Raw genomic sequence first — 50,586 nt, forward strand, 5'->3', positions numbered from 1 at the left:
GGCGTTCTCCGCTTCGATGGAGACCGTCGGATTGGGCAGTGCCCGAGCCTGTTGTACCCGCGCCTCGGCTGCCTCAGCCAGCGCGACGCCTTGGACCGTCGCAGGCATCTGGTTCAAGCGAGAAAGCAACGATTCGTAAGATGGTGCAGTTTGAGCAGCTACATGCCCGGTTGGCACCAACGCCAGCAGAACAGCGACAGCCAACCCGGTCGCTGAAAGCGACCGACCCGTCAAAATCGACATAAAAACTCCCGTAAATTATCTGAGCGAACTACCCGCAAATGCGGGGCAGAGCCAGATCAGATACGGGGGGGGCGCATGGGTCCGTCGAGTCGGAGGGCGTAGACGTCCCCGTGCTCGGTACTGTGCAGCGAAATCCGGCCATCGGCGAACAGATCGTCGTGACCGGCAGCTGGGAGGCTTGCCGTTGAATGGTGGCAATGCCCATGGCCACAGGCATCGGCACTGGACGAATCCTTGCTCTTGCTCGACTCGGAGTCTGAATCACTTTGCAAGGCGTGCACATCGCCCACGCTGACCGTCGCTTCTTGCGCGCACGCCAATGCCTCGGCCACAGGCACGACCACGAACGCCGCCAAAAGCAGCAGCATCAGGTATATACGAATAGCAGGCAGAGAGCGACGCATTGGGAAAGGTTAGCAACCTCTTTTGGACGGATACAATTACATAAAAACACTACGGTGGCTGTGCTTGAACGCACCCTAGCCCCGTTCAGGTCGGGACCCAGGGAATCAACCCACAAGGATAACGGCCCATGTGAGGGCGACATTGCAAAGAGCCACGAACACCGCAGCCGACCCCATGTCCTTCGCACGACCAGCCAGCTCATGGATTTCTGGGCCATACCGTTCGATCACTGCCTCGATAGCGGAGTTCAGCAGCTCGAATGCCAAAACGAACAGTACGCTCCCCATGAGAAGCACTCGCTCTACCCCTGAGTTGCCGAAAAAGATAGCTGTAGGTAATGCCACCGCGGCCATAACAACTTCCAACCGAAACGACGATTCATGCAGCCAAGCTGATCTCAGCCCCTGGAGAGACCAGCGAAGCGCCTCAAAGACGCGCGCAATGCTCCGCGGACGATGACCGTACATATCTGCCACTTCGATGTTTCCTTCTTTTGGGCCCAAGAGACGCTCACGGGTCTTCCAACAGCGATACTCGCCGTGGTCGGCTATAGGCTGTGACCGGCGTTGCTGGTACAGCCTGAGAACAGATTTAGGCTCTCGTCTAGCACCGTCGTCCTAACCTGCATCAGGCCAAGCACAGAATGGAAGAGGTTGTCGTGGCTGGACGGCTGCTTTGATCGGTCCCGGACACATTGAAGGTCCAGGTTGTTGCTGCTCTTCATACCATCAGACATCCACATCACCATCGGCACCTTGATCTGAGTATCAGGGGCGATAGCGTAGGGGAGCCCGTGAAGATAGACGTTCGCCTCCCCTAATGACTCGCCGTGGTCGGAGACATAGATCAGCCCGGTATCGTGACTCTTGTCCTGTTCAAGCATGCGAATTGTCTTTGCAAGGAAGTCATCTGTCGCAAGGACCGCGTTGTCATACGCATTGACGATTTCACCGCGTGTGCACTTGCCCAAGTCTGCGTTTCGGCAGTCGGGAGTAAATTTCGTCAGATCTTCCGGGTATCGCTTGAAGTAGCTGGGTCCGTGGTTCCCCAGCTGATGTAGAACGACAACGACATCACCAGGGTTGTCCTCGATCGAGTCATGCAGACCTTGCAGCATAATCTCGTCACGGCATGCTTGGTCGTCGCACAGAACATCCTTGACCGGCACGCGATAGGATTCAAATGCCAGATCAGAGCAGACGCCCTTGCATCCAGTCTGGTTGTCACGCCATAGGGTCCTGACCCCGGCACGCTCCAAAACATGCAGAAGCGACTCCGAACCTTTGATCTTGTCTCGATCGTAGTCTCGCCTCCCGTACGCAGAGAACATACAGGGCACCGACACTTCGGTGTTTGACCCGCAGGCGGTCACGTCTGAGAAATTGACGACGTCCAACGCTGCCAACTGTGGCGTTGTCTGTCTGCCGTATCCATTCAAACCCCAGTTCTGCGCACGAACCGTCTCACCTACAACGATGACCAAGAAGTGGGGCTTCGCGCCTGGCGGATGAGGCGTCATCATGGCATCGGGGCCAACCACTTGGATCGGACCGCGCTCCGCACGGGTGTCTTCTCGCACAACCTTCGCAATGGAAGCGATGTAGTTTCCAGGGTTTGCAAGGTATCTGACTTGCTTGTGATTGCGTATGAGTGATGAGAGGTCGTCGAATGACGCAATTGCCGCGCCAACGATTACAACAACCGCCATGCCAAGTAGAAGCACTCTTGCAAGTATCGCCCGCGTCACATTGGAAGAACGTTGGAGCCTTACCATGCATACCGCGATAGCTGGCACGACGCCTTTAATTAGTACCGCAAGAAAGAAGCCCCAGGTCAGCAACTCTCCGGCTTCAGCGCCGTCGGTCTTCAGCACATTTCGTACCATGCTGGCGTCGAAGTAGACGCTGTAATTGTCTGAATAGTAGGCAGCAGTAGCGGACACGACGAGAAGCAATGCAAGAACCGGCTTCACCGTCCATCGAACGCATAGCAATCCGAGAATGAGCACATTCAAGGCAGTGAGGATCGCTCCCGTAGAGATAACAAGTAGCGCACGAGCTGCTCCGTCCGCACCACTCTTCGCAATTACTTCTGCGAAGAACGCGCTGTTGAGAAAGAACGTGAAGTACATCGCCACGATGATAATCAACGTGTTGACGCCCAGCTGCGGGCCGCAGATGGGCTTGCCAAGACGGCCCAGTGGATCTGAGCCTAGGCCCCCGCGCGAACTGCCTCGGTTGAATTCTGTTTTCACGTAATGCATTGGTGATTCCTTTTTATTGACCACCGCGCGCGCCCCTAGCGCACACGGCCGCCATTGCGCGTTCCTAGATGGAAAGCCATCCACACATATGCAACGCCTGACACCAGCGAAGGGGCCAGGACCGCGGTCCGCAGGTTTTGGGTCAGTGACAGCAGTGCAGCCGAGATCCACATGAAGAGACGCTTGTCTGGGTGCAGCTCCGCTCCCCGACGCGGGAACAGCGAGCTTCCGGTTGCCACCATTTGGGTGGCAACCAAGGCAAATCTCGGTTCGTCGACAGGCCCAAAATCGCGCACACCAAGAGATGCGCCGATGGCAAGCACGGAGGTTGCCATCAGTAGTGCCGCTCGATCGCGTGCAGTTCGGAGATTGGTAGATGTTGAGAAGGGCATTCAGGTCGCCTTCTTCAAGGCGGCGCAGTACTGGCCGGCGACTGCACGTGCAGCCACGCGTCGGCCGAGCGCACGGAGCGCCCAGCAACAAGATGTGTTCATGGAAAGACCTACACAAAGGTGATCGCAGAAGGACTGACAGGCGCGTTGCGCCTGTTATGCGATCAAAGCCTGGGAGGTCTAATCAGCGTGTCCGGGATGTGGGACGTCATGGGCTGTTCGTAGAACGTGTGCCCGCCTTCATTTCTTGCGGCTTCGGCACTGGTGAAACCGTTGGACGCCACAAAAGTGCTGCTGTGGTGGCAGTGACCGTGACCACAAGCGGCATGCGCCTTATCGGGGTGGCCATCGCCTGGCCCTGCCACTTCCTGGTGTGACTGCTCCTCAGAGAAGCAGACCGAAGCATCAACGACAGGCACGATGATCATCACTGCGAGCAGCAGTGCCAGAGCGTAGCGCTTGGCATGGATGACAATGGAAGGCACGTGTGGCTAGGACTGATACATTTGAGGCCGGAAAGATACCTTGGGTCCCGCTCATCAGCAAGCTGACGCTTATTCATCAATCTCGCGGGCTCGAGTGGCCTCTGCGAGTCAGGTGGCCAGGCAAAAGCTGGCGCGGGAAATTGACGGAATCCGGCATCCGAAGAACAGAAAGTTAACGTTTTGCCTGAGCTTCCGCACGGTCACGCAGATTGAGCTGCGACGGATTAGGTCGGGGGCCAGCTGCGCCACGTGACAGTGCCGGGTTCAAGCGCAGCCGCCAGAGTCCGAGCTCAGTCGGCCAAGCCTGGTCATGCAGCCGTCTTGCGCGCGTCGGCACCTGCCCGGCGGGCATCACCTAAAATCTCGAAGGCTTCCTTGATCACATACAGGCCGATCAGGGCGCCGATCACGAAATCCGGGTACGGGCTGGCCAGCCACCACACCAACAGACCGGCCAGGATCACCCCAACATTGGCGACCACATCGGCCCGCGTGAACAGCCACGTCGCTCGCAGATGCACTTCGCCGGACTTTAGCGGTGCCAGCATGCGCAGCACCGCCATATTGACCGCCAGCGACAGCAGGGCGGTGCCAATCATCCAGCCGCTGACCGGCTCGGCGCCGTACATCACCCGGCGGCCCACCTCAACCAACACGCCCACACCCAGCACAAGCAGCACGCTGCCGCTGACCCAAGCGGCATTGGCCTTGAAGCGCGCCGTGCGCCCGATAGCGACCAGGCCAATGGCATAGGCGGTGGCATCGGACAGCATGTCCAGAGCGTCGGCCAGCAGGCCAGTGGAATGGGCAATCCAGCCGGCGATGCCGCCGATCACGGCCATCGCCGCGTTCAACGCTAGGGCGATCCAGAGGACGCGCCGCTCCTGCGCATTCTTGGCCTCGTGGTGGCAGCCGCAATCACTCATCGGAACATCTCCAGTCGCAGGGAAGCCGGGCCCGGGCGGGTCGCTGGCATGACACAGCAGGTGAGTGTAAAGTCCGTAGCTACTACGGAGTCAAGCGTACTACGAATGAAAATCAGTGAGGCTGCCGACGCCAGTGGATGCCACCTGGAGACGATCCGCTATTACGAGCGGATCGGCCTGTTGCCGCGCCCGGGGCGCTCGGGCAATGGCTACCGGGTCTATGGCCCGGCCGACATCGAGCGGCTGCGCTTCATTGCGCGCGGCCGGGACCTAGGCTTCAGCCTGGAGGAGGTCCGCAGCCTGCTGCAGCTGGCCGGCGATGAGGAGCTTTCGTGCGGGGACGTGGACCGGCTGGCACGCAGCCATCTGACCGACGTGCGGGCGCGCATGGCCGACCTGGAGCGCATGGCCACCGAGTTGGAACGGGTGATTGCCAGTTGCCACGGTGGGCAGCGGGCTGAATGCACCATCCTGTCGACCCTGCGGCAGCCGGTCGCTGTGGAGGCCACGCGCCAGTGACCGAACTGGACCGCTACCTCGATGCAGCCACGCGCCAGAACACGGTGCGCAGCTATGCGTCGGCGCTGCGGCACTTCGAGGTTGAATGGCAAGGCCACCTCCCAGCGACACCGGACAGCGTGGCGCGGTACCTGGCCGCGTATGCGCAGACCCTAGCCGCCAGCACGCTTCGCCACCGGCTGGCCGCCATTGCCTCTTGGCACCGCGACCACGGCTTTGTCGACCCGACCCGGTCGCCGCTGGTGCGCAAGGTGCTCAAAGGCATCCAGACCCTGCACCCGGGCCAGGTCAAGCAAGCCGCGCCGCTGCAGATTCGGCGGCTGGTCGAGCTCGATGACTGGTTGGCTGCCGCGATCGCGGCGGCGCATGCCCGGGGCGACGGAGCGGCGGCGCTGCGCCATCAACGCGACCGAGCGTTGGTGCTGCTCGGATTCTGGCGGGGCTTCCGTGGCGATGAACTGCTGCGTCTGGACGTGGCCCATCTCACGCTGGTGCCGGGACAGGGGATGACCTGTTTCCTGCCGCGCAGCAAGGGCGACCGCCAGGCCGCCGGCGTCACCTACAAGGTGCCGGCGTTGTCGCGGTTGTGCCCGGTGGAGGCGACCCAGGTGTGGCTGCAGGCGGCCGACCTGCACGAAGGGCCGGTGTTTCGGGAGGTTAACCAATGGGGCCAGGTGAGCGCCGAGGGCCTGCATCCCAACAGCTTGGTGCGCCTGCTACGCGAGTTGCTGACCAGTGCCGGCTTTGCCGATGCGGGGCTCCACAGCAGCCATTCGTTGCGCCGCGGCTTTGCCAGCTGGGCCAACGACCAAGGCTGGGACATGAAGGCGCTGATGGAGTACGTGGGCTGGCGCGATGTGCAGTCGGCCATGCGCTATCTGGACGGGCGTGACCCCTTTGCCCGTGACCGCATTGAAGCAAGCCTGCCCAGTCCAACCGCGCCGGTACCGGCGATGGCACTGCCGGCGCCCGAGGGCAAACCGGCCTTGCAGCTGCGCCTGCGCATGGTGCTGACCCCGTTTGCCCGCACGGGCCGCGGCGCGGCCAAGGCCCGAGGCCGGATCGAAGAGATCTGCTTGGCCCCGTTCCAGGCTGTGCGCCTGAACACTGCCAGCAGCGAGTACCAGTTGACTGTTCCCACCGATCCCGACCGGGATCTGGATGAAATCCTGGCCACGTTGCTCGATGACATGCACCGCATGGCCGATACGCACCAGTGTTTCCTGGAAGCGTCTCTCAATACAGACGACGGCCGGCACTGGGATTGATCCCCTCATAACCTCCGGATCCAATGGCTACCCTTCACGAGACCGCCTACCCGCGACTGAAGCCTGATCCCACCGCCAAGGAACTGGAGGAGATCTATACCCCCACCGCCGCTGAGATTGCATTCGCCAAGCAGCTGACCACCCAGCCGGGACCGCAGCTGGCGGTACTGATTCATCTCAAGCTCTTCCAGCGCCTGGGTTACTTCACGGTGTTAGCCGAAGTGCCCGAGCGGATCCGGAAGCACATCGCCAAGGCCGCCCGACTCGGGCGCGTATTGGACACCGACCAGCTCGAACGTTACGACGCTTCCGGTAGCCAGCGCCGCCATATGCCGCAGCTTCGGCAGTTCATCGGGGTACATCCCCTGGACAAATCAGGCTTGGCCTGGCTGGACACGGTGGCCACCGGAGCAGCCCAGACCAAGCACACCATCCCGGACATCGTGAACGTCCTGCTCGAAGAGCTGGTGCACCACCGCTACGAACTGCCAGGCTTCCGCACCCTGGAGCTGGCCGCCATCGGCGCACGTGAGCGGGTCAATCTGGGCTACTACCGCAGCATCAGTCACGCGCTGACGCCTGCCACGCGCACGCTCATTGACGAATTGCTGCGCGCACCGGAAGGCTCCAGATTTACTGGCTGGCAATCGCTCAAGCGCGAGCCTGGCCGACCGACCAACAAGGAGGTCCGGTTCTATCTGCAGCACATCCGCATGCTGCAGCAGTTGGCCGAGCAGCTGCCTCCCATCGATGTGCCGGTGCCCAAGCTCAAGCAATTCCGTGCAATGGCTCGCGCCTATGACGCCAGCGAGTTAGCCGAACTGGCTCCGGACAAGCGCTATGCGTTGGCCACCATCTTCATTCGCGCCCAGCATGCCAAGACGCTGGATGACGCAGCCGAGCTGTTCATCAAGCAGGTGCGCGGGCTGGAGAACACGGCCCAGCAAAAGCTGCTGGCCTACCAGCTCGAACATGCCAAGCGGGCCGACTTCCTGATCGGCCAGCTCAAGGAAATCCTGCAGGCCTATCAGCTCGACGGCAGCGATAGTCAGCGCGTGGATGCCATCGATAACAGTCTGGAAGCGGAAGTGTCGACCTTGTTGGCCGAATGCGAAGAACATATGGCATACGCAGGAAAGAACTATCTGCCTTTCATGCTGCAACCCTACGGCGCGGTCAGGCCGCTGCTGTTCAATGGGCTGGAGCTGATGAACTTGCGGGCAACCAGCCACGATGCCGGCATGGAGCCGTTGATTGCAGCGGTGCTGTCGCTGCGCAACCAACGCCGTGAGCTGATCGAGGTCGCATCCCTCGGCCTGGACCCGGAAAAGGACTTCGATTGGATGTCCAAGCTCTGGCGTCAGCACGTGTTTGGCAAGCGGGCCAGCGCGGCAGGCGCCGGCTGGATGCACCGTAAGTACTTCGAGCTGGCCGTGCTGGTGCAGGTCAAGGACGAACTGAAGTCGGGAGATCTCTTCATCCCGAGCAGCGAACGATTTGACGACTACCGCGAGCAGCTGGTCGATGAAGCCACCTTGGCCCAGGAACTGGAAGCCTATGGCCAGGTGTCAGGCTTGCCCACCGACGCTGCGACTTTCGTGGCCGGGTTGCGCGCACAACTGACCGACTTGGCCGACGAAGTTGACGAGCGTTTCCCCGAGAATGTTCATGCGGACATTCTGGAAGGACGCCTGGTACTGCGGAAGGGGCAACGCGCCGAGGTCTCAAGCGCCATTGCCACCGTGGACCGCCTCATCGCCGAACGGCTCCCGGAGTCCAGCATCGTCGATGTCCTGATCGACGCCAGCCAATGGCTGGATCTGCACCGATTCTTCCGTCCGATCGCCGGCACCGAGAGCCAGGTTGAAGATCTCCCTCGACGGGTGATCACCACGCTGTTTTGCTATGGCTGCAACTTGGGTCCGACGCAGACGGCGCGGTCGATCAAGGGCTTCAGCCGGCGCCAGGTTGCTTGGCTGAACCTGAAATACGTGACCGAGGATGTGCTTGAGAAGGCCATCGTAGAGGTCATCAATACCTACAATAAATTCGACCTCCCGGGCTATTGGGGCAGCGGGAAAAGCGCCTCAGCAGATGGCACCAAATGGAGCGTCTACGAGGACAACCTGCTGTCGGAGTACCACATCCGCTACGGCGGCTACGGCGGCATCGGCTACTAACATGTGTCCGACAAATACGTGGCGCTGTTCAGCCATTTCATTCCCTGTGGTGTGCACGAGGGCATCTACATCCTCGACGGCCTGCTGGCCAACACTTCCGACATCCAGCCTGAGATCGTCCATGGCGACACGCAGGCCCAAAGCTACCCAGTCTTCGGTTTGGCCCACATGCTGGGCATCCAGCTGATGCCCAGGATACGAAACATCAAGGATCTGACATTCTTCCGGCCCGAACCTGGCAGGACCTATAAGAATATCCAGGCACTGTTCGGAGACAGCATCGACTGGCAACTGATCGCGACGCATCTCCACGACATGCTGCGGGTAGTGATCTCGATCCGATTGGGGAAGATCACCGCGTCCTCGATCCTGCGCCGGCTGGGCACCTACAGCCGGAAGAACAAGCTGTACTTCGCCTTCCGGGAACTTGGCAAGGCCGTCCGAACGCTGTTCTTGCTGCGCTACATCGATGACAACGAGATTCGCAAAACGATCCATGCTGCGACCAACAAGAGCGAGGAATACAACGGCTTCGTGAAGTGGGTCTTCTTTGGCAGCCAAGGGATCATTGCTGAGAACGTCCAACACGAGCAGCGCAAGATCATCAAGTACAGCCAGCTGGTGGCCAACATGATCATCCTCCACAACGTGGAACGCATGAGCCGGACCTTGGCCGTAATGCAGAAGGAGGGGATTGAACTGACGCCCGAGATTCTGGCCGGCCTGTCGCCTTACCGGACCAGCCACATCAATCGCTTCGGCGACTACCACTTGGATCTTGAAAGGGAAGTGGCGCCGCTGAGCTATACAGCGAAAGTCCTTGAACAGGCCCCATAGACGGGGACATCCGCCATCGGGACAAGACAATTATCATTGCGTTTCAATCGCTTAGGTGGCATTTGGCCCTGTACGTAACGATTCCCTGCCGACCCTCCGCATGGACTGCAGGTCGACCGCCTGCTCGAGGCCAGCCTGCAGCCCGGCGGCGCTGCACGCGCTGTGTTCCTAACGCCCTCGCACCAGTTCCCGACCGGCGCGACGCTGCCGCTGGACCGGCGCCTGGCCATCATCGAATGGGCCAGGGCGCACGACAGCTGGATCATTGAGGACGACTACGACAGCGAGTTTCATTACGCAGGCAAACCGACTGCCTGCGTACAAGGGCTCGATCCATACGAGCGCACCCTCTACATCGGCACCTTCACCAAATCACTATTTCCCGGTCTTCGCATCGGCTACATGGTGCTTCCACCGCCACTGATCGCGCCAATGACCGCCGCGCGCACCCTGCTTGATGGCCACAGCGCCCCCATTCCCCAACTCACGCTCGCGCGCTTCATCGAGGGCGGCCACTTCGGAGCCCATGTGCGCAGCATGCGCGCGGTATATGCAGAACGAAGGGACGTGCTAGCAGAGCTGGTCCAACAACACCTGTCCGAATTCATGGAGCCCCGCGTGCCGGCCGGCGGCATGCAGATGCCCTGCGTCTTCGTCCGCGACCTGTCCGAAGCCGACGCCGTGGACGCCGCACAGCGGGCAGGCATCGACCTGCTCGGCCTAAGCACGTTATCCAAATCGGACGCCCCTACGCCGGGCTTTCTGATGGGCTTCGCTGCCCACGCCCCGACCGAGCTCGAAGCGGGAGTCAAGACGCTGGCGAAGGTGATACGCGGGCTGCGTCGTTGAGTCTTGGAGGGACTCCAATCGAGTGCACTTTCCATTCTTTCCCTGAGCCCTTACTGCTGTTTTCGTTCTGTCGGCCGCCTTCAAACTAAAGCGATTTAGAATTCCGTTCGCATCAAAAATTTGCACACGCTCGCTTCTGGCTTCCGCAAACTTTCCGGCGTGCTCAATTTGAAGTCAGTACAGCGAAATTTCGGGGCACAACAAGGGGCCGCAAAAGCCGCCGATGGCTAGAGCAAGAACCAGCGCAACGTCAATTCCCCAAAATGATGAACTTTAAAAATCGCCTTTCTCGCTACATTAGCTTCTGAGTCAGCGAGAAGCTCGCATTAACGTGTCAACTGCAATTAACAGTGCAAAGCAGCAATTCATTCAAGGAAGAGTCTATGCCTATCGAAAATTTAGTGAGCACCCTTTCCCCCAAGACTTCGGTCGCTTGGCGAATGTACCCCTCGGACCAACCCCTGGTTCCAACATCACCGAGACCATGCAACCGTCATCCAACTGGAACCTATGACAGCGGCGAAAGACTGCCCACGACCGCCCTGTTGTTCGAGCGCTTACTCGCCAGAATCAGAAGCGCGCATGAGAACAGAAAGTTCGATCCTTGTCCTTTCTCAGAGCTATGGGAAAGAGCATGCAAGCAGCTAGCGAAGCACGGCAACGCTACCGACTTTGCAAACTGGAAGGTCCGGAACATCCTCAGGAACTCTAAGGCGTTCGCCGACCTCGATGACCAGATCGCTGAGGCATGGGCGGGCGTTCAACTCTCCCGTATCGAAGGAGAGGGGGCATATTACCGACGAGTCGCGTACTCGAAGCTGCAGCACCTTCAACTACAGCGCGACACTCTCAAGCCTAAAGCCACCATTGATGTGGACGATGCGCTAGACATTGCCATCGCCTTCTGGGTTGAAGCAAGGAACGCCTACAACGCTTCGGATGAAGCTCGGGCACTACACGCGCTTCTAGAGGGCAACTTCTACCTCGGCACGACCTACTCGCCCATTACCGAAGCAGAAGCACAGCGAGCGAGAGGCCAAAAGGGAATCAACACCACCCCTAGAGATGCGATCGTCGCCATAGCAGTGGAAGTAGTTAACTGCTACACAATCTCCAGAAACATCACTATTGCCGATGAGCTATGCGCCGTGATCGCAGATCAGATCGCGCACGACCCCAAGTACTCCGATGCAGTTGCGGCCTATAAAGACTGGAACAGTAAAGGCAGCGCCACCGTTTCATCCGTGAGCGAGCGCATGCACGAAATGCTCATGGCGCTGATAGAGAAGAAGCAGGGCGCTGGAGCGAGATCCGGGTTCAAGAAGGCATTCAAAGAGCTACATGAACGGACCAAGGCGTACGGGCTACCAAACAGGAAGAGAAAAGTAAAGAACCCCGCCGGCGGGTAAATTTTCGAATCAGGCCCAAACGGGCAACCTCCTTGCACCTCGCAGAGCACCGCGATCAACCAAGGAGAAACCCGTGTTGCACAACGCTACAACTGCTACCAGCAGCCGCCCCGCCGCTTCCCGTACTAAGGAAGCCAACCTCGCCGCAGCCAGCGCCGGCACGCTGTCTATCAGCAGCGAAACCATCGAACGTCTGGAGGCCATCCTCCAGACGTTCCAGCGCAGCCCCGTACTGGACCAGGCGATCCGCCTGCCCGAGGTGCTGTCGATCGTCGGCCTGTCTAAGAGCACCTGGTATGCCCGCCTCAATGCGCGCCTGCCGGCGTACGACGCCCGCGCTCCGAAGCCTTTCAAGCTCGGCACCTCCGACCGTTCGCCTACCGCGTGGTGGCGCTCGGAAGTGATGGCATACGTCCTGGCCTGCGCTGCCGCGCAGCCGGCGCACTGAGGGGAAGGCAGATGAATTCGGACAACAACCCCGTCGCGCATGCCGATGACCGCCTGCTGGAGCAGGCCGGCCGCTGCACCGATGCACTGAAAGCACTGCAGCCCAAGCAGCAGCACCAGAAGGCGCAGCTGTTCGCATTGCTGTACCCGACCATCGTGGAACTGCTGAACAAGCAGGTGAGCCAGAAGGCGATCCTGGAGGTGCTGGAAACCCAGGGCCTGAAGCTGCACCCCGCCCGTTTCAAGGAACTCATGGCAGCGCAGGCCGCCACCACCCACACCTCCAGCACCGACAAGGCACTCTAATGAACAAGCGTATCCCCACCTATCCGTTCCCGGTGAACGAGTTTTACAAGTCCGTGGCCCTGGCCATTGAGGAGACCATGGAGGCCATCCAGGCACCGGATGCCCTGGTTGCCACTTCGTTCCTGACTGGCATGTCGATCGCATGCCAGTCCGACGTCGATGTCATGCTTCCGCATGCAACCACGACGCCCTGTGCTCTGTATCTGGCAACGGTTGCCGACTCGGGCGAGCGCAAGACGGCCACGGACAAGCTTGTCATGAAGCCGATCTACGACTACGAGCGCTCGTATGCCAATGCGTACAAGGCTGCGGCGGAGCAGTACGAAGTCGATCACGGCTTCTGGGAGGTCGAGAGCAAGGCGATCAATCGCCTGATTACCAGCACCCTCGCAAAGGGTAATGACACCACCGAGTTGCGTCAGCGCTTTGCGATGCACAGGGCAGCCGAACCTGTGAAGCCGGCATGCAATCGCATGATTGTGCAGGACGCAACCGAGCGCGGCCTGATCAATGCGGTGCAGGGAGATGGCAAGTCCATCGCCATGCTCAGCGATGAGGGTGCAACGCTCCTGAAGAGCGGTGCATTCCGCAACTCGGCAACCCTGAACAAGCTGTGGGATGCCCCCTCAATGATCATGCTTGACCGCGCCGACGAGGTGGTCCAGGTCACGGATCCGCGCTTGACGCTCAGCTTCATGATCCAGGAGGACCTGTTCCAGGACTTTCTGAAGACGAAGAACAGCACGGCGCGTGCATCTGGCTTCCTCGCCCGCTTCGTGTTCTGCCATCCCGAGTCGACCCAGGGCTACCGTGCTGCCACTGAGCTGACCAACGAAGAGCCGGTGCACGGCGCTAACGTCCTGGCCTTCCACAAGCGCATGACCGCGCTCTTGGAAGCCCGAGACCAGCGCCATGCCAATGGCAACTACAGCAAGAAGGTGCTGCGCTTCTCGACCGATGCCAAGGCACTGTGGAAGGAGACCTACGACATGATCGAACCGCAGCTCGCAAAGGGCCGCGCCTACCACAGCATCCGTGATGCAGCCTCCAAGACCATGGAGATCGCCAGCCGTATCGCCGGCATCTTCCACCACTTTGAGGGTATCGAAGGTGAGGTGATCGAGCGTGCGACGCTGCAGCGCGCCATCAACGTCACGGGCTTCTATCACGATGAGTTCCGCGAGAAGTTCGGCGACCACAATGATCTTCCGCAGGACGAGAAGGACGCCCGGGCCTTGATGGAGTACATGCGCACGAAGTACTGGGTCCGCTGTCGTAAGTGGGCCTACCGCAATGACATTCGCAAGGATGGCCCTGTTCGCCATCAGTCACGCTTTGTTGCCGCACTGGACCTACTGGAGGAGGAGGATGTCATCCGCGTAGTACCTGAACGCCGCTACGGACGTGGCAAGCTCGTGATTGAGTTCAACCCCAACTTCTTTGATCGCCCCGGGGCGCTCTGACCTCAGTCGTCCGCACAGTAAAGGCCGCCCCTCATGGGGCGGCCTTTCTTTATTCTGGTGACCACCAGTGCGGAGCGGCCTCGGACTTTCACACAAAATGGGCGTGCACACGATGCGACAATGCCCCCGTTGGGGCAAAGTCGCACGGTTTTCCGGGCTCCCGCCCCACCATTCTCAAAGCTCCCCTCGCCCGCGCATGGCTTGCCTGGCCGTCACGTAGGCTAGCCGCTCGTCTCCGGACATCCCCCGAATCCGGAATGCTCCCAAGTGACGCTCGGCACGGCGTTCGATGCCCTGCTCTTTCAGTGTCCGGTGATCAACACGTTCCGCAATGCCATTGCGTTCCAAGTGCTCGTTGATGATCTTCGCAACCATGTAACGGCTTTCAATCACGCTCTCACTGACCTGCACGTTGGTTCTTCCGCACGCATCCTTCCTGCGTCCGCCCGCTTCAGGCCTGTCAGGGTTGTACCTGCGGAACATCTGCGACGCCGGTCGATCGATCCCATCCGGCATGCGATCTGAAATCATCAAGTGCAGGTGCAAGTTGATCCCCCCTTCGAGGGATGCCTCGGGTGCATGGACCGCGAACTGATAGGGCTTCGTACCTGCCAGGTAACAAGTGAGATCGTGCACTAGGTCCCTCGACCTGCTGCCGACAAGCTCATTTGGGAGCGCAATGATGAACTCCCTGTACGCGGCACCATTCATGCGCTCGTGTGCATCCGCTGCGGCCCAGAACGCTCGAACACTACCCTCTGCCCAAGAAGGTAAATTCCCATATCCAACGTCGACCAAGTCCTCCCGTGACCGATACCTTCCTTCGCGACGTATGTAGTCGCTATGCCCTACGGCTTTGCCCTTTGCGCCAGTCTTTAGCTGTAAATGGAAGATCTTCATGATTAACCTCTATGTCGGGAATGAAAAGGCCAGTGACGTTGGTCACTGGCCTCTGTGGGATGGCTTGAAAGCTACTTAGCCTGATGAGTTTGGAGAAACGGTAAGTGCGCGCTCTGCTTCCCCCCCTCCCTTCTATTGCATGTAGTGCACGTCATTGGGGGGAGTCATGTAAGTACTAATAGCCGGCTTCTCTCATACCTTATGCACCTAGGAGTAAGAAACTACTCATCCTGCTCCGAGCAGTAGTTCAATCAGTACGCTGCAGTGACAGGCTTAGCCTCAATCAACTTCCCGGTATGAAGAACGTAGCTCACATTCTTCTCCACCGAGGGACAGCAGGTGGCATCACCCGGTCCCTGTACCAGGATCTTCATGACAACCATCCCGCCCTGCACTGCGAACTCCTGAACTCCCTCCCCATACCCTGACACAGGCAGTGAGTCCGCATACGTCAAACCATTACCTTCTTTGAGGAAGACCGCCAGGTGCGTGGCGTAACCGTTACCGCCATCAGTGGCCTGCAGTACGAACAGCACGGCCTTGTCACTGAGACCGTCGCCATTGAGGTCACCCTCTGCGAAGCGCCTAGCTTCGACGTCTTCCTCTGACTGATTGAAGATGAAAGCATCTCGAGCCAGTGCATCATTGATGACACTCTCCACCGGAGCAGCTGCAGAGGGCTCCGCTGTGATCTGCGGCTCAGCTTGCGCAGGTGCGCAGCTAACCGCTTCTGCCTGCACGGGCGTCAAACCTGCCGGCACTTCGCATCCAGCAAGGTTGATGTCACCTGCCTGGGTGAGGGTCGATTCCTTCTTGCAGCCCACCAGCGCCAGTACGGCCCACACGGCGCCTACCAACATACCTACCTTCTTCATCGTCTCTCCTGAGATCCTTTGGCAAAAATCAAAACACGCGCACGCAGCGGGCGTGCATCGGCACGCCCGCTATGTACCCTCTTTACCCCGTCAGTTTCTTTTGTCCGATCCGTCACAGACCCAGCAGTCCGGATCCAGTCCGCGAGCGATCTTGTCGGCCCGGATGCTCTCCTGCTCCGCCTGGTACTTCGCTTCGCGCTGGGCCGGCGTCAGCAGGCGTACTGCGTTGTATCGTTTCTCCGCCTCTGTAAGCAGAACTTCCTGCTTGGGCGTCAGAGCGAAATCATCGCTTTGCGAAATTGAACGATGAAGCGCCCACATCTCCGGTTCGGTCAGGTATTCGGTGCCGTCTTGCAGATAGTGCGTCTGTGAGACCAGCTTTCCACCCTCGTACAGGCCCCGCTCCGAGACGGCTCCGTTCTCCTCCCAGTAGGCTTCCCACAGCCCTACAGGCACGCTGCCTTTGAAGTTGGCCTTTACCTTGACCTGGCCGTTCAAGTAGTAGCTGATCGCTTCTCCTTCCAGACCGTTGTTCACAGCCGTGGCCTGGTAGGAGAGCTGTCCAGGCTTCTCGGCGAAGTAGATCTTGATCGGCCCTTCCACGCGCCCGTTCTGCATCGTCAGGATGACGCCAGGACTCCCTGTCTTCGTATGGAACACGGTCTCGCCATCCAGACCGCCGTCAGTCCGCTTGCCTTCGTAGGCGACGACCTGTGACTGCGGATAGCGGCAGATGTACTGGCCGCCTACCAATCCTTCTTCCACATCCACATCGCAGACATAGTTCAAGTTGCCCAGCAGTGCGGTCATGCTGGTGGTCTGATTGGTATTGAGGTTCTGAAGGATGGTTCTCAGAGAGCCCAGGAGCGGTTCGAGCTGCTTGTGCGGTACACCGGTCACCCGTCCGTCAAAGGGTTCATTGGAGCCGGATTCATAGATCTTGCCGTTACTCAGCTCTGCGTTGCGCCAGTCCAGAACTGGTTTGCTGCAGCCACCAAGAAGAAGCGCAGCCAGCATGGCTGCAACGTAATTGATACTTTTCATGGAATTCCTTGTCTGTATGTTCGGGCGGCCGACATTCGGTCGTCAGAGGTAACGAGTGACACCGTCGGCGGCCTACTTCGAAGGCAGGACGTCAGGCGATATCACGGGTTCCGACACTGGCCCGCAGCAACGAACAGCTGCTCGGCGAAGTCGGACGGTGGGTAACCCTGTCTTTTGATGGCCACCAGGCCCTGCTCGCCGTAGTGGTCCTGCAGCTTGTCGATGGCGCACCTGCAGTTGGACTTCGGTGCGCCGCTGCTCATGCAGTTGTCTATGAACTGGCCTCGGACCTTGTCCAGCTCGCTGGTACAAGCGCACAGCGCCAGCGGAATGAGAGCAACGGTGAGCATCTTTCGGATTCTTGATCCCATGCTTATCGCCTCTTCACCAGGACGAGCAGGGCAAAGATCACCACGATCCAAACCACGCCGCCGATCAGCTTTCCGAATGACGGGAAGACCACTACGGGCCAGACAAGGCCTTGCCCGAGGTTGTAGAAGAACCCCTTGTAGGCATAGCGCCCCCAGATATCGAAACATATGGCCGCGATCAGCACGGTCACGCCGTATAGGCCTATCAGGTACTTCATGTAATTCCCCTATTAGTTGAGATCAGTTGGCTTCTTGCAGGTAGTGGCTGACGGCTCTGAACAGCCGTCGCAGGTCATCGGCGTTGGGAACACTCAATGTGATGAAGGGCTCGCCATGGATTCGGATGTGCGCACCGTGGGCGGTGATCTCCGTCAGACAACCCAGTAACCGGATCTCAGCCTGCTCGAACTTGGCCTTGCACCGAATCTGGGTTTCGGTGATGAGAACGCCCTCCCTGGCACCGCCGAAGACGGTGTCGTCGATGAGCACGACAACGTCCTGGGCCCGCAGCCTCTCCCCGTAGCTGTCCAAGGCTGCCTGGAGCTTCTTCTTTGGAATATCCGGAGCCACGAACACGCGTTCAAAGGGCTCATTGCTGAACTCGAGTCCCTCCAGGGCCTGCCGAAGCGAGCGGAGAGGGGGAGGCTCTGGAGCCTTGGTTTGTGGAGCCTCTGGCTCGGGGCTGGGTCTGGCTGGGGCTCGGGAGCGGTCAAATCGCTCCCGTTCGGCCGGGTCTTTGAGGACGGCATAGGCCTTGTTGATGGCCTGCATCTTGGCCGTCGCCCATGCCACGGCAGCCTCGTCTCCTGCTGCGTAGCGATCAGGGTGGTACTGACTCCGCCGGCCCTTATAAGCCAGTTCTATCTCCCAGAGGGGTGCCCCGGGGCGTACCCCGAGGACTTCGTAGTGGTTTTCATCCGCCATCAGGCCCTCTCCTGAGGATGAGCCATCGATGTGCCTCCATTCGTTGTGCCGGCTATATCCATGGCCATAGCTCTCCCACTTCTTCCTTCCTCAACATGACTGCTCGATTCCCCACAACGCCAGTAGCGAACACAGAGCTACGTTCAAGGCTTGCAATAAACTTACGTGATACGTAGAGTCTACCCGGGGCGTAGATCATCCGTCATCCTGTTGGTATGACTACATCGGTCACCTCCTGCTAATGGCCGGCCCTGCCCTCGAACCCCGAGGCGTAGTGGCTGCGCGCCTGCGCCAAGCCCGACTGCTTCGAGGGCTTAGCCAACGCGAAGTCGGAGTTCGAATGGGACTTGATAAGGACACTGCCTCGGCACGCATAAGCCGCTACGAGAGCGAGTCCATGGCCATAAGCTTGGAATCACTATTTTCGTTGGCTGACGCTCTTCAAGTGCCGGCCGCGTATTTGCTGGCGTCATCGGCAGCTATGGCAGACGCTATCCTTTTGATAGGTGATGAAAGCGAAGTACAGCAGGCTCGTCTCGCTCAGGCCTTGGCCGCTCTTGCTAGCCTTCCAGCAGTACGCCGGAAGGCACTACTCGAAGAGATCTTGGGTAAGCCGGGCATCTAGCCCTTCTTCTAGTTTCAGGGCCTTCACCAAGTATCGGCCTGCCATTCGCCGTAGACGTTCCGCAGCCTCTCTAGCCCGCGCCTTCGTGCGCCAGTTTCCGTCGGTAGCTGAGCGCTCTACCTCCCGTGCCTGTCGGTCTAGATCAGCCGCTTTGGCACGAGCCAGCGCTGCCCTGGTCATTGACCAGGACATATCTGTTTCCTTCATGCTGTTCTCCTAGGTATCCGGGCCTTAGATCTGCCCGAGCTGAGCCATCGAGGTGCCTTGGCTCGCCGACACCACAAGATGGTCGACGACCCTCACCTCCACCATCGCCAGTACTTCCTTCAATCGCCTGGTGATGGCTCGATCCGCTTCTGATGGCTCGCAATGCCCGCTGGGGTGGTTGTGAGCCAGCAGGACCGCCGCCGCGTTCAGGGCCAAGGCACGTTGAACGAGAATCCGCGGATGGATCTCAGCACCATCTATAGAGCCTGAGAACAGCCGTTCTACGGCGATCAGGCGGTTACGGGCATCGAGGAACGCCACCTCGAAGTGCTCGCGGATCTCATGCCCTAGACGCAGACGGAAAAACCTTTCGGCAACATCCGGATCTCCCAATAGAAGGCCACTGACCATTGCTCTGCTCTCAAGAATTTCCAATGCTTGGGAAAGGACGGAACTGTCACGTTCGTTCAAACCGCCAGGTAGCTTTTCCAGGCGCTGCTTGTGCGGCGAGACGTTCATGCGGCTTCCCCTAGCAGTTCCTTCCAAGCCTTCTGCTTTAGCAATGCTCCTTGGCCGAACCAAGCCGCATCCAAGCGATTCTCCGTACTCTGTGCCCGCCGATGATGGTCCACGAATTCAGTGATGCTGTTTAGGAGACCGAAGGCGGTGCCCTTGCTGGTCTTCAAGCTAGCTCCCCTACCCTGCCCGTCATACAGCGCCCGCACCTTGGCAACAGCCTGCTCATTCACTACAGGCTTCCCATTCTGAGCAGCCGGATACGTAAGCAAATTCCGCAGAACCCCATCGACCGAATCAGGGTTCACAGGTGTCTCACAGAGGATCCGCATCCGCTCCACGAAGCCATGCCAGCCCTCAACAGCGATACCCAGCTGGCTTTTGACCCTGTCAGCATCGAAAGCACTGCGATGCGGGACCTTGATGGCTCCGGTTCGATCCCCAACAGCGATCTGGAGGGTGTTGTTACACACCACGCGAACTGAGGTGAACTGGGCGGTGGTAGCCAGCGTCCCGTCACAGGCCGTAGCCAGAAGAAGGTAGCCATTGACCTGATCCTGTCCCTTTAGGGCTACACCCTGCCCAATACGGGCCAATGCCCAGAACTTCCGCCCTCCACGAAGCACGCCTGCCGTTTCCAGCTCGAAACCGCTGTAGCGCGTCAGGTCGCGGTAGAACTCCAGGATCTCCCGCGGCTGAACTACTTGATAGCGCTTGGACACCACGGCCAGCGGTCGCTTCGTGTCAGAGCGATAAAGCACCTTTTGCCCGGGGAATGCCCGCACCGGATACTGATCTTCGGCCTCGGCGGCGAATCGCACTTCAGCCTCCTCCAAGGACCAGTTCATGCCAGCGCGTTCGCGCCATACTTCGATGGACTGGCCTGGGGCCAACTGGCTTCCGATGCCATGCCATGGAACTTGGCCTGCATAGGCCATGGTTTCAACGTGATGCATCTCGGTCTCCTTTCATAGACGTCATAACGCACAAGGCCCGGACAGTGCCGGGCCTTGCGGGTCTATCTAGATTGTTGATTTAGTCGTAGGAATCGCGGCCGAACTGGTCGGGGCGGGTGAACGAACAACGGGCTACGGCCGACAAGATGGCCGCAGCCACAATGAAGACGCAGTAGAGGAACTCGGATTTATCTTTCATGCTTAGTACTCGAAGCGATACGCCAATGCGGGGCGCACACGCAAAGCAGGAGGATCCTGCTTCAACGTAGTACTAAGGGTCTGAAATAAGTTTCAATCAAAGGCAGCTTCTCGATGAGGCCCAACACTCAAGCTCGACACGCCGAAGGGCAACTCCCGGCCAGAAGCAAAAATCCGCGACACTCCAACCAAGCCGAACCGCTAAAGGAGATTCATCCCAAGCGCATCATATTTCGGGATGGGAAGTCGCCGCACTTTCAACTGCACGCTGCACCGACTGTGTCGTGCGAAAGTCGAACTCTGCAGGAGCCACCGCGATGCAATTGAGCTGGCGCTCTAGGTCACGAAGCCGGTTGGGGCCGCCCTGAGTGGAATCTAGAAAGACCCGAACAACGTGCGGATTCTGCAGCAGCTCTCTGATGACCGACGCAAACATTGACTTCCGAGCAAGATGCAAGTCTTGAGCGTCCTCTATAAATGCGGCATTCCAACTAATGAATGCTTCGTTCGGGAATTGCCCCGGCGGTGCGGAAGCAATAGTTGCCATCATCTGGTTGTACAGCGCTGCCAGATAGCCCCACTGTGCTGCGAACCTGGTGTAAAACGCCGCGTACGCACCGGCAAAGACGGCACCAAACCATGGAATCATTTGCCCAATCTCGACCTTGAGCTGAGCTGCAGAAAAAACAAGCTCCGTACCGGCCGCAAAGTACGACTTGATCGGGAGCACGAGCATACAAATTAGTGATGTCACCCACAGCGACCGCAACAGTACAGCCGTGCCGCCGTTGGGGCTGTTCCGTAGAAAAAATTCACCTGAAAGAAAACTCACTATCGACATAGTCTTTTCTCCCGCCAAACCATTTGATGGACGCCCCTGGGATTTTGGTTGTGCCACTTACGCCCCTTAGTCGGGGTCGCCCCCCAGTAAAGCTCGATACTAGGCGGATTGTTACTGTACACAATCCGCTGCACCGCCTGAACATGACTAGCCTCGAGCCGAAGGGTCGTAAGCCGCCGTTGTCATATCGATGAGGAAATGAACAGAAGTGCGCGTTCGCTTCCGGCCAGTAGCGGACATGCTCCGGAATGCTGGCCGTGTACAAAACGGAGGGCGACTCAAAGCGCCGTGTACACAAAAGCCTGCGCACGCTCTCTTGAGCGTAACTCCGCAGAGCGACCAAAGCGTCACCGAGCCCTCTAGGTAGTGAGTGCGGAGCAGTTCGCCGTCTAAGCAAAGGCGCAACTGCCTGAAGACGATTGAGTCCCGCCAATGAGCCCAAGCGCCCCTTGGAGAACCCCGGGAGGACGACGAGTACACTGAGTACGCAGAGTACGCGAGGACGGAGAGCACACCTCGGCAGGGGTAGACAATTGATATTAATAGTAATTATCAAGAAAAATGCGCGGAAACGCGCATATCAACAACTCGTAATTCGCTGGATACTGCATGTACGGCACACCTGCCGTAACCTTCAGCTATCTAAACCGCCCAATTACGCGCGTCTAGTTCCCTTGCTCTTCGGAGCCTGAAGACGCAAATTGGCCACCAGTTGATAGGGAATTGCTCGATGTCCACGATGAAGCAAGCAGTGGCACGGCGCGCAAAGATGTCGGAGCGCGCCGAGCATCAACGGCAAATCCACTTCGCTGGAGTGGATGACGCCTGGATATGGAATCGCAAGAAGAACAATGGCTTTTCAACTGTACCGAGGACGCTGCCGATTGCCATGCAGGCAGCGGACGAACAATCTAAAGGCCAGCCACCCGGCCATGTTCTTTTTTGCCTTTGGGCGCGAGCGCCAGATCACCCGGTTCTTGTAATCGACAATCCGATCACGTTCGCCGCAGAAGCAGGCTTCACCGGACCGCGGGCAGTAGACACCTGGCGACGGCGCATGAAGCGGCTGCAGGAACTGCAGCTAATCGTGGCAAAAGCCGGACCGGCAGGTGATTTCCACTACGTTCTGCTAACGAATCCAAACTCTGCCGTTGAATGGATGAGATCAAATGGAAAGATCCAAGACGTGCTCTATGGCCGCTTCTGGGATCGACTGTCCGAGGTCGGGGGGCTCAGTGAGATAGACGCAATTCGCGCTCACTGGACTCAGGAGGCAGCAAAAGTGAATGGGCCTCCGAGCCTCCCACCGCCACCTCCACCGCTACCGACCGATGCCACAACTGAATCAGCCCCTACGAAGGTGAAGGCACGGAAGAGCAAACCCAAGAACGTAGCGAAGTGATGCCCAGCACATGCCAAGGAGGAACCATGCTTAAGACAACAGTGATCGGCATTCGTCGCCAGTTCGCCCGGCGGATGCCGTGAAAAAAGACCCCCGATCAGCCTCGTTTCTCAGGCCAGACTGATCGGGAGTCATGGTGGGCACCCTCAAGTGCCCTGAGCAGGGATTCCCTTGCCCAGGGTTCAATTGTAACGCGGCCGCGCCCTTTAACACATGACTGGGGCAACAGCCAATTAGCCGACCTCGGCTGAGGAAAAAGCAATGACCAAGAAGCCCTCCAACTCCGGCCAGCCCTGGACCCCTGCGCAGGTCAAGGAACTCAAAGACCTTGCATCAGGGAACACCCCCACCCGGGTCATTGGCCTGAAAATGGGGCGCTCGCCCGAGGCAATCTACGGCCAGGCGAGTAAGGCGGGTATCTCGCTGAAGCCCACCAATCAGGCTCCCTACGGCACCAAGAAGCCAAAGTGAGTTAGCGCTTCATTGGCACCAACTTCAGAAGCCCCGCATTGCGGGGCTTCTACCTTCTCACCCAAGAAACGCTTGTAACTTCTCGTTCGGATGAGATGCTTTCCAAGTCGTGTATACGGAAGTCCCTTCCCACAGCGCAGGCAGATTTTTGTGTGAACGGATCCGTTTATACTACTTATCCATAAACCACCACTTAGTTGATCCCCCGTGGTGCGACTCGTTCTTAGGGTAGCTGGATCCGGCCAACAAGCCAGTGTTTAACCGAACTCAGCGGTAGGATAGGCAACCGCACAAGTGTCCACTTTGGGTCGCTTAATGTCCCGCGGCCAAGAGCCGACATCCCCGAATGGCGGCCACGTACGAGCTCGAGGGCGACTCAAAATACCGTCCACAAAAAATCTGCACACGCTCCCGCCCCAACACGCACAGCGTGAATGAAATCATCTCCAGTCTCTTAAGACTAGGAGACGAGCCAACAGCAGTAGTAGCATTGGGTTAACTTAATCACTTGGTTACGTTCAGCTGCCTGATGACGAAATCCATCCAGGTTATTTCTGCATCTAAGTTCGCAACTACTTTCAGCCTCCGACCCGAGCTCCATGCATGGCTTCTCGGTGCCGGCGCCTCTGCGGCCTCGGGCATTCCGACCGGCTATGACATGATCCTGGACTTCAAGTCCAGGCTCTACTGCCAAGAGACCCGATTCCCTCGCCGCAACGTGGATCCGAGTGATCCACTATGGGTTCAGCGCATCGACGAGTTCTTCTCTCGCACCCCTCTACTTCCGCCTCCGAACGATCCAACCGAGTATGCGGCCGCGTTCGAGGCGATTTATCCGCAAGAGACTCATCGACGGCAATACATCGATGACGCCATCAGCAAAGGGACACCCTGTTTTGGGCACCGGATGCTGGCCGGTCTAATAACGGCCGCAAAGACCCCATGCGTCTTTACGACGAACTTTGATTCCCTAATTGAAGAATCCAGCCTACTGGCGGCATCGCTAATGTCTCCTGGCACCGCAGCCAAGCCGACGGTTGCGACTCTAGACTCTGCCAACCTGGCTACGCGCTGTCTGGATGAGTCTGATTGGCCCCTCATCACCAAGCTTCATGGCGACTACCGTTCAACATCCCTGAAGAACACCACAAGCGAGCTGGCTTCCCAAGACCATGACCTGCGCCGGGCCATGGTTGAAGCCTGCAAGCGATTCGGTCTGGTCGTCGTTGGCTACAGCGGCCGCGATTCCTCCGTGATGGAGGCACTTGAGTCCGTCCTGACCTACGAGAACCCCTTCCCCAGCGGTCTCTATTGGTGCGCGTCTTCCCGCTCCAAGCTCCTACCAACTGTGAGTGATTTCCTGAAAAAGGCTGCCTTTGCGGGCGTCAATGTCTTCATCATCGAGTCCGCCACGTTCGACGAATTGGCCGGCGACCTGCTCAATCAAATCAGCCTTCCAGCCCCGCTGCTGGACCATGTTCTATCGTTCCAGCCTGTCCAGCTCGCAGCCCCCATCCCCGTGCGCACGGCGGAAGCCCGGAAGTTCCCCGTGCTGCGCCTCTCCGCGTTGCTCGTGGAGAGTCTCCCCACCACAGCCAGAAAAATGACCCTGGGTCATCCATCCTCCATTTTTGAGGTGCGGGAAATGCTCAAGGCCAGCAAGTGCCGGGCAGCGGTGGCAATGGTTGGAAACGAGCTCGCAGCCTTCGGCAAAGACGCTGAGATCCTCGCGTCATTGCACAGCCTGAAGCCAGTGCTAAACGGGCATTGGGCACTGGATCCCATCCAAGAAAGTTGGGCGCTAGGACTCATCTACGATGCCCTTCTGCGTGCTTTGGCTCGGCGGCGACCGCTGATTCCCAGACTGAAACGTTCTGGGCACTCCCTTTTTGTTGCCAGCGCGAGAGACGGCGAAACCGACGAGCAGCGACATCGCCGCGAAAGCCAATTATCCAAGCTCAGAGTCGCCTACGGAAGCGAGCTCACGGGGACCAAGTTTGGTCGCAACTACAACGAAGCCATTTCGATTCGGCTCGAGGAGATTGAGGGACGCTGGTGGTGCACGTTTGACCCCTACACCGCCGTGGAGGTGCCGCGTGATGAGCGGACTGCTCCTTCAGACGCAGCCGAGAGCGACCCTCTGGCTTGGTCGTCGCAGCGCCGGCCAGATCCGACTGCTGACTGGAGAAGAGAGCTGTGGGCCACCAAATACAACGGCGCTTGGGCCAACATCATCGAGGCGTGGGCGAGCTTGCTCACGTCTCCACGGGGGATAACCTTTCAAGCGTTCGGAATCGAAGATCAAGAGGGAGTCGACGCGGCTTTTCGCATTTCACCGCTCACCGGCTTCAGTCGCCCTGGACATCAAGACAAATACTTTGACCGGAGACAGTGATGGTAGATGTTTCTCGCTCGCAGCTACCGCCGCTGTCCTTGCTTTCGGAACCGGAGCTGGCCTTTTCTCCTGAGCACTCCGGGTGTCGAGACGTCCACCCCCTTCGCGGGCTGGCGCACTATGGCCCCTTCTCGTCCCAGACATTCAGCCAGTTCACGCCCACCGTTCGCATTGCCACAGTGGGCCCGGCAAGTACGTTCAGGACTCGAGGGGCGCTTATGGCATCGCTGAAGGAGCAACATGCAGCCAGCGATAGAAGCGGCTACGCCCCAGATTTCCCAGGCTTCGCCAGCGTCTTCGGCGTGGACTTGGCTTCCTCTGACAAGGCCAACCACATCCGTTGGCCCGACGCCATCAACGATCTTCCAGGATCGGGACCACCTCAGCAGCGCCTCGTGACCGCCTTCGATGCAGCCCTCTCGCAACTAAGCGCAAGACATGAGCAGTTTGATGTGGTCCTGGTTCATCTCCCAGAAGCGTGGCTTCCTCACACGGCCGGGGACGGTTTTGACGCGCACGATGTCCTCAAAGCATTGGGAGCAAAGCACGGCATCCCAACCCAAGTGGTCAACGACCGGACCTTCAGCTTCTCAAACAGAGCTCAGCTGGCTTGGAGACTGTCGATCGCGCTCTATGTCAAAGCCGGAGGCATTCCTTGGAAGCTCGCCCCTCTGGCGGGAGTGCCTGCGGATACTGCCTACATCGGTTTGGCATACGCGCTGAAGAAGGTCAACGACGAAACCCACTTTGTCACCTGCTGCTCGCAGGTGTTCGACATGGACGGGGGCGGCATGCAGTTTGTGGCGTTCGAAGCCAAAGATCCCGTCAAGGACGTGCGCGAAGCACGAAGGAATCCTTTCTTATCACGAGAAGACATGCGAGCGGTCATTGCCCGCAGTCTGTCGATCTACCAACAGCGCAATGGAGGCATTCTTCCCCGGCGAATGGTCATTCACAAGAGCAATGCGTTCAAGGAAGACGAAGTTCTGGGTGCTCGCGATGCGTTGACCGCCGTCCCCGAGGTAGAGTGCATTGAGATCAGCTCCAGACCGACTTGGCGGGGCGTATGGTTGGTCAAATCCTCTGGCGGCACCGCGCCCACCCGACCCGCCAGATACCCGGTGCCGCGAGGCACTTTTGTTCCCCGGTCTGGCACGTCTGCTCTTCTCTGGGCCGCTGGCAATGTTCCAGATGTCTCAAGCAAGTCAGACTACTACCAGGGCGGGAAGAGCATTCCCCGACCACTCCTGCTGACCCGTCACGCGGGAACTGGGCCGCTAGAAACGATCGCTCACGAAACGCTGGCGCTGACGAAGATGGACTGGAACAACGACGCGCTCTACGACCCAGTGCCTGTCAGCATCCGCTACTCCCAGAAGCTCGCTAGGACCATCTCCAACGTCCAAGATCTTCCTGGAAATAGTTATCCCTACCGACTGTTCATGTGATCCCAACTCTCAACAACAGAAAAAGGAGCTCAACGTCACGATCGGCAAGATGTAGGAAGCTTTCATCGAAAAGCAGTCTGGGGAAGTGAAAGGCCCCTACCAAGCCACCTTTGCAGGAACCACCGTAATCTTGAAGGACCCGACCGCAGACGTGGACTCTGGCGACTACGTGACCCGAGCGCTTTCAAGCGGTAAAGCTGAGCGTTCCTACATCCAGAACGCCACCTTCTATGACGTCGGCATCGGTGGCATTGCGCCACACTTTCAACTCAAGATTGGCACTCCCCCTCACTTCAGTCGCGCTCGCACTCCATCCAAATTGGCAACCACAACACTCAGAACGTCGTGAATTCAGCCCAAACGCTCGCCCATGCGATCGAGGCCTCAAGCGGAACCGAGGACCAAAAGGTAGACGCAGAATCCAGGCTGGCCAAACTTCTTGAGCACCCAATCCTAGCAAACGTGCTGGGCGGCCTCGCTGGAGCGGCCGCCAGATCAACCCCGATTTTCGGACAACGTGGCATCTAGAGCAGGCATTGGCTACGGGTTTTCTTTATTGTGAATCCGCGCACATCGCCAACTCTTGCCGATGCGGAAACAGCTGTTTGGATGAGTATCTATTCCACCGCGCCAAGAAGCACTATGCCATCCCCTCAACTTCGAATCGCGTCAAGGCTTCTGGGGCATCAGCCTTGGCAAACACTGACGAGAGAACTCCCTGAGCGCAAGGAGGAAGTCCAGCAGGCGGGGAATGTCGCTAGCGCGCTACTACAACTGTCACGGGACATCGAACCGTAGGTCAGTGACTGGTCAACCCATTCACACAAGACTTTGGACAAGCCCCTTCATCAGGCGCACCGAGAGACAGACTTATCAGTTGGTTGGCGAGGATTGGAATTCTGAAACTGCAAGGAGACCTTGCGATCCATCCTGGAAGGTATGGTCAGCACAGAGCACACGATCACCACGAGTGAATTCCCAAACCTCGTCCAGATCCTGCCACTCATCAATGATTTCAAACACGTGATCGGAGATTCGCTTAGCATCCACCGGGCGGAACACTTCGACGCCCTCATTGACCAACCGAACAAAAACAATCATCTAAAACTCCGACAGACCACTGGTCGAGTTGCGCAACGCGGCATTGGGCACAGATCTTTCTTCTAAGCTCGCAGCTTGTCCAAATAGTCTGCCCATTCCTGCATCATCTTGCGGCGCTCGCCCAAGTGAGCAGTGCGGTTGTAGGCACGTCCATTGGGATCACGAACCGCATGAGCAAGTTGATGCTCGATGTAGTCGGGGCGGAACCCTAGTATCTCATCAAGAATAGTCCGCGCCATTGCACGGAACCCATGCCCCGTCATGGTTTTTGAGTCAAACCCCATCCGGCGTATGGCCGCGTTTATCGTGTTCTCGCTCATCGGACGTCCTTTGCCATGAAGGCTCGGGAAAACGTACTGGCCTCGTCCGGTGAGAGGGCGCAGCTCAGTGAGAACTTCAATTGCTTGCTTGGACAACGGAACAATGTGGGGTGTGTCGGTCTTGGTAGCGACATACCTCCACTCCGCTGCATCAAGGTCGATATCTGCCCAGCGTGCGCTACGCAGCTCGCCGGGGCGAGGAAATAGCAAGGGCGAGAGCTTCAACGCGGCGGTTACTATGGCACTACCTTCGTACCCCCAAATGGCACGTAGAAGCGGCGCAACCGCGGATGGCTCCGTCAAGCTAGCGAAGTGCTTCGTCTGAGGCGCTTCCAACGCGCCGATCAGGTCCACAGCAGGATTTCGCTCTGCCCTACCTGTAGCGATTGCGTACCGGAAAACCATTCCTGCAATGCCACGCGCTCGATGCGCCGTCTCCACCGCCCCCCTCTTCTCCATCTTTCGCAGCACTGCGAGCAGTTCGACGGCGGAAATTTCATTGATCGGCCTATCGCCAATGTAAGGATTGAGATCCTTCTCAATGATCCTTCCGTTCCTTACAGCCGTAGATTTCGCGTTCTTCTTGGTTCGCATAGCGAGAAGCTCCAGCGCAATCGCGCCAAAGCTGTTCTCAGAGCCTCCGCTGCGAACCAGCTTTTCGAGCTTCCGCTGCTCGCCAGGGTCAATGCCGTTAGCCAAGGTCTTTCGTGCCGCCATGTGCTTCTCACGGGCTTCAGCCAAGCTCACCTCGGGGTATGAACCCAAGGCCAGCCGCTTTTCCTTTCCAGCAACGCGATACTTCCACCGCCACAGCTTGCCACCCGAAGGGCTGACCTCGAGGTATAGCCCTCCGCCATCGAAGAGTCGCTGGGGCTTCTCGGCAGGTTTGGCTTTACGTACTTGGATGTCAGTCAGGGCCATTGGGGGCATGTCCGTATTTCGGGGGTCGGGATGCCCCCGAAGTTGCCCCCGGATGACCCGGATTGCAATAGATGCCCCCGGACCTGATTGGACTACGGATAAAGAAAAACCCCAGATTTCTCTGGGGTTTTGGACATCCTGAGACATGCTCGGACTTCAATCTGGCGCGCCCGGAGGGATTCGAACCCCCGACCAATGGCTTCGGAAGCCACTACTCTATCCGGCTGAGCTACGGGCGCATTGTGCTCCGGCCGGCTGAGCCGGGCGGACGCGCATTCTAACGGCAAAAGCGGCCGCAGGTCTGCCCCCACCTTTGGATTGCTGTAGTTGGGCGGGAAAAACCTGCCCAGCTGGTAACCTTTACGCATGAGCCGTCTGCCAACTACACCGTCCACCGCAGCTACAACCTCGCGGTTCGGGCACTACTGGAAATTGATGCGCGCCGACCGCCCGATCGGCACCTTGCTGCTGCTGTGGCCCACCTGGTGGGCGCTGTGGCTGGCCGCCGATGGCCTGCCGCCGCTGTGGACACTGTTCGTGTTCAGCGCCGGCGTCTGGCTGACCCGATCGGCCGGCTGCGTGATCAATGACTACGCCGACCGCTGGCTGGACCCGCACGTCAAACGCACCAAGGACCGGCCGCTGGCCACCGGCGCGATCTCCGGCCGCGCGGCGTTGATGCTGTTCGCCGGATTGATGCTGGTCGCGTTCGCGCTGGTGTTGACCCTGAACGCCCTGACCATCGCGCTGAGCTTCATCGGCGTATTCCTGGCCGCCAGCTACCCCTACCTGAAGCGCTACACACATCTGCCGCAGGTGTATCTGGGCATGGCCTTCGGCTGGGGCATTCCGATGGCCTTCGCCGCCGTCCAGGGCGAGGTTCCGCCGCTGGGCTGGGTGCTGTATGCCGCCAACATCCTCTGGTCCACCGCCTATGACACCTGGTACGCCATGGTCGACCGCGACGATGACCTGAAGGTGGGTTCGCATTCCACCGCCATCCTGTTCGGTGATCTGGACCTGGTGATCCAGGGCATCCTGTACGCGCTGTTCTTTGCCGCGATGGCCTTGGTCGGGCAGCGCGCGGGGTTGGGCTGGGCTTATTGGGCCGGCATCGGTGTGGCGATGGCGTTGGTGGTGTATGAGTTCTGGCTATGCCGTGATCGTGAGCGCGAGCCTTGTTTCAAGGCCTTCCTGCACAACAACTGGGTCGGCGCGGTGTTGTTTGCTGGCATTGTTGCCAGCCAGTATCTGGATTGAAGAAACGGCCCGCAGTGCGGGCCGTTTCTTTGTTGGTAGAGCGTAGCCATGCCGCGCTGGGGCATTACCGGGAAAGCCCTGCCGAGCATGGCTCGGCACTACCCGCTGGGGCACTACCGGTGAAGCCTCTGCCGAGCATGGCTCGGCACTACGCTCAGCCCCCCTTTCGCGCGGCGAAGGGGAGGGTTGGGGAGGGGTAAGCTTTACACCACGCCGATGGACTTGCCCAGCGAACGCAGGCGGAACGCCGCAACTATCTGCAGCACGCCGTAGATCAAGGCCAGCACGCCGATCCACAGCGAGGTCACCGCCAGGCCAGCAATGGGGTTGAGTGCGAACATCACGCCCAATGCCACCGCCAGCAGGCCGCTGACAATCAGCATCCACTCGCCGCTGATCTGCTTGCGCACGCGGATGGCGAACACGATGCGGTAAATGCCGCCAACCACCAGCCACGCGGCCAGGAACAGCAGCAGCACGCTCGCGGTTGCCAGCGGGTTGATCACCGCCAGTACACCAAAGGCAATCGATGCCAGTGCATAGAACAGCGCCCAACCACGCGATACCGGTGCCGAGCCATTGAAGGCCGAAATCAGCACCACCACGCCTTCAACAATGGCCATGATGCCCAGCCACCACGCCAGAACGGCCGCGGTACGCACCGGCGCCATTACCGCCAGCACGCCAAATATCACTGCAAACAGGCCGAACAACAGCAGCACCCACCAGTTGCGCGTCAATGAGCCAAACAGCGATCCAGCAGGAAATCCAGGGGAAGCACCCATGTCTGTCTCCTCATGTTGAACAGGTGTAAAGGCCTTTCAATCCCAGTCTAGGCCCATAGCCGTAGTAATGACATGTAGAGATGACACTCATGATTTCAAGCCAGTTGCGGCGCAGATACGGCCTTGTGATCACACAGACGGCAATCACGGCACCCGCGCGCAGACCCAGGCATCCACCCGTTGCACGCCAGCGCGGTGCAGGGTGAGCGCTGCTGCATGCAAGGTGGCACCGGTGGTCATCACGTCATCGAGCAGCACCACATGTGCAGGCAACTGCCCCACCGCGATGAAGGCGCCGCGCAGATTACGTTTGCGCTCCGATGCGTCCAACTCCGATTGCGGCTGGGTTGAGCGCCGCCGATACAGGCCCCGGCACAGCGGCAATTGCAGCGCGCGCGCCACCGGCTTGGCCAGCTCCCAAGCCTGGTCATAACCGCGCTGGCGCAGCCGTGACAGATGCAGCGGCACCGGCACGATCGCCTGCGGTCGCTCGGCGTCGCGCACCGCATCCAGCAACAAGGCCGACAACAGCCGCCCGGCGCTGAGGTCGTGGTGGAATTTGAACCGCAGCAACAAGCCGTCTACCGGCGCGCTGTAGGTAAAGGCCGCCAGCACCGACTGCAGGGGCGAGTTCGAACGCTGGCAGGCACCGCACAGCCCATCCGCGTCGGAACCCGGCAAGGGCAGCGCACAACGTCGGCAAGCGGCCTGTTGCCATGGCAATCCGGCGCCGCAGGCCAGGCACAGATCCCGCCCCGGGACACCGTCCTCCCCGCAGACCAGGCAGCGCGGCGGGAACAGCAAGGCTGATAGCCCGCTCCCGACCCTGTAAACCATGCTCTTCATTTGATGGTTGACAGCAATGTGTATGCTGACCAGACTGCGCCGCTTCCATCGCCCCATCTGTCAGGTAACACCGATGTCCACCGTCATCCGCCACGACTGGAAGCGCGAAGAGCTGCTGTCCCTGCTCGAACTGCCCTTCCCCGAGCTGCTGCATCGCGCAGCCAGCGTGCATCGCCAGCACTTCGACCCGGCGCAGGTACAGGTTTCCACCCTGCTCTCGGTCAAGACCGGCGGTTGCCCGGAAGACTGCGCCTACTGCCCGCAGGCCCAGCGCTACGACACCGGCGTGGACGCGCAGAAGCTGATGGACACCGACAGCGTGGTGGCCCGTGCCCGCGCCGCCAAGCAGGCCGGCGCCTCGCGCTTCTGCATGGGTGCGGCCTGGCGCTCGCCCAAGGACCGTGACATCCCCAAGGTCGCGGCGATGATCCGCGAGGTGAAGTCGCTGGGTCTGGAGACCTGCGCCACCCTGGGCATGCTCGAAGGCCACCAGGCACAGGCGCTGAAGGACGCCGGGCTGGACTACTACAACCACAATCTGGACACCGCGCCGGATTACTACGACTCCATCATCCACACCCGCCAGTACCAGGACCGCCTGGATACGCTGGAGCACGTGCGCAACGCCGGCATGAAGACCTGCTGCGGCGGCATCGTCGGCATGGGTGAAACCCGCGAACACCGCGCCGGTCTGCTGCAGGCGCTGGCCAACCTGCCGGCACACCCGGATTCGGTGCCGATCAACCGCCTGGTGCAGGTCGCCGGTACGCCGCTGCATGGCAGTGCTGAGCTGGACCCGTTCGAGTTCGTGCGCATGATCGCGGTCGCCCGCATCGTCATGCCGCGCTCGATGGTGCGGCTGTCGGCCGGCCGCGAAAGCATGAGCGACGAGCTGCAGGCGCTGTGCTTCCTGGCCGGCGCCAACTCCATCTTCTATGGCGAAAAGCTGCTGACCACCGGCAACCCGGACACCGAGCGCGACCAGGCCCTGTTCGCCCGCCTCGGCATCAGCCCGATGCAGGTGCATGTGGACGCCGATGACCACGACCACCCCGGCACGGTGCACCTGGATATCGCTCCGCTCTGCGCCCGCAGCGCCTGACCTGGCTGGCGCCCCGCCCGCGGGGCGCCGCTAGGGCATTCTTACAGGCAACCGGGTACGCTAGCCGCCCGCTTGACCATGAACCCTGCCATGGCCCGTCCTGATATCCACGACCGCATCAACGCCCAGCGCAAGCTGCGGCTTGCCCAAGGCCGCATCCGCACCCGGCGCAGCATCAGCCGCCGTGACGGGGTGCGATTGGAGCTGGACGGCCGCTGGTTGACCGGCTTCTGCAGCAATGACTACCTCGGCCTGTCGCAACAGTTCGAGGTGATCGCCGCGCTGCAGGATGCCGCCGGCCGCGAAGGCGCCGGCAGCACTGCCTCGCACCTGGTCTGTGGCCACCACAGCCTGCACGAGCAGCTGGAACGCGAGATGGCCGACTGGCTCGGCTATCCCCGCGCCCTGCTGTTCGACAGCGGCTTCATGGCCAACCTGGCCGTGCAGCAGGCGCTGCTCAGCGAAGAAACAGATATCTGCGTGCAGGACCGGCTCAACCACGCCAGCCTGCTCGATGCCAGCCGCCTGGCCGGCTGCCGCCTGCGCCGCTATCCGCATCTGGACAGCGAAGGCGCCATGCGCCAGCTCAAGAACACCGCCGACGGCGCCGCCATGCTGGTCACCGACGGCGTCTTCAGCATGGATGGCGATATCGCCCCGCTGCGTTCGCTGGCGCTGGTGGCACGCATGCAGGAGGCGTTGTTCTATGTGGATGACGCCCATGGCATCGGCGTGATCGGCGAACACGGTCGCGGCTGTGTGGCCGATGCAGGACTGAGCGTGAACGAAGTTCCGCTGCAGCTGCTGACCCTGAGCAAGGCGCTTGGCGGCCACGGCGCGGTGGTGGTGGGCGAAGACGCGTTGATCCAGCATCTGGCCGAAACCGCACGTCCTTACATCTACACCACCGCCCTGCCGCCGGCACAGGCTGCCGCCTCACTGGCGGCGGTGAAGCTGGCGCGTCGCGACCATTGGCGCCGCGACAAGCTCACCGAACTGATCGCCGCCTTCCGCGAGGGCGCACGCCGCAACGGGCTGGAGCTGATGGCCTCGGAAACCCCGATCCAACCGCTGCTGTGCGGCGACGAAGCCACGGTGATGGCCTTGTCGGCGACGCTGGAGCAGTCCGGCTTCCTGGTCAGCGCGATCCGTCCACCGACCGTACCCGAAGGCAAGGCACGCCTGCGCGTGACCTTGTCGGCGCTGCATACCGTCGAGCAGGTCAAGGCGCTGGTGGAAGCCATCGCCAAGGCCCGCGACGTGGTGCTGTACCAGAAGTCCCTGAACACTATTGCCTGAGAACCGGTTGTAACGCCATGCATATCCACGTCACCGGCAGCGGACCGGCATTGGTCCTGATCCACGGCTGGGCACTGCATGGCGGCATCTTCGCGCCGCTGGTGGAACGGCTGGCACCGCACTTCGAACTGCATGTGGTCGACCTGCCCGGGCACGGCCACAGCCGCGACGACGCCACGCCCTTGCGCCTGCCGTATCTGGTCAACGCCATTGCCAGCGCCACCCCGGCGGCGGTGTGGTGTGGCTGGTCGCTGGGTGGGCTGGTTGCCCTGCACGGCGCCGCCACGCTGCCGCAGGTACGCGGGCTGGCAATGCTGGCGGCGACGCCGCGCTTCGTGCGCGATGCCGATTGGCCCGATGCAGTGGAACCGGTGGTGTTCGAGCAGTTCGGCCGTGATCTGGAACAGGATTATCGCGGCACCTTGGAGCGCTTCCTGGCGCTGGACGTGATGGGCTCGCAGCACGCCCGCAGCGAACTGCGCACCCTGCGCGATGCGCTGGTCGAACGCGGCGAACCGGCCCCGCGCGCCCTGCACGAAGGTCTGGCCCTGCTGGAGCGCAGCGACCTGCGCGGCAGCCTGCCCAGCCTGCACAAACCCGGCCTGTGGATAGGCGGACAGCGCGACCGGCTGGTGCCGTCCAAGGCCCTGCATCAGGCCGCAGCACTGGCGCCCGCAGGCCTGCACAGCGCCCACACGATTGAAGGCGGCGGCCACGCGCCGTTCCTTGGCCATGCCGATCACGTTGCCGGGCTGCTGCAACAGTTTGTTGCTGGCTGCGCGTGAGCGGTTACGCGGCCATTCGCGCTGGCTGGCCGATGATGTCCGAGGCCGCTTGAACACCGCAGCGCTCCCCATCCTGAATTACGAAACCGAATCACCGCCATGTCTTCTCTGTTTGATCCAAAACACGTCCGCCGCGCCTTCTCGCGCGCCGCCAGCAGCTACCGCGCCGCCGCCGTGCTGCAGCAGGAAGTGGCCAAACGCCTGCTGGAATCGCTGGACTACCTGGAAGACCGGCAGCCGCAGGTGGTGTTGGACGTGGGCAGCGGCCCGGCCCATGCCACCGCGGCGATGAAGAAGCGCTGGCCGAAGGCGCAGGTGATCGCACTGGACCTGGCCTTGCCAATGCTGGCCGAGGCAAAGAAACAGGCCGGTTGGTGGCGCCCGTTCTCGCGCGTTTGCGCCGACGCCCGCGCCCTGCCGCTGGCTGACAACAGCGTCGACGTGATCTACAGCAACCTGTGCCTGCAGTGGGTGGAAGACCTGCCAGCGGTATTTGCCGGCTTCCGCCGCGTGCTCAAGCCAAATGGCCTGCTGGTCTGTTCAACGTTTGCCCACGACACGCTGGTGGAACTGCGCCAGGCCTTTGCGCAGGCCGATGACACCTCGCATGTCAGCCACTTCGTGCAGATCGCCCAGTTCGGCGACGCCTTGATGATGGCCGGCTTCCGCGATCCGGTACTGGATCGCGACATGTTCACCCTGACCTATGACGACCTGCCGACGCTGATGCGCGAGCTCAAGGCGATTGGCGCCACCAACGCCATGCACAACCGTCGCCACACATTGACTGGGCGCAGCCGTTTTGCGGCAGCACGCGATGCTTACGAGCCGATGCGTCGCGCTGACGGCAAACTGCCGAGCAGCTGGGAAGTTGTGTATGCGCATGCTTGGGCACCGGCACCGGGCGCGCCGATTCGCGAGCAGGGCCAGGATGTGGCCAGCGTGCCGTTGTCGTCGATTCCTATCCGGCGGAAGACGCAGGAATAGGAATTCGGGAAAAGGGCAGATGCAGATGCGGCACCGTAGTGCCGAGCCATACTCGGCAAGGGCCTTGCAGACAATCCAGCGGACAATGCGTCAGCTTCACGGCTTACGCCGCTCCCACAAGAACGGGGAGCGGATGCCGAGCCGCTCAAGCCCCTTTTACAAACAGGTCGCGGTGGAAGAAATAGACCTCCTGCAGCAGGAAACGCCAGCTGGTGTGGAAGCTGCGGAAGCGCGTGCTCGGCGTGGACGATGCCAGTGCATCAATGCCCAACTCCTTCGACAAACGCAGCGCGCGCGCCATGTGCAGCGGGTCGCTGACCACGATCACCTTGTGCATATCATGCTTGGCCATCACCTGCTTGGCCTCGACTAGATTCTGCCGGGTGGTGCGCGAGCGGGTTTCGATCAGGATGTCTTTACCTGGAATCTTCTGCTTCAGCGCATAGCGCCGCGCTACCTGTGATTCGGAGAAACGCGCGCCCGTACCACCAAAGCCACCGGTGAAGATCAACTTCGGTGCATAGCCCTGCCGGTACAGATCCAGGCCATGACGGATGCGCTCTTCAAACACCGGCGAAGGCTTGGCGTCATAAGCCGCAGCGCCGAGCACGATGATGGCGTCTGCAGGCGCGGCCTGATCACGGTCACCCACCCAGATGATCCATGCCGCCACGCCCAGCAGCCACAACAGCAGCAATACACACAAGCGCCACATCCAGCCCATCAACCCTGTGCGCCGAACAGCTGCCTTCATGCCTGCACCCAGGGCAAGGCATCCAGGTCGACATTGCCGCCAGACAACACCAGCCCCACCGTGCGCCCGGCAAACCGCTGCGGCTGGGCCAGCACCGCCGCCAGTGTGATCGCCGAGGATGGCTCGACGGTCTGCTTCATCACCTGCCAGATCAGCCGCATCGCGGCCACGGTATCGGCATCGTCCACGCTGATTACCTGTGCCGCGCCGTGCAGCAACGTGAAGTTGGGCGCACCCAGTGCACCACGCAGGCCGTCACATAGCGTGTCGGGCACGAAATCAATCAAGCGCTCACCTGCAGCCAGCGAACGCGCGGTATCAGCAGCACCGGCCGGTTCAGCCAGCACCAGCTCGCAGTTCGGCAGCAGCTGCTGCATCGCCAGCAGGCTGCCGGCCGCAAGGCCGCCGCCGCCGACCGGCACCACCAGTACATCCAACTGCGTTCCGGCCTGACGGATCAGTTCGAGCACGGCAGTGCCCTGCCCGGCGATGACCCGCGGGTCGGTATAAGGGTGAACCAGCGTCGCCCCGGTTTCGCGCTGCACGCGCAGACATTCAGCCTCGCGTGCGGCCTGGGTTGGTGCGCACCGCCACAACGTGGCCTGGTTGCGTTCGATATTGGCCAACTTGGCCGCCACCGCGCCCTCAGGCACCACCACATGGCAGGGAACTCCGCGCGAGCGCGCCGCCAAGGCCAGTGCGGCACCGTGATTGCCCGAAGAATGTGTCACCACCCCGTGACTGGCGTGCTCTACATCCAGCGACCACACCGCGTTGCAGGCCCCGCGGAACTTGAACGCGCCGCTGCGCTGCAGGTGCTCAGCCTTGAAGTGCAGGCTGGCGCCGGCCAATGCATCCAGCGCGCGTGAACGCAGCACCGGGGTGACCGTCGCGTGGGCGGCAATCCGCGCCGCTGCTGCCAGAACCTCGGCAAATCCGGGTAAAGGGAGTTCATTCATGGTGAAAGGTTAGCCCAGGCCCCGGGCCTGCGACCATCTCATCTGCGCACACGTTGTATGTTCAGCCATGTAGACGCGAATTAAGGGCCGATTCAACGCTGTGGCCCGAAGCTGGATGCCATACCCACGAGGGGGGGATTTTTTATGATCAAGCGCCTGATTATTTCCGCCGGCCTGCTGTTGGGCCTGTCTGGCTGTGCCACGTATGACTACGTCGGCGGCGGTTCGGGCGGCTATTACCACGGCTCCCCCTCGGTGCAGTACAGCTATCCCTATGGCTACCCGGATCGTGGCTACGGCTACGGCGGTTATGGCTATGGCAGTGGCTATTACGGCTACGGCAACTATGGCTATCCGGTTTACCGGCCCAATTACAACCGCCCGCGCCCGCCGTATCACGGCAACGGGCAGCGTCCGCCGGGCCATGGCAATGGCAACCGGCCGCATCCCGGTGGTGACGGCGATCACAACCATGGTGGCAATCGTCCGCGTCCGCCGGGCAACGGCAATGGTGGCAACGATGGTCGTCCGACCCGCCCACCGCCGGTCAATGGCGGCGGCAACAAGTCGCCTTGGCGTGACCTGGACAACCTGAGCCGCCCGCCGCCGCGCGCCAACAACCAGCCGATGCAGCGGGCTCAGCCCATGCAGCAGGCGATGCAGAGACCACAGGCGGCTGCTCGTCCGGCTATTCAGGCGCGGCCGATGCCGGCACGACAGCCGTCACAAACCCGTGAAGCGCGCGGAGTCAGGGAGCAGGAACGATAAAAAGGTTGCAATTGGCGTAAATGCAGGCATTCTTGGCCCCAAGGGTGACCGCTTACGTCGCATAGTGACCTAAACCGGTCTCGCCCAGACAGTTCAATGTCGATGTCCGTCAGGAAATCTGGATCCCCCCTGTTCCGGCCCTGTCGGACATCGGCGCCTACAAAGACAAAGCCCCGGCCTAGGCCGGGGCTTTGTCTTTTAACGCTTTCCCGCCAAGGCGGGCCTTGCTGGATTGCAAGGCCGGTAGTCCCCCGACTACCGGCCCCCTGCTACCCCAACGTACGCTTCGGTCGGCCCCTGTTCCAATTCCGACCTTGTTGCGCCTATGTCGCATGCCACGTTGGGTGCAATGTATTAGCTGCAGGTTGCGTGCCAACTTTAGGGTTGATGCGTACCTGATTGCGCTTGGCAGTAAAATCACCACACACGCCGTCGCATGGTGGGAATCCCCCGCCGACGGACTTCACACTTTCTTGACCGATCTCACGCCCATGAGCGACTCCTTCTACCGTTACGACGTCATCGTCATTGGCGGCGGCCACGCTGGCACCGAAGCGGCCTTGGCTGCGGCGCGTGGCGGTGCCCGCACCCTGCTGCTGACCCACAACGTCGAAACCGTCGGCGCGATGAGCTGCAACCCGGCCATCGGCGGTATCGGCAAGGGCCATCTGGTCAAGGAGATCGACGCACTAGGCGGGGCCATGGCACATGCCGCCGACCGCGCCGGCATCCAGTGGCGCACCCTCAATGCCTCCAAGGGCCCGGCCGTACGCGCCACCCGCTGCCAGGCCGACCGCAACCTGTACCGAATGGCGATCCGCCGCATCGTCGAGTCGCAGCCCAACCTGACTGTGTTCCAGGCAGCGGTCGATGATCTGGTGATCGAGGGCGACGCGGTACGTGGCGCCATCACCCAGACCGGCCTGACCTTCCACGCTGCCGCAGTTGTGCTGACCGCCGGCACCTTCCTGGCCGGCAAGATCCACATCGGCGAAACCCAATACACCGCTGGCCGCATGGGCGACCCGCCGGCGACCACGCTGGCCGCGCGCCTGCGCGAACGCCCGTTCGTGATTGATCGCCTGAAGACAGGCACCCCGCCACGCATCGACGGTCGCTCGCTGGACTACAGCGTGATGGATGAACAACCCGGCGACGATCCGCTGCCGGTGATGTCCTACCTGGGCGAGGTCAGCGAGCATCCGCAACAGGTAAGTTGCTGGATCACCCATACCAGCGAGCGCACCCACGACATCATCCGTGGTGCCCTGCACCGTTCGCCGCTGTACAGCGGCCAGATCGAAGGCATCGGTCCGCGTTACTGCCCGTCGATCGAAGACAAGGTGGTGCGTTTTGCCGAGAAGAACAGCCACCAGATCTTCGTCGAGCCGGAAGGCCTGGACGTTGTGGAGATCTATCCCAACGGCATTTCCACCTCGCTGCCGTTCGACGTGCAGTTGGAGCTGGTACGCAGCATCCGTGGCTTCGAACAGGCGCATATCACCCGCCCCGGCTACGCGATCGAATACGACTTCTTCGATCCGCGCGGCCTGAAGAACACGCTGGAAACCCGTCAGGTCAACGGCTTGTTCTTCGCCGGCCAGATCAACGGCACCACCGGTTATGAAGAAGCCGGCGCGCAGGGCCTGTTGGCCGGCATCAATGCCGCCTTGTTCGTTCAGGGCAAGGACGGCTGGTGCCCGCGTCGCGACGAAGCCTACATTGGTGTGCTGGTCGATGACTTGATCACCCACGGCACCACCGAGCCTTATCGCATGTTCACCAGCCGCGCCGAATACCGGCTGCAGCTGCGCGAAGACAATGCCGACACCCGTCTGACCCCGACCGGCCGCAAGCTGGGCCTGGTTGACGATCGCCGCTGGTCGGCGTTTGAAACCAAGCAGACTGCCGTCGCCAACGAAAGCGCACGCCTGCGCGGCATCTGGGCAACGCCGGGCAATGCGCTGGGCCGCGAAGTAGCCGAAGCCACCGGCGTGGCAGTCAGCCGCGAAACCAATGTGCTGGACCTGATCAAACGCCCGGAGCTGGATTACGCCAAGTTGATGCAGGTGCCCTCACTCGGACCGGGCGTCGATGATGCGCGCGTGGCCGAGCAGGTTGAGATCAGCGTCAAGTACGCCGGCTATCTGGACCGCCAGCGCGATGAGATCGAACGCCAGCAGCGGCATGAGAACACAGCGATTGTCGAAGGTTTCGACTTTGCCTCGGTGCGTGGTTTGTCGGCTGAGGCACTGCAGAAACTGGAGCGTGTACGCCCACAGACCATCGGTCAGGCGCAGCGTATTCCGGGCATGACCCCGGCCGCGATTTCCTTGCTGTTGGTGCATCTGGAACGGGCGCGACGCGGCAAGGTGGCTTGAGTTTCTGATTGGAGATTTTGGTGGCGGGAGCTTAAGAGCAACCCCTCCCCAACCCTCCCCTGCGCTATGCGCAAGGGAGGGGGCTGTTTCGCTCGCTCTGTCAGATAGCAGCGCCGCCGCTTTTGCCCCCTCCCTTGCGCATAGCGCAGGGGAGGGTTGGGGAGGGGTGCCGTTCGCGGCCACCGCAATATCAATCGCGCCACATCAGTCATATCGATGCATCTACGCTGCATCTGACTTCCAGACAACTACCCAGCCGCCGGAAGTCCCGCGCAAAGCTGCCACCAGCCCGCGCGCTATCATGCGCATCAACGCCTCACCGACCTCGAGTTCCAGCATGCCCGCACTGCGCCCCTTCCTCGATAAAACCCCCACCATCGGCGAGCGCGTCTATATCGACGAGGCCTGCACCATCATTGGTGATGTGCAGATTGATGATGATGCGTCGGTGTGGCCGGGCACGGTTATCCGCGGTGATGTGAATTACGTACGCATTGGTGCGCGTACCAATGTGCAGGACGGCACCATCATTCATGTCAGCCACGACAGTCCCTACAACAAGGGTGGCTACCCGACCCTGATCGGCGAAGGCGTTACCGTCGGCCATGGCTGCATCATCCACGCCTGCACCATCGGCGACTACTGCCTGATCGGCATGGGCGCGTGCATCCTCGATGGCGCGGTGATCGAGGCCAACGCCTTCATCGCCGCCGGCGCGGTGGTCGGGCCGGGCAAGGTGGTGCGCAGCGGTGAGCTGTGGGCTGGCAACCCGGCACGGCTGATGCGCCAGCTCAGCGAGAAGGACATCGAAGGGCTGCGTTATTCGGCCGACCACTACGTAAAGGTCAAGGACCAGTACCGCGGCATGCAGGGCTGACCCGCAGGCATTGTCGGCACCCGCCTTGCGGGTGCACACTGCCGGCCTTGGCGTGGGGACGCCTTCAAGGGATTGACATGAAGTCGATGCGAATCGTGGTGCAGCGCCTGTTGGCGGCTGCGGCGTTGTTGTGTGCTGTTTGCTTTGCCGCCACCGCTCAGGACTCCGCCCAGGAGGAACAGGGCATGAGCGCGGAGCAGTTCGAGCAATCGCTGCATTTCCGTAGCGGGCAGATCGAGGTGCCCGAGGCCAAGGCCCACTTCAATCTGGATGGCGAGTTCCGCTATCTGGACAAGGCCGACGCGCGCCGGGTGTTGGAAGACATGTGGGGCAACCCGCCCGATGACAGTGTGCTGGGCATGATCGTGCCGCGCAGCCCGGGGCTTAGCGAGCAGGAGAGCTGGGCGGTGGTGGTGACCTGGTCCGACGATGGCTACGTGTCCGACGAAGATGCCAGCAAGATCGACTACGACGACCTGCTCAAGACCATGCAGGCCGAGACCCGTGATAGCAATCCCGAACGTGAGAAGGCAGGCTACGGCTCGCTCGATCTGGTCGGCTGGGCAGTGCCCCCACGCTACGAGGCCGGCAGCAAGAAGCTCTATTGGGCACGCGAGCTGGCCTTCAACGACCAGCCAGATCACACCCTCAACTACGACATCCGGGTGCTCGGGCGGCATGGCTACCTGAGCTTGAATGCCGTTTCAGGAATGTCGGAACTGGCACTGGTACGCGAGGGCATGGACAAGCTGCTGCCGATGGCCGAATTCGACCAGGGCGCACGCTACGCCGACCACAACCCCAGCACCGACAAGGTCGCCGCCTATGGCGTGGCTACCCTGATCGGCGGCGGGCTGGCGGCCAAAGCCGGGCTTTTTGCCAAGCTCGGCCTGCTGCTGGCCAAGTTCTGGAAGCTGCTGTTGATCGGCGTGCTGTTCTTCGGTGCTGCAATCAAGAAGCTGTTCGTGCGTGGTGACGACAACCGCACCGTGCGCTGACACCCGCCTCGCCCAGCCTACCGCTGTCGCGGCGGGCTGGGTTTTCAGGCTGCCGCCAGCTAAAGTCAGCGTTCTGATAGGGACGTAGCAGAGACACGAATGCCACAGGCATCCGTCCGGGCCGGACTCCGGGCTTCCATCCGCCGCATGCAGGACCAGCACTTGCTGCTGGAGCCACTGCAATGAACACAGCGCGGCCGATGCTGGACACCTATCGCGAGGTCATCACACCCGAAGGCGTGCCCCTGCAGCTGCCCGCTGCCGGGCCGGTGCCGCGTGCCCTGGCTTGGCTGATCGACCTGTGCGTGCGCTTTGGCGTGCTGATGGTGATGAGCCCGTTGCTGGTCGCACTGGGTGAGCTCGGCCAAGGCATCTACCTGGGCTTGATGTTCCTGATGTTCTGGGCCTACCCGATCGTGCTGGAGGTGTGGTTCGGCCGCACCTTGGGCAAGAAGGCTTTGGGCCTGCGGGTGGTCGCCCGCGACGGCGCCCCCTTGGGCTGGATGGCGGCGATCGTGCGCAACCTGCTACGCACCGTCGACGCGCTGCCGTTTGGTTACGCGCTTGGCTTGGTCACCTGCCTGTTTGATGCGCATGGCCGGCGCTTGGGCGATCTGGTTGCCGGTTCCCTGGTGATCCATACCGCGCCGCGCCCGATTACGCCGCCGGCCCGCATCGATACCGCACTTGCGCCGCCGCTGCCCTTGCAACCCAACGAACAGGCCGCGCTGATCGCCTATGCCGACCGCGCGCCGGCGCTGTCACCCGGGCGCCAGCGTGAGCTGGCCGACATCGTCAGCGGTCTGAGCCAGGAGCGCGGCCAGGCCGGTGTAATGCGTTTGTATGCAATGGCCAACTGGTTGCTGGGGCGGCGATGAGACAGGAACAGTTCGTCACCCGCTATCAGCACGAATGGCAGCAGCTCGAGGACTGGCTGCAAGGCCGTGGCGAGCGCTCGCGCAAAGATCGGCGCAGCATCGACCCCGATTTGCTCGGCGATGAGACCTTCCCGCAGCGCTACCGCCGCCTCTGCCAGCAACTGGCCTTGGCGCGTCGCCGTGGATACAGCCCACAGTTGGTGGAACAACTGCAGCAGCTGATGCAGCGCGGCCACAACCTGCTGTACCGCACGCCGGCACCGCGCTGGCAGCGTGCGCTTGAATTCCTGTTCGCTGATTTCCCAAGCACTGTGCGCAGTCAGGCAGGCGCGATGTGGGTGGCCTGCGCGCTGTTCGTGATTCCGCTGGTCGGAATATTCGTGCTGCTGCAATACAAGCCTGAGCTGATCCACATGCTGCTGGACCCGCGTCAGGTCGCGCAGATGGAAAAGATGTACGACCCCGCCGCCGACAATCTGGGCCGCGACAGCGGCACCGATTGGGCGATGTTCGGCCACTACATCATGAACAACATCAGCATCGGCCTGCGTACCTTTGCCAGCGGACTGTTGGCCGGCATCGGCACCATCCTGGTGTTGCTGTTCAACGGCATCACCATTGGTGCGGTAGCAGGGCATCTGCAGCAGATAGGCTCAGGTGATCCGTTCTGGCGCTTTGTAGTCGGCCACGCGCCATTCGAGCTGACCGCCATCGTCATTGCCGGTGGTGCCGGCCTGCAGCTTGGCCTGCGGCTGTTGGCACCGGGCCGCAAGCGCCGCATTGATGCTCTCATAGAGGGCGGCGTGATTGGTGCACGGCTATGCCTGGGCGTGGCCTTCATGCTGCTGGTGGCGGCCTTCATCGAGGCGTTCTGGTCATCGATCGCGTGGGTGCCGATGTGGGGCAAGCTCAGTGTGTCTGCCGTGCTGTGGACGGTAGTGCTGCTGTGGCTGTGGCGCGGCGGGCGTGGAGGTGATCGTGCGGATTGATCAACTCGACGTCGTGCTGCGCGCACGCTCGCAATGGGAAGCGATGGAGCTTGGCACCGCCTTGGTCCGCCGTCATGCCACTGCGATCTGGAAGCCCTGGGTGTTGCTGACGCTGCCGGTATTCGCACTGCTCAACCTGCTGGGCTGGTGGCTGGACAGCTTCTGGCTGTCCGGCGTGCTCCTGTGGTGGCTGAAGCCCGCGTTCGAGCGCATCCCGCTGTATGTGATTTCGCGCGGCGCGTTTGGTGCCGAGCCCACTACCGCTCAAACCCTGCGCGCGCAGTGGAACTGGGGCTGGCGCGGTCTCGGCGCCTATCTCGGCTGGCGTCGCCTCAGCCCTGCCCGCTCGCTGTTGATGCCGGTCGATCTATTGGAAGGTGGCGACGCCAGCCAGCGGCGCGGACGCCGGCATGCACTTGGCGGTGCGGCCTATGGTCACGCCACCCTGCTCACTTGGGTGTGCTGGCATTTCGAGCTCATGCTGCAGCTTGCCGGCGTCGCCCTGGTCTTCATGTTCGTGCCGGTGGAACTGCTATCCGAATCGCTACGCGCCACCTGGGAGCTGATCGGCGAAGACACCCCCGCGTGGGCATGGATAGGCTTCAATCTGTTGGCGTGGCTGGCGATGACCTTGATCAGCCCGTTCTATAGCGGTGCCGGCTTTGGCCTCTACCTCAACCGCCGCACTCAGCTGGAAGCCTGGGATGTGGAAATCGCCTTCCGTCGCCTGCGCGAGCGACTGGCTGGGCTGGCGCCGATGCTGGTGTTGCTGTTGGCGGTGTTCGCGTTGCCGTCGCTGCAGGCGCGGGCACAGGACAACGCTGATACCCACAACGCCAGCAGCCACAGCAATCGCAAAGACGTTGCTGAAGCAGGACCGGAAGCAGCTGCCGCTACGGCGACCACGCCACAGCAGCTGTTTGGTGCCGCACCGGCCGACACCGCCGGCTTCCGTCAGGCCGCTGCACGCGCCTATGAAGACCCGCAACTCGGCGCCAAGCGCAGCGTCACCCGTTGGGTGAAGAAGAGCAAGACACCAAAGATCGACGACGACAGCAACAAACCCGATGCCGGCCCGATCTTCGCCGCCATCGCCAAGTTCGCCGCGCTGATCGGCGAGAGCATCCTGTGGATTCTGCTTGGCGTATTGCTGGTGGCGCTCGCCCTGACCGCACGCTGGTGGCTGCCGTGGTTCCGTGGCGATGGCCGTCGCCGCCGCGACGTGCACGCACCCGCGCTGCAGGAAGCCCTGCAATTGCCGGAAGTGCTGCCGCCGGACATCCTCGGTGGCGCGCGGCGGCTGTGGCGCGAAGGCAAGCCACGGCACGCGCTGGCGCTGCTATACCGTGCTTCGGTGGAAGTGCTGGTCGAACGCGGCAACGTCGTGCTGCCACCGGGCGCCACCGAAGCGCAGTGCCTGCGTGCCTCACGCAAGATGCCGCAGGAAGCCGATCGCAGCCTGTTCGCACGCATGGTGCGCACCTGGCAGTACGCCGCCTATGCCGGCCGCCTGCCAAGCGATGAAGAGTTCGACGCATTGACCAAGGAGCTGCACCAGCAGTACGGGTGGCCGGCATGAACAGCGCCCTGCGTAATTCGCTGATCATCGTGCTGCTATTACTGACCTGCCTGATCGCGTTCTGGTTCGTGCGCAACTTCGAAAGAACCAGCGAAGAGATCACCCTGCCCGCTTATGGCGAGCCCACCTACAACGCACTGTATGCGCTGCGCGAAACCCTGATCCGCGACGGCAGCAAAGCCGAAACCCGGCGCCAGCTCGACCTTCCCACCATGCAGCTGCAGCCTGGCGATACCGTGCTGATGCTCGACGACCCGCGCCTGCTCACTCCCGCACAGGTCGAGAGCCTGCTGGACTGGGTGCAGTTCGGCGGTCATCTGCTGCTGCACGCACCCGATGCCGACGAAGACCTGGACGGCGACGAACAGGGCTTGTTGGAACGCCTCGGCGTGGTCACCAGTGACGTATCGGCGCGCTGCCAGGTCTGGCAGGTGCCCGGCCAGGAATCACACAACGAGTTCTGCGGCGGCAACCGCTTCACCCTAGCCGATAAGGCCCGCGCCGAGCGTCGCTGGGCCGATGCGGATGACGATAGCACGCTGGCCTATGCGCGCCTGCGTTACGGCCTTGGCCGGGTCGATGTCCTGGGCGACATGGACTTCCTGCTCAACGGCGGCGGCGAACGCGACACCGGCCTGCGCGACATCCCGCACCGTGATCTGGCCCGGCTGGTGCTGGCACCTAATTACGGCAAGGGCACCATCCACCTGATCTACGCGATGGAACTGCCGTCGCTATGGAAGACGCTGTTCCAACGCGGCTGGCCGGTGTGGGTACCGTTGTTGCTCGCGCTGCTGGCGTGGCTGTGGATGCGCTGCCAGCGCTTCGGCGCGCTGCGGCCCTCGCCGCGCGAAGACCGCCGCTCGCTGCTGGAGCACGTGCGCGCCAGCGGCGAGCACCTGCACCGCTACCGCAAGTCACCGCTGCTGTATGACGCGGTACGCCAGGCCTTCCTCGCCCGCCTGCGCCGCCGCGCGCCGGTGGCCGCCGCGTTGAGCGGCGATGCCCAGGCACAAGCCATTGCCGATCACCTGCAGTGGCCGATCAGCCGCGTACAGACCGCGTTGCAGATTCCCCCTTCGCAGGACGACATCGCCCTGCGCGACCGCATCCGCTTGCTCATCCAGATGAGAAACCAGCTATGACCGACGAGTTCACTCCGCCTGCCCTCCCCGGCGATGCACCCGCGCCGACGCCCGCTCCCTCGCCGGTCAACACGGATCTGATTGAACGCGTCGAACGCATCCGCGAAGCGGTAGGCCATGCCTTCATCGGCCAGAGCGACGTGCTGGACCAGATCCTGATCGCCCTGCTGGCCGGTGGCCACGTACTGATCGAAGGCGTGCCCGGACTGGGCAAAACGCTGCTGGTGCGCGCCCTGGCGCAGGCATTGGAACTGGACTACGCACGCGTGCAGTTCACCCCCGACCTGATGCCCAGCGACGTCAGCGGCCACGCCGTCTACGACCCCAAGACCGAAAGCTTCAAGATCCGTCGCGGCCCGGTGTTCACCAATCTGCTGCTGGCCGACGAAATCAACCGCGCCCCGGCCAAGACCCAGTCGGCGCTGCTGGAAGTGATGCAGGAAGGCCAGGTCACCATCGAAGGCAAGGCCTTCGCACTGACTCCGCCGTTCCTGACCATGGCCACGCAGAACCCAGTGGAGCAGGAAGGCACCTACCCGCTGCCGGAAGCCCAGCTGGACCGTTTCCTGCTGAAAGTGCTGATCGACTACCCGCAGCTGGAAGACGAAAAGCAGATGGTGCAGGCCATCACCACTGGCCGCACCGCCAGCGACTTCAACCTCACCCAGGTGCCACGCGTACTCAGCGGCGCCGATGTGGTGGAGTTGCAGAAGGCGGTGGCGGCGATCACCGTTGACCCGCAGGTGATTGATTACGCTGTGCGCATCGTCGCGGCGACCCGCAAGTGGCCGGGTATTGCGCTCGGCGCAGGCCCGCGCGGCAGCATTGCGCTGGTGCGCGCCGCCCGCGCACAAGCGGTGCTGTCTGGCCGCGACTTCGTCACTCCGGATGATGTGCGCGAGATTGCCAAGCCGGCACTGCGTCATCGCATCGCGCTGGCCCCGGAACTGCAGATCGAAGGCCAATCCGCCGACGACGCCTTGACCGCCCTGCTCGCCAAGGTGGAGGCCCCGCGCAAGTGAGCAAAGCGGCAAGAAGCGCCGGCATCTCAAACGAAGCCCTTGCCTCAGCCCCCTCCCTTGCGCGCGCAGCACGAAGGGGAGGGTTGGGGAGGGGTGCCGTAGCTCCTGCCCCCTCCCTTGCGCGCGCAGCGCGGAGGGGAGGGCTGGGGAGGGGTGCCGTAGCTCCTGCCCCCTCCCTTTCGCGCGCAGTGCGAAGGGGAGGGCTGGGGAGGGGTGCTTCTACTTCTACTGCAGCTCATTCTTCATCAGCACCAGAACACCAAACAACCAGGGCCACGCAGTGAGACCCGCCCCCCTACTGATCACCCTGCTGGTGCTCTGGAGCCTGCTCGGCCTGCCAGTTGCCCTGCACTACCTGCCACTGCAGGCATGGACCATCAGCGCAGCAGCAATCGCGGCACTCGCCTTGCTCGACCTCCTGCTGCTCTGGCGCAAGCCCAGCCCACAGGTACGTCGCGAACTCCCCGAGTCCCTCGCCCTGGGCGTCGAGCGCGAAACCTGGCTGCAGCTGGATTCCTACGGCAAGCAGCGCGTCGACGTATTCGACCTGCTGCCAGATGGCTGGAACGGCGACGGCCTGCCGCGCCGGTTGAAACTGGGCAAAGCCAGCGAAACCCGTTTCAGCTACCGCTTCACCCCCGCCAACCGTGGCACCTTCGTGTTTGATGGCGTGCACCTGCGCCTGCACTCCCCGCTGCGCCTTTGGCGGCAGCAACGCACGGTAGGTACGTCGCAAACCGTGCGTGTCTATCCCAACTTCGCCCCACTCACCCGCTTCGCCTTGCTCAGCGCGGAGATGGCATCACGACTGGTAGGTGCGCACCTGAAGCGTCGCCGTGGTGAAGGCACCGACTTCCATCAGATGCGCGAGTACCGCATCGGCGACAGCCTGCGCCAGATCGACTGGAAAGCCACTTCGCGCGCACGCAAGCTGATCTCGCGCGAATACCAGGACGAGAAGAACCAGCAGCTGGTGATGATGATCGACACCGGCCGGCGGATGATGGCCGACGAAGGTGGCCTGTCGCATTTCGACCACGTGCTCAATGCCTCGCTGGTGGTGTCGTACCTCGCGCTGCGCCAAGGCGACGGCGTCGGCCTGTTTGCCAGTGGTGGCGACAGCCGTTGGGTAGCGCCGAAACGCGGCATGGGCGCGATCGACAGCCTGCTGCGTGCCAGCTACGACCTGCAGCCCAAGCCGGTGGCTACCGACTATCTTGCTGCGGCCACCGAGTTGTCGCTGCGGCAATCGCGGCGCAGCCTGGTGATGCTGGTTACCAACGTACGCGACGAAGATATCGAAGATCTGCTCGCCGCCGTGCGCCTGCTGCAGAAGCGGCACCTGGTATGCGTGGCCAGCCTGCGAGAGCGCGAGCTGGATCAGGCGCTGACGCGTGAAGTTGAAACCGTGCCCGACGCGATACAGGCTGGCGCCATTGCCGCCTACCTGCAGCAACGCAGCGACGCCCATGAAGCGCTGCGGAGTCATCGGGTGATGGTGTTGGACGTTACCGCAGAAGAGTTGCCGGCAGCATTGGTGGAACGCTATCTGGCAGTGAAGCGCGACGGGTTGCTGTAACCCGTTTGTCCCGGCTTCGCGGCTCACGCCGCTCCTACAAAAGCCGGGTCATGTAGTGCCGAGCCATGCTCGGCAGGGGCGTCACC

48 protein-coding genes, 1 tRNA gene and 2 pseudogenes (1 of these 51 cut by a window edge) are annotated in these 50,586 nt (G+C 61.3%); 28 read left to right on the forward strand and 23 right to left on the reverse strand.

All coding sequences use genetic code 11. From position 1 onward, the window contains the following. The 7 genes and pseudogenes from ACVOLZ_RS01730 to ACVOLZ_RS01760 form a co-directional block, all read right to left on the reverse strand. Positions 1-243, reverse strand: partial view of a TolC family protein gene (locus tag ACVOLZ_RS01730; RefSeq protein ID WP_062167469.1) — the start only. The gene continues 1,011 nt to the left of window position 1, outside the view; the window shows 243 of its 1,254 coding nt (coding positions 1-243); the start codon lies at positions 241-243; the stop codon falls past the left edge of the window. A 56-nt stretch (positions 244-299) separates the two neighbouring features. Next, complete coding sequence (locus ACVOLZ_RS01735; protein WP_014159608.1) at positions 300-647, reverse strand: hypothetical protein; 348 nt, start codon at positions 645-647, stop codon at positions 300-302. 105 nt (positions 648-752) lie between these two features. Beyond that, positions 753-1,124, reverse strand: coding sequence for a diacylglycerol kinase (locus ACVOLZ_RS01740; RefSeq protein ID WP_027080084.1), 372 nt, complete (start codon positions 1,122-1,124; stop codon positions 753-755). Positions 1,125-1,195: 71 nt separating this feature from the next. Then, complete coding sequence (locus tag ACVOLZ_RS01745; protein WP_055765228.1) at positions 1,196-2,911, reverse strand: phosphoethanolamine transferase; 1,716 nt, start codon at positions 2,909-2,911, stop codon at positions 1,196-1,198. A gap of 158 nt (positions 2,912-3,069) precedes the next feature. Then, positions 3,070-3,303: pseudogene (locus ACVOLZ_RS01750) on the reverse strand (dolichyl-phosphate-mannose--protein mannosyltransferase); the annotation flags it as partial. Positions 3,304-3,467: 164 nt separating this feature from the next. After that, complete coding sequence (locus tag ACVOLZ_RS01755) at positions 3,468-3,788, reverse strand: hypothetical protein (protein ID WP_062167471.1); 321 nt, start codon at positions 3,786-3,788, stop codon at positions 3,468-3,470. Between the two features lie 308 nt (positions 3,789-4,096). After that, positions 4,097-4,714, reverse strand: a complete 618-nt coding sequence (locus ACVOLZ_RS01760) for a cation efflux transmembrane domain-containing protein (RefSeq protein ID WP_014159605.1) — start codon at positions 4,712-4,714, stop codon at positions 4,097-4,099. A 105-nt stretch (positions 4,715-4,819) separates the two neighbouring features. Between ACVOLZ_RS01760 and ACVOLZ_RS01765 the strand changes: the two genes are divergently transcribed. The 8 genes and pseudogenes from ACVOLZ_RS01765 (at position 4,820) to ACVOLZ_RS01800 (ending at position 13,992) form a co-directional block, all read left to right on the forward strand. Then, on the forward strand, positions 4,820-5,233 hold the full coding sequence (locus ACVOLZ_RS01765) for a MerR family transcriptional regulator (protein WP_014159604.1): 414 nt from the start codon (positions 4,820-4,822) through the stop codon (positions 5,231-5,233). After that, positions 5,230-6,501, forward strand: a complete 1,272-nt coding sequence (locus ACVOLZ_RS01770; RefSeq protein WP_082746536.1) for a site-specific integrase — start codon at positions 5,230-5,232, stop codon at positions 6,499-6,501. The genes ACVOLZ_RS01765 and ACVOLZ_RS01770 overlap by 4 nt, the downstream gene beginning before the upstream one ends. A 23-nt stretch (positions 6,502-6,524) precedes the next feature. Further along, positions 6,525-9,518: pseudogene (locus tag ACVOLZ_RS01775) on the forward strand (Tn3 family transposase). A gap of 105 nt (positions 9,519-9,623) precedes the next feature. Continuing rightward, the gene (locus tag ACVOLZ_RS01780; RefSeq protein ID WP_082746675.1) at positions 9,624-10,367 is read left to right on the forward strand and encodes an aminotransferase-like domain-containing protein; all 744 of its coding nucleotides are present in this window, start codon (positions 9,624-9,626) and stop codon (positions 10,365-10,367) included. A 545-nt stretch (positions 10,368-10,912) separates the two neighbouring features. Further along, the gene (locus tag ACVOLZ_RS01785) at positions 10,913-11,776 is read left to right on the forward strand and encodes a hypothetical protein (RefSeq protein WP_062171267.1); all 864 of its coding nucleotides are present in this window, start codon (positions 10,913-10,915) and stop codon (positions 11,774-11,776) included. Positions 11,777-11,849: 73 nt separating this feature from the next. Beyond that, positions 11,850-12,224, forward strand: a complete 375-nt coding sequence (locus ACVOLZ_RS01790; protein WP_062171266.1) for a helix-turn-helix transcriptional regulator — start codon at positions 11,850-11,852, stop codon at positions 12,222-12,224. A gap of 11 nt (positions 12,225-12,235) precedes the next feature. Further along, positions 12,236-12,529, forward strand: a complete 294-nt coding sequence (locus ACVOLZ_RS01795) for a hypothetical protein (RefSeq protein WP_062171265.1) — start codon at positions 12,236-12,238, stop codon at positions 12,527-12,529. Next, positions 12,529-13,992, forward strand: a complete 1,464-nt coding sequence (locus ACVOLZ_RS01800; RefSeq protein WP_062171263.1) for a YfjI family protein — start codon at positions 12,529-12,531, stop codon at positions 13,990-13,992. The genes ACVOLZ_RS01795 and ACVOLZ_RS01800 overlap by 1 nt, the downstream gene beginning before the upstream one ends. A gap of 174 nt (positions 13,993-14,166) precedes the next feature. Here ACVOLZ_RS01800 and ACVOLZ_RS01805 read toward each other — a convergent pair whose 3' ends face one another. The 6 genes from ACVOLZ_RS01805 to ACVOLZ_RS01830 form a co-directional block, all read right to left on the reverse strand. Continuing rightward, positions 14,167-14,892 carry a MobA/MobL family protein gene (locus ACVOLZ_RS01805; protein ID WP_062171262.1) on the reverse strand — a complete coding sequence of 242 codons (726 nt, stop codon included), beginning with the start codon at positions 14,890-14,892 and terminating at the stop codon, positions 14,167-14,169. A gap of 251 nt (positions 14,893-15,143) precedes the next feature. After that, the gene (locus ACVOLZ_RS01810; protein ID WP_062171259.1) at positions 15,144-15,767 is read right to left on the reverse strand and encodes a hypothetical protein; all 624 of its coding nucleotides are present in this window, start codon (positions 15,765-15,767) and stop codon (positions 15,144-15,146) included. A 90-nt stretch (positions 15,768-15,857) separates the two neighbouring features. After that, a complete protein-coding gene (locus ACVOLZ_RS01815; protein WP_062171257.1) occupies positions 15,858-16,811 on the reverse strand; it encodes a toxin-antitoxin system YwqK family antitoxin in 954 nt (317 codons plus the stop codon). A 101-nt stretch (positions 16,812-16,912) separates the two neighbouring features. Beyond that, a complete protein-coding gene (locus tag ACVOLZ_RS01820) occupies positions 16,913-17,161 on the reverse strand; it encodes a hypothetical protein (RefSeq protein WP_231732422.1) in 249 nt (82 codons plus the stop codon). A gap of 23 nt (positions 17,162-17,184) precedes the next feature. Then, complete coding sequence (locus tag ACVOLZ_RS01825; RefSeq protein WP_062168854.1) at positions 17,185-17,400, reverse strand: hypothetical protein; 216 nt, start codon at positions 17,398-17,400, stop codon at positions 17,185-17,187. A 22-nt stretch (positions 17,401-17,422) separates the two neighbouring features. Beyond that, positions 17,423-18,106 (reverse strand): J domain-containing protein, encoded by a 684-nt coding sequence (locus ACVOLZ_RS01830; RefSeq protein ID WP_062171253.1) that lies wholly within the window; start codon positions 18,104-18,106, stop codon positions 17,423-17,425. Between the two features lie 241 nt (positions 18,107-18,347). On the opposite strand from ACVOLZ_RS01830, the gene ACVOLZ_RS01835 reads away from it, so the two are divergent. Continuing rightward, positions 18,348-18,731, forward strand: a complete 384-nt coding sequence (locus tag ACVOLZ_RS01835) for a helix-turn-helix domain-containing protein (RefSeq protein WP_062171252.1) — start codon at positions 18,348-18,350, stop codon at positions 18,729-18,731. A 231-nt stretch (positions 18,732-18,962) separates the two neighbouring features. On the opposite strand, the gene ACVOLZ_RS01840 is transcribed toward ACVOLZ_RS01835, so the two are convergent. From ACVOLZ_RS01840 to ACVOLZ_RS01850, 3 genes are all read right to left on the reverse strand, one after another. Beyond that, positions 18,963-19,457 (reverse strand): JAB domain-containing protein, encoded by a 495-nt coding sequence (locus ACVOLZ_RS01840; RefSeq protein ID WP_062171250.1) that lies wholly within the window; start codon positions 19,455-19,457, stop codon positions 18,963-18,965. Beyond that, positions 19,454-20,410 (reverse strand): DUF932 domain-containing protein, encoded by a 957-nt coding sequence (locus tag ACVOLZ_RS01845; RefSeq protein ID WP_481514831.1) that lies wholly within the window; start codon positions 20,408-20,410, stop codon positions 19,454-19,456. Before ACVOLZ_RS01845 ends, ACVOLZ_RS01840 begins: the two co-directional genes overlap by 4 nt. A 424-nt stretch (positions 20,411-20,834) precedes the next feature. Next, positions 20,835-21,449, reverse strand: a complete 615-nt coding sequence (locus tag ACVOLZ_RS01850; RefSeq protein WP_156455935.1) for a hypothetical protein — start codon at positions 21,447-21,449, stop codon at positions 20,835-20,837. A 730-nt stretch (positions 21,450-22,179) separates the two neighbouring features. Here ACVOLZ_RS01850 and ACVOLZ_RS01855 point away from each other — a divergent pair. From ACVOLZ_RS01855 to ACVOLZ_RS01870, 4 genes are all read left to right on the forward strand, one after another. Continuing rightward, positions 22,180-22,851 carry a hypothetical protein gene (locus tag ACVOLZ_RS01855; protein ID WP_156455934.1) on the forward strand — a complete coding sequence of 224 codons (672 nt, stop codon included), beginning with the start codon at positions 22,180-22,182 and terminating at the stop codon, positions 22,849-22,851. Between the two features lie 261 nt (positions 22,852-23,112). Continuing rightward, positions 23,113-23,322 (forward strand): hypothetical protein, encoded by a 210-nt coding sequence (locus tag ACVOLZ_RS01860; RefSeq protein WP_062171244.1) that lies wholly within the window; start codon positions 23,113-23,115, stop codon positions 23,320-23,322. Between the two features lie 529 nt (positions 23,323-23,851). Next, on the forward strand, positions 23,852-25,717 hold the full coding sequence (locus ACVOLZ_RS01865) for an SIR2 family protein (RefSeq protein WP_231732421.1): 1,866 nt from the start codon (positions 23,852-23,854) through the stop codon (positions 25,715-25,717). A 218-nt stretch (positions 25,718-25,935) separates the two neighbouring features. After that, positions 25,936-27,165: an argonaute/piwi family protein gene (locus ACVOLZ_RS01870; protein WP_231732420.1), complete on the forward strand. Its 1,230-nt coding sequence runs from the start codon at positions 25,936-25,938 to the stop codon at positions 27,163-27,165. 873 nt (positions 27,166-28,038) lie between these two features. On the opposite strand, the gene ACVOLZ_RS01875 is transcribed toward ACVOLZ_RS01870, so the two are convergent. The 3 genes from ACVOLZ_RS01875 to ACVOLZ_RS01885 form a co-directional block, all read right to left on the reverse strand. Further along, entirely contained in the window at positions 28,039-28,266 is a 228-nt protein-coding gene (locus tag ACVOLZ_RS01875) for a hypothetical protein (protein ID WP_156455933.1), read from the reverse strand. A 62-nt stretch (positions 28,267-28,328) separates the two neighbouring features. After that, on the reverse strand, positions 28,329-29,507 hold the full coding sequence (locus ACVOLZ_RS01880) for a tyrosine-type recombinase/integrase (protein WP_062171238.1): 1,179 nt from the start codon (positions 29,505-29,507) through the stop codon (positions 28,329-28,331). A 162-nt stretch (positions 29,508-29,669) separates the two neighbouring features. Beyond that, positions 29,670-29,746: transfer RNA gene (locus ACVOLZ_RS01885), tRNA-Arg, on the reverse strand. 127 nt (positions 29,747-29,873) lie between these two features. Between ACVOLZ_RS01885 and ubiA the strand changes: the two genes are divergently transcribed. Continuing rightward, on the forward strand, positions 29,874-30,767 hold the full coding sequence (gene ubiA / locus ACVOLZ_RS01890) for a 4-hydroxybenzoate octaprenyltransferase (RefSeq protein WP_481514832.1): 894 nt from the start codon (positions 29,874-29,876) through the stop codon (positions 30,765-30,767). Between the two features lie 203 nt (positions 30,768-30,970). On the opposite strand, the gene ACVOLZ_RS01895 is transcribed toward ubiA, so the two are convergent. Continuing rightward, complete coding sequence (locus ACVOLZ_RS01895; RefSeq protein ID WP_481514833.1) at positions 30,971-31,552, reverse strand: HdeD family acid-resistance protein; 582 nt, start codon at positions 31,550-31,552, stop codon at positions 30,971-30,973. Positions 31,553-31,696: 144 nt separating this feature from the next. After that, complete coding sequence (locus tag ACVOLZ_RS01900; protein WP_481514834.1) at positions 31,697-32,398, reverse strand: ComF family protein; 702 nt, start codon at positions 32,396-32,398, stop codon at positions 31,697-31,699. 73 nt (positions 32,399-32,471) lie between these two features. Between ACVOLZ_RS01900 and bioB the strand changes: the two genes are divergently transcribed. From bioB to bioC, 4 genes are all read left to right on the forward strand, one after another. Then, positions 32,472-33,500, forward strand: a complete 1,029-nt coding sequence (bioB, locus tag ACVOLZ_RS01905) for a biotin synthase BioB (RefSeq protein WP_481513442.1) — start codon at positions 32,472-32,474, stop codon at positions 33,498-33,500. Between the two features lie 90 nt (positions 33,501-33,590). Then, complete coding sequence (bioF, locus tag ACVOLZ_RS01910) at positions 33,591-34,799, forward strand: 8-amino-7-oxononanoate synthase (protein ID WP_481514835.1); 1,209 nt, start codon at positions 33,591-33,593, stop codon at positions 34,797-34,799. Between the two features lie 17 nt (positions 34,800-34,816). Beyond that, the gene (bioH, locus tag ACVOLZ_RS01915; RefSeq protein WP_481514836.1) at positions 34,817-35,584 is read left to right on the forward strand and encodes a pimeloyl-ACP methyl ester esterase BioH; all 768 of its coding nucleotides are present in this window, start codon (positions 34,817-34,819) and stop codon (positions 35,582-35,584) included. A gap of 99 nt (positions 35,585-35,683) precedes the next feature. Further along, positions 35,684-36,571, forward strand: coding sequence for a malonyl-ACP O-methyltransferase BioC (gene bioC, locus ACVOLZ_RS01920; protein WP_481514837.1), 888 nt, complete (start codon positions 35,684-35,686; stop codon positions 36,569-36,571). A gap of 145 nt (positions 36,572-36,716) precedes the next feature. Here the strand turns inward: bioC and ACVOLZ_RS01925 are convergent, their stop codons facing one another. Continuing rightward, on the reverse strand, positions 36,717-37,325 hold the full coding sequence (locus ACVOLZ_RS01925) for a YdcF family protein (protein WP_481508103.1): 609 nt from the start codon (positions 37,323-37,325) through the stop codon (positions 36,717-36,719). Continuing rightward, complete coding sequence (locus ACVOLZ_RS01930; RefSeq protein ID WP_481514838.1) at positions 37,322-38,284, reverse strand: pyridoxal-phosphate dependent enzyme; 963 nt, start codon at positions 38,282-38,284, stop codon at positions 37,322-37,324. The genes ACVOLZ_RS01925 and ACVOLZ_RS01930 overlap by 4 nt, the downstream gene beginning before the upstream one ends. A gap of 144 nt (positions 38,285-38,428) precedes the next feature. Between ACVOLZ_RS01930 and ACVOLZ_RS01935 the strand changes: the two genes are divergently transcribed. The 10 genes from ACVOLZ_RS01935 (at position 38,429) to ACVOLZ_RS01980 (ending at position 50,500) form a co-directional block, all read left to right on the forward strand. Continuing rightward, positions 38,429-39,052 carry a hypothetical protein gene (locus ACVOLZ_RS01935; RefSeq protein ID WP_481514839.1) on the forward strand — a complete coding sequence of 208 codons (624 nt, stop codon included), beginning with the start codon at positions 38,429-38,431 and terminating at the stop codon, positions 39,050-39,052. 491 nt (positions 39,053-39,543) lie between these two features. Further along, on the forward strand, positions 39,544-41,433 hold the full coding sequence (gene mnmG / locus ACVOLZ_RS01940) for a tRNA uridine-5-carboxymethylaminomethyl(34) synthesis enzyme MnmG (RefSeq protein WP_481514840.1): 1,890 nt from the start codon (positions 39,544-39,546) through the stop codon (positions 41,431-41,433). A 337-nt stretch (positions 41,434-41,770) separates the two neighbouring features. Further along, a complete protein-coding gene (locus ACVOLZ_RS01945) occupies positions 41,771-42,310 on the forward strand; it encodes a gamma carbonic anhydrase family protein (protein ID WP_481514848.1) in 540 nt (179 codons plus the stop codon). Between the two features lie 77 nt (positions 42,311-42,387). Then, complete coding sequence (locus ACVOLZ_RS01950; protein WP_481514841.1) at positions 42,388-43,308, forward strand: DUF2167 domain-containing protein; 921 nt, start codon at positions 42,388-42,390, stop codon at positions 43,306-43,308. A 182-nt stretch (positions 43,309-43,490) separates the two neighbouring features. After that, positions 43,491-44,186, forward strand: a complete 696-nt coding sequence (locus ACVOLZ_RS01955; RefSeq protein ID WP_481514842.1) for an RDD family protein — start codon at positions 43,491-43,493, stop codon at positions 44,184-44,186. After that, a complete protein-coding gene (locus ACVOLZ_RS01960; RefSeq protein ID WP_481514843.1) occupies positions 44,183-45,175 on the forward strand; it encodes a stage II sporulation protein M in 993 nt (330 codons plus the stop codon). Before ACVOLZ_RS01955 ends, ACVOLZ_RS01960 begins: the two co-directional genes overlap by 4 nt. Then, on the forward strand, positions 45,165-46,754 hold the full coding sequence (locus ACVOLZ_RS01965) for a DUF4129 domain-containing protein (RefSeq protein ID WP_481514844.1): 1,590 nt from the start codon (positions 45,165-45,167) through the stop codon (positions 46,752-46,754). The genes ACVOLZ_RS01960 and ACVOLZ_RS01965 overlap by 11 nt, the downstream gene beginning before the upstream one ends. After that, complete coding sequence (locus tag ACVOLZ_RS01970) at positions 46,751-47,899, forward strand: DUF4350 domain-containing protein (protein ID WP_481514845.1); 1,149 nt, start codon at positions 46,751-46,753, stop codon at positions 47,897-47,899. Before ACVOLZ_RS01965 ends, ACVOLZ_RS01970 begins: the two co-directional genes overlap by 4 nt. Continuing rightward, complete coding sequence (locus ACVOLZ_RS01975; RefSeq protein ID WP_481514846.1) at positions 47,896-48,921, forward strand: AAA family ATPase; 1,026 nt, start codon at positions 47,896-47,898, stop codon at positions 48,919-48,921. The genes ACVOLZ_RS01970 and ACVOLZ_RS01975 overlap by 4 nt, the downstream gene beginning before the upstream one ends. Before the next feature lie 280 nt (positions 48,922-49,201). Beyond that, positions 49,202-50,500 carry a DUF58 domain-containing protein gene (locus ACVOLZ_RS01980; RefSeq protein WP_481514847.1) on the forward strand — a complete coding sequence of 433 codons (1,299 nt, stop codon included), beginning with the start codon at positions 49,202-49,204 and terminating at the stop codon, positions 50,498-50,500. Positions 50,501-50,586: the final 86 nt, after the last annotated feature.

The sequence above is a fragment of the Stenotrophomonas sp. STEN020 genome (assembly GCF_056760195.1).

Excerpts from the sequence above, each read along its gene's own strand:
- ACVOLZ_RS01735 (WP_014159608.1), bottom strand. The coding sequence starts at position 647 with ATGCGTCGCTCTCTGCCTGCTATTCGTATATACCTGATGCTGCTGCTT.
- ACVOLZ_RS01745 (WP_055765228.1), bottom strand. The coding sequence starts at position 2,911 with ATGCATTACGTGAAAACAGAATTCAACCGAGGCAGTTCGCGCGGGGGC.
- ACVOLZ_RS01760 (WP_014159605.1), bottom strand. The coding sequence starts at position 4,714 with ATGAGTGATTGCGGCTGCCACCACGAGGCCAAGAATGCGCAGGAGCGG.
- ACVOLZ_RS01765 (WP_014159604.1), top strand. The coding sequence starts at position 4,820 with ATGAAAATCAGTGAGGCTGCCGACGCCAGTGGATGCCACCTGGAGACG.
- ACVOLZ_RS01795 (WP_062171265.1), top strand. The coding sequence starts at position 12,236 with ATGAATTCGGACAACAACCCCGTCGCGCATGCCGATGACCGCCTGCTG.
- ACVOLZ_RS01800 (WP_062171263.1), top strand. The coding sequence starts at position 12,529 with ATGAACAAGCGTATCCCCACCTATCCGTTCCCGGTGAACGAGTTTTAC.
- ACVOLZ_RS01805 (WP_062171262.1), bottom strand. The coding sequence starts at position 14,892 with ATGAAGATCTTCCATTTACAGCTAAAGACTGGCGCAAAGGGCAAAGCC.
- ACVOLZ_RS01810 (WP_062171259.1), bottom strand. The coding sequence starts at position 15,767 with ATGAAGAAGGTAGGTATGTTGGTAGGCGCCGTGTGGGCCGTACTGGCG.
- ACVOLZ_RS01815 (WP_062171257.1), bottom strand. The coding sequence starts at position 16,811 with ATGAAAAGTATCAATTACGTTGCAGCCATGCTGGCTGCGCTTCTTCTT.
- ACVOLZ_RS01820 (WP_231732422.1), bottom strand. The coding sequence starts at position 17,161 with ATGCTCACCGTTGCTCTCATTCCGCTGGCGCTGTGCGCTTGTACCAGC.
- ACVOLZ_RS01825 (WP_062168854.1), bottom strand. The coding sequence starts at position 17,400 with ATGAAGTACCTGATAGGCCTATACGGCGTGACCGTGCTGATCGCGGCC.
- ACVOLZ_RS01830 (WP_062171253.1), bottom strand. The coding sequence starts at position 18,106 with ATGGCGGATGAAAACCACTACGAAGTCCTCGGGGTACGCCCCGGGGCA.
- ACVOLZ_RS01835 (WP_062171252.1), top strand. The coding sequence starts at position 18,348 with ATGGCCGGCCCTGCCCTCGAACCCCGAGGCGTAGTGGCTGCGCGCCTG.
- ACVOLZ_RS01840 (WP_062171250.1), bottom strand. The coding sequence starts at position 19,457 with ATGAACGTCTCGCCGCACAAGCAGCGCCTGGAAAAGCTACCTGGCGGT.
- ACVOLZ_RS01845 (WP_481514831.1), bottom strand. The coding sequence starts at position 20,410 with ATGCATCACGTTGAAACCATGGCCTATGCAGGCCAAGTTCCATGGCAT.
- ACVOLZ_RS01850 (WP_156455935.1), bottom strand. The coding sequence starts at position 21,449 with ATGTCGATAGTGAGTTTTCTTTCAGGTGAATTTTTTCTACGGAACAGC.
- ACVOLZ_RS01855 (WP_156455934.1), top strand. The coding sequence starts at position 22,180 with ATGTCCACGATGAAGCAAGCAGTGGCACGGCGCGCAAAGATGTCGGAG.
- ACVOLZ_RS01860 (WP_062171244.1), top strand. The coding sequence starts at position 23,113 with ATGACCAAGAAGCCCTCCAACTCCGGCCAGCCCTGGACCCCTGCGCAG.
- ACVOLZ_RS01865 (WP_231732421.1), top strand. The coding sequence starts at position 23,852 with ATGACGAAATCCATCCAGGTTATTTCTGCATCTAAGTTCGCAACTACT.
- ACVOLZ_RS01870 (WP_231732420.1), top strand. The coding sequence starts at position 25,936 with ATGGCATCGCTGAAGGAGCAACATGCAGCCAGCGATAGAAGCGGCTAC.
- ACVOLZ_RS01875 (WP_156455933.1), bottom strand. The coding sequence starts at position 28,266 with ATGATTGTTTTTGTTCGGTTGGTCAATGAGGGCGTCGAAGTGTTCCGC.
- ACVOLZ_RS01880 (WP_062171238.1), bottom strand. The coding sequence starts at position 29,507 with ATGGCCCTGACTGACATCCAAGTACGTAAAGCCAAACCTGCCGAGAAG.
- ubiA (WP_481514832.1), top strand. The coding sequence starts at position 29,874 with ATGAGCCGTCTGCCAACTACACCGTCCACCGCAGCTACAACCTCGCGG.
- ACVOLZ_RS01895 (WP_481514833.1), bottom strand. The coding sequence starts at position 31,552 with ATGGGTGCTTCCCCTGGATTTCCTGCTGGATCGCTGTTTGGCTCATTG.
- ACVOLZ_RS01900 (WP_481514834.1), bottom strand. The coding sequence starts at position 32,398 with ATGAAGAGCATGGTTTACAGGGTCGGGAGCGGGCTATCAGCCTTGCTG.
- bioB (WP_481513442.1), top strand. The coding sequence starts at position 32,472 with ATGTCCACCGTCATCCGCCACGACTGGAAGCGCGAAGAGCTGCTGTCC.
- bioF (WP_481514835.1), top strand. The coding sequence starts at position 33,591 with ATGGCCCGTCCTGATATCCACGACCGCATCAACGCCCAGCGCAAGCTG.
- bioH (WP_481514836.1), top strand. The coding sequence starts at position 34,817 with ATGCATATCCACGTCACCGGCAGCGGACCGGCATTGGTCCTGATCCAC.
- bioC (WP_481514837.1), top strand. The coding sequence starts at position 35,684 with ATGTCTTCTCTGTTTGATCCAAAACACGTCCGCCGCGCCTTCTCGCGC.
- ACVOLZ_RS01925 (WP_481508103.1), bottom strand. The coding sequence starts at position 37,325 with ATGAAGGCAGCTGTTCGGCGCACAGGGTTGATGGGCTGGATGTGGCGC.
- ACVOLZ_RS01930 (WP_481514838.1), bottom strand. The coding sequence starts at position 38,284 with ATGAATGAACTCCCTTTACCCGGATTTGCCGAGGTTCTGGCAGCAGCG.
- ACVOLZ_RS01935 (WP_481514839.1), top strand. The coding sequence starts at position 38,429 with ATGATCAAGCGCCTGATTATTTCCGCCGGCCTGCTGTTGGGCCTGTCT.
- mnmG (WP_481514840.1), top strand. The coding sequence starts at position 39,544 with ATGAGCGACTCCTTCTACCGTTACGACGTCATCGTCATTGGCGGCGGC.
- ACVOLZ_RS01945 (WP_481514848.1), top strand. The coding sequence starts at position 41,771 with ATGCCCGCACTGCGCCCCTTCCTCGATAAAACCCCCACCATCGGCGAG.
- ACVOLZ_RS01950 (WP_481514841.1), top strand. The coding sequence starts at position 42,388 with ATGAAGTCGATGCGAATCGTGGTGCAGCGCCTGTTGGCGGCTGCGGCG.
- ACVOLZ_RS01955 (WP_481514842.1), top strand. The coding sequence starts at position 43,491 with ATGAACACAGCGCGGCCGATGCTGGACACCTATCGCGAGGTCATCACA.
- ACVOLZ_RS01960 (WP_481514843.1), top strand. The coding sequence starts at position 44,183 with ATGAGACAGGAACAGTTCGTCACCCGCTATCAGCACGAATGGCAGCAG.
- ACVOLZ_RS01970 (WP_481514845.1), top strand. The coding sequence starts at position 46,751 with ATGAACAGCGCCCTGCGTAATTCGCTGATCATCGTGCTGCTATTACTG.
- ACVOLZ_RS01975 (WP_481514846.1), top strand. The coding sequence starts at position 47,896 with ATGACCGACGAGTTCACTCCGCCTGCCCTCCCCGGCGATGCACCCGCG.